Consider the following 57,671-nt stretch of genomic DNA (forward strand, 5'->3'; position numbering starts at 1 on the left):
TTTTTCGAATTGGCGGATGGGGTTGCGGTTGAAACGGTGCTGCTGAATATCGCGCACGGCTTTCATCAGCTGATCAACAGCGACGAATCCGTGAACCTGCACCGCCTGATGATCACCCTCGGCAGCCAGGACCCGAAACTCTCGCTGATCTTTTTCGAGGCCGGGCCCCAACGCATGCTGGATGGCATGGAGCGGTTACTCACCAAGGTTGATCAAAGCGGTGTGCTGAGCATTGATAAACCGCGTAATGCGGCTGAGCATTTCTTCTGCTTGCTCAAGGGTGGGGGCAATTTTCGGTTGCTGTATGGCTGCGGCGGGCCGGTGACCGGGGAGGCGGCCGAAGACCATGTGCAGGAAGTGGTGGGGTTGTTTATGCGGGCTTATCGGCCGCAGACAGCCTGATAGAAATGGGGTGACTGGTCTGGCCCCATCGCGAGCAAGCTCGCGATGGGAGCGACTCGGTCTCAGGGCTTGAGCGCTTTCTTCGGATAAATGTCATACCGGCTGGATTTCCCGTCCAGCGCATGACTCGGCTTCGGCCCCGCAATGCACGGTGCCTTGCGCGGCCGCTTGACCACCACCCGGTGGCTGGCCAACGCCAATGCGGCCTCCAGCAACGCCGGTGCATCCGGGTCATCGCCCACCAACGGCCGGAACAGGCGCATTTCCTTCTTCACCAACGCGGTTTTCTCGCGGTGGGGAAACATTGGATCAAGGTAGATCACCTGCGGCGGCTCGCCTTCCCAATTGCGCATCACCTCAATGGAATTACCCTTGAGCAGACGCATGCGCGCCACGATAGGTGCCACGTCGAAATCTTCCGCGCCACGCGCCAGACCATCCTCCAGCAAGGCCCCGATCAGCGGCTGACGCTCGATCAGGCTCATCTCGCAGCCCAGGCTCGCCAGCACGAACGCATCCTTGCCCAGCCCTGCCGTGGCATCCAGAACACGTGGACGCACGCCCTGCGCAATGCCAACGGCCTTGGCGATCATCTGCCCCGTGCCGCCACCGAACAACCGGCGATGCGCTGCTCCGCCTTCGACGAAGTCCACCCGTACCGGCCCCGGCGCATCCGCGCCGAGTTGTTGCAGCTGCAAACCCTGCTCGCCGACCTGCAAGGCAAACTCGCCATCATCCACTTGCAACGGCAAGCCCAGGCGCTCGGCCCATTGCTCGGCTTGTGGCTGAAAGGTCGTGCCCAAGGCCTCGACATGGATGCGGCAAACCGCCGGTTGATCAATCATCGGAAAACACGCTCAAAAAATTAATGATCGGCAAAAACGGCCGATAACAAAACTAACGGGCATTTTGCCAGAGCTGAGCGTCGACCGAGAGAAATGTCAGACTTTCAACCCACAATCACAGGTTTTATCTCGCCCTACGGCGATTACAACCTGCGAAACACCCAGGCGTTGGGCGGTGTCAGTCACCTGTGGCAAGATTTTTTTGCCCGGGCGCTGGCCGATCAGCCGGGTGATGGGGTTCCCGAGTCGCTCAAGTTTCCACCGGTCGATCTCGACAGTCCGGTCGAGCCCACCGTCGGCAGCGACCTGCTGGCGCACATCGTCTCCCAGCGCGAATGCAACGTGACAGACACCGTGGTTCGCCCGCCCGAGCCGCTGTTTTTGCCGATTGCCGAGTTCGAAATGGACCTGGCCGATAAACCGGCCCCGCCGTTCCCGCCGGAAGAAATCGTCGCGCAGCAAAAACAACAGGATTTCGAAAGCGGCTGGGTCCGCCCGATCGTGCTCACCGCCGGTCAACCCGTGCCGGAAGCCGGCCCGGCACCACAACCGCGTCCGCTGCACCTGCCAATCGCCGAATTCGAAATGGACCTGCTGGACAAACCGTTCCCGCCGTTCTCCCCGGAAGAACTGGTCGAACAACAGAAACAACTCGATTTCGATAACGGCTGGGCTCGCCCGATCGTTCTTCAGAACCTGCGCATCGCCGCCTGATCTTTCAATAACAGGCCATCAGCGACACACCCACCACGGCCCGGCATCCACATGAAAATGATTGCGATGGGCGGCGTTGTAATCCGGGCTCAACACCACACTGAACAGGTCGCACGCACCGTCGCGGACCTGACGTAGAAAACGCGCGTCCTGATTATCCTTTGGCCAATCCTTGAGCACGCTGACAGTTCGACCATCCGCGAGGCGGAAGCCGGCAATGTCCAGGGCATTGGCCGACGCGTGCTGACTGAGCCTGCCATCGTCGCGGTCATACACATTGCGACAGGCAAAACTGCCCAGATGCTCGACTCGCGTCACCGCCAACCCGTAAACCGTCTGCGCCGCAGGTTGCAGGACATGCCGGTCGAACGGCGCGAACGACACCGCGAGGCGGCAACTGGCGAGGAAGCTGCTGCTCAGGGCCACTTCGCCACCCTGCACACGCAACGTGTTGATCAGCGGGCATGTGGCGTCGGGACTGTCGGCCTGGCGAGTCACGCGCAATCCGGAATTGCTCAGGGCCTGATCGCACAACTGTGGATCATCGCTCAAGCGAATCAATTTGTACCGGGTCAGCAGGTTCGGCTCGGCGTTTACGTCCAGTGGCGCCCAGGGATTCCACTGCGATGGCAGAGAGACCCAGCCGCGCCAGACACTCAGGCCCGACAAACCGATGACCAACAGCAACAACAGCCACCACCGCATTGTCAGTCTTTGAACAGTTGATTGGCCTTCGCGTACGGCATGGAGCGCGAGGTAAACCCGAAGGTGCCCGAAGTCTTGATCTCTTCAGCCGCACGGAAAAATTCGCCATATGCCGCCAAGGCCAGCGCCGATCCGACGCTGATGCGCTTGACGCCCATTTCGCTCAACTGCTCGACCGTCAACTTGAGCCCGCCGGACATCAACACATTGACCGGTTTGGGCGCCACGGCACGGACCACCGCCAACACTTCTTCGGCACTGCGCAGCCCCGGCGCATAGAGCACGTCGGCCCCGGCCTCGGCGAACGCCTGCAAGCGGCGAAGGGTGTCGGCAAGATCAGGATTGCCGTGCAGAAAATTCTCGGCGCGCGCAGTCAGCATGAAGGGGAACGGCAAACTGCGCGCTGCCGCCACCGCCGCTTCAACCCGCGCCACGGCATGTTCGAAGCAGTAGATCGGCGCCGCTTCACGGCCCGTGGCATCTTCGATAGAGCCGCCAACCGCACCGGCCTCAGCCGCGCGCAAAATACTCTGGGCGCACTCGACGGGGTCATCGGCAAAACCGTTTTCCAGGTCCACCGCCACCGGCAGATCAGTGGCCGCGACAATCGCCCGGACATTCGCCAGCGTATCGTCGAGGGTCAACGCGCCATCCGGGCGCGCATTGGAAAAGGCGTAACCGGCACTGGTAGTTGCCAGCGCCTCGAAACCGAGGCTGGCGAGCATCTTCGCCGAGCCGGCGTCCCACGGGTTGGGAATGACAAAGGCCCCGTCGCGTTCGTGCAGCGCTTTGAACGCCTGGGCTCGAAGGGTTTGCGCATCCATTGGGCAGACTCCTGAAAAAGGGGGACGAATCCGCCTCAGAGCAAGCCAAGTTGCTCTGCTGCGGGTTCTCTGTATAGCTCAGGCAGCGGCGGCAGGCCAGGCAAACGCAGCATCAGTTGTGCATGAAAACGTTGCGCCAGCCTGGCGGCCAGCAGGTTGTCGGCGGTGTGCAGGAAGATGTATGGCGTGCGCCCCTCTTCGATCCACGCGGCGATCTTTTCGACCCACGGCAGCAGGAACGGATCGTTGGCTTCCAGCTGAGGATGCCCGATGAAACGCACCTGCGGGAACTGGGTGAACGCCGCCGGGCGTGGCGGCACTTTGGGCTTTTTCGATTGGGCGTGGAGCACCGAGGGATCAGTCGAGATGCAGCTGAACAGCGCACGCGGATCAAGGCAGATCCGTTCGACGCCACGATCCAGCAGCAGGCGATTGAGCATTCGCTCGGCATCACCCTTGGTAAAAAACGCATCGTGTCGCACTTCGATGGCCAGCGGTCGATCCAGCGCATCAATGAACGCGGCCAGTTCGGGCAATCGTTGCGGCGTGAAGCTTTTCGACAATTGCAGCCACAACGGCGAAACCCGCTCACCCAAAGGGCTGAGCAATTGCACAAAGGTTTCGGCGGCGGTCAGTTGCTCGCGCAGGTCACCGCCGTGGCTGATATCGCCAGGAAACTTGGCGGTGAAACGAAAGTGTTCGGGCATGGCCTCGGCCCAGCGCTCGACAGTGGACGCAGCCGGGCTCGCGTAGAAAGTCGTGTTGCCTTCTACGGCGTTGAATACTTGGGTATAGAGATTTAGAAATTCGGAGGATTTCGCGTCTGGCGGATAGAGATAATCGCGCCAGGCGTTTTCACTCCAGGACGGGCAGCCGAGGTAATAAGGCTGCCGCATCAGATGTACAGGTCGAGACCCAGCACATCCGTATCCCAATCGACAAAAGTGGCCGTGCTCAGGTAGCTGGCGAGCGCGGTGGCGACGCTTTTGCTCATGGCGCGGTGATAGATCATGTCTTGCTGACGCGCCGGCAGATTGCTCAGGCGTTGCGCCGAGGCTTTGGCGGCACGGGCAGCCATTTGCTCTTCGGACGGAATTTCCAGCTCACCGTCGATATCGACGTAATCATCTTCCGCCACAGGGCCTTTGCGAGCCTTGCGCTTGATGGGGTAGGACTGAGAGGAAAGGCCGTCTATACGCATGAGTACATGTCCGGTATCAATGATGGCAGTTTAGTGGCGCATTGAACGCTTCGCAAACCGCTTGGTGATAACTAGAACACAGAATCGGGAAAAGGTTTAAAAGCCGGGGGTATAAATCGACGATTGGCTGCGCTGGCTTGCCCGCGATTGAACCTACCCGATACCGAGAAATCAACGCGCCTTAGGTGTCGCCACTTTATCGCGCAGATAAACCGGCTGAGCCTTATCCGCCACAATCGCCTCACCCCGCTCCCAGGCAAAACGCGCCAGGGTAAGCAGGTCTTCGGCATGCGGCAACATGCCCGCGTCCTGCCCGGTCAGGTTCATGGCAATGCGCTCGGCATACCCCCAACCCGTGCCCGCACCAAACCACTCGCCACTGGCATCCGCCGGCAACGCCGCCACTTCCGGTGGCAACACCGCTTCATTGCCCACCAGGCGCATCTCCCCCGCCGTTTCGCGGTAGCAGCCCCAATACACTTCATCCATCCGTGCATCGATGGCGGCTGCCACCTGGCTCACACCGTGCTCGCGATACGCGCGTTGCGCCAGCACGGCCAGGTTCGACACTGGCAATACCGGGCGATCCAGCGCAAACGCCAAACCTTGCACCACACCGATGGCGATCCGCACACCGGTAAATGCGCCCGGCCCACGACCAAACGCGATGGCATCGACCGCTTGCAGCGTGGTCCCGGCGTCGGCGAGCAATTGCTGGATCATCGGCAACAGCTTCTGCGCATGGAGGCGCGGGATCACCTCGTAATGGCTCGTGACTTTGCCGTCATGCAGCAAGGCAACGGAGCAAGCTTCAGTCGCGGTGTCCAGGGCCAGCAAGGTGCTCATCGATGTTTCCGTAAGAGAGGTCAGAAAAAGTGCGCCAGTATAAACAACTACGGCCCGCAAGCGGGCCGTAGAAGATGAAGCGTTTTTTTAGCTCAGTGCTTCAAGCACTTTACCGGTGATCGCTTCAACCGAGCCAACACCTTCAACGTGGCTGTACTTCGGTTTGCCTTGAGCGGCGGACAGCTCCTGGTAAAACTTCACCAGAGGTTCGGTCTGGGCGTGGTAGACCGACAGGCGATGACGCACGGTTTCTTCGGTGTCGTCTTTGCGCTGTACCAGCTCGTCGCCGGTGATGTCGTCTTTACCGGCAATTTTCGGCGGGTTGTAGACGATGTGGTACACGCGGCCGCTGGCCTCATGAACACGTCGACCGGCGATACGCTGGACGATGTCTTCGTCTTTGACGTCGATTTCCAGTACGTGGTCGAGCTCGACGCCAGCCTTCACCAGGGCTTCAGCCTGAGGAATGGTGCGCGGGAAACCGTCGAACAGGAAACCGTTGGCGCAATCGGCCTGGCTGATGCGTTCCTTGACCAGGTTGATGATCAGGTCATCGGAGACCAGACCGCCGCTGTCCATGACGCTCTTGGCGATCAGGCCCAGCTCGGTGCCGGCCTTGACGGCTGCACGCAACATGTCGCCGGTGGAGATTTGCGGAATGCCGAATTTCTCGGTGATGAACTTAGCCTGAGTACCTTTACCGGCCCCGGGAGCTCCCAGCAGAATGACGCGCATCGATGTGCTCCTCAATTTTTTATATGGATAACGTCAGATTCGCCTCGTGGGGCCAATCTCAAAAATAGGGTCGTGGCCGCCCAAACGGCCAAAGGCTGATCAAGATACACAGCAGGCCCGGACCACACAAGCCGCCGAAAGTCGGAGAAACCGCTGCCTGATGTGACCTTTTGATGGAGTGCCCCAAGTCGCAACCCCATCATTAACTGTCGCCTGACCGACCTTTTCCGGGCCTCGCCCACAGGTAGCCGCCACCTGCGCCGAGTGCCTCGCCCCATGGCGAAAACCTTAGCCGGTATTTCGCAAACCGGCGGCAATCCCCGCCACAGACACCAGCAGCGCCTGTTCTACCGGGCTGCCCTGCGCCACATCCTGTTGCCGCGAACGGGCCAGCAACTCCGCCTGCAATAGATGAAGCGGGTCGAGGTAGGTGTTGCGCAACCGGATGAATTCAAGGGTGTCTGGGCTATGTGCCAGTAGCTGCGACTGGCCAGTCAACCCAAGCACCACGGCGCATGCCTGCGACAATAGGTCGCGTAAGTGCGCACCTAAAGGAAGCAAATCAGGCTCGACCAGACGCTCATCGTAGGATTGGGCGATGTCCGCGTCCGCTTTGGCCAGGACCATTTCCAGCATGTCGATGCGGGTGCGGAAGAACGGCCATTGCTCGCGCATCTGCCCCAGGAGCTCGCCTTCACCGCGCTCAAGCGCCTTGCTCAACGCGGCTTCCCAGCCGAGCCAGGCCGGCAACATCAGGCGCGTTTGAGTCCAGCCGAAAATCCACGGAATTGCGCGCAGGCTTTCGATCCCGCCGGCGCGACGCTTTGCCGGGCGACTGCCCAGTGGCAAACGCCCCAGTTCCTGTTCCGGCGTCGACTGGCGGAAATACTCGACGAATTGCGGATTCTCCCGCACCACGGCGCGGTAAGCCTTGACCCCATCGGCGGCCAATTCGTCCATCAAATGCCGCCACGCAGGCTCGGGTGGCGGCGGTGGCAGCAGGGTCGCTTCCAGCACGGCGGCCAGATACAGATTGAGGTTTTGCTCGGCGATATCCGGCAGACCGAATTTGAAACGAATCATTTCCCCTTGCTCGGTGGTACGGAAACGCCCGGCGACCGAACCCGGCGGCTGCGACAGAATCGCCGCGTGCGCCGGACCACCGCCACGCCCCACTGTGCCGCCGCGACCGTGGAACAACAGCAGTTCCACTTGCTGCTCGCGGCAGATGTCGACCAAGCGTTCCTGTGCCCGATATTGCGCCCAGGCCGCCGCTGTCGTCCCCGCATCCTTGGCCGAGTCGGAGTAGCCGATCATCACTTCCTGCGGGCCTTGCAAGCGCGAACGATAGCCCGGTAGCAGCAACAGTTTTTCGATCACAGGACCAGCGTTGTCGAGGTCCGCGAGGGTTTCGAACAACGGCACCACGCGCATCGGCCGCAGCACGCCAGCCTCTTTGAGAAGTAGTTGCACCGCGAGCACGTCGGAGGCGGCACCGGCCATGGAGATCACATACGAACCCAGTGAAGCGCCGGGGGCGGCGGCGATTTCCCGGCAGGTCGCCAGCACTTCGGCGGTGTCGGCCGACGGTTTGAAATACGCCGGCAGCAACGGTCGACGGTTGTTCTGCTCGCGCATCAGGAAGGCGATGCGATCCTCCTCGCTCCAGTCTTCGTAACGTCCGAGGCCCAGGTAATCGGTGATTTCGGTCATCGCGGCGGTATGCCGCGAGGCGTCCTGACGCACATCGAGGCGCACCAGAAACAGGCCGAACGTCACTGCACGACGCAGGCAATCGAGCAACGGACCGTCGGCGATCACGCCCATGCCGCACTCATGCAGCGACTGATAGCAGAGCTCCAGCGGATCGAGCAGGTCACGGTTGTGTTGCAGCACATCGGCCGGTGCCGGGGTGGTCGTCGTCAAAGAGGCGTGCGCCCAATTGCGCGTGGCACGCAGGCGTTCGCGCAACTGTTTAAGCACGGCGCGATAGGGTTCAGCGCTGTCCCCGGCCTTGGCTTTCAATGCCTCGCTGGCCTGCTGCATCGACAACTCGGCGGCGAGGTGATCGACATCACGCACGAACAGATCGGCGGCCATCCAGCGCGCCAGCAGCAACACTTCACGGGTCACGGCAGCGGTCACGTTGGGGTTGCCGTCGCGGTCGCCGCCCATCCACGAGGCGAATCGAATCGGCGCGGCCTCCAGCGGCAAGTGCAGGCCGGTGGCGTCAAACAGGGCTTTATCGGCCTTGCGCAGGTAATTGGGGATCGCCTGCCACAGCGAATGCTCGATCACCGCGAAGCCCCATTTGGCTTCATCAACAGGTGTAGGGCGGGTGCGGCGGATTTCTTCGGTGTGCCAGGCTTCAGCGATCAGGCGCTGCAATTTAGCCTGGATCTGCTCGCGCTCGGCCGGGGTCAAGTCGCGGTGGTCTTGCGCGGCCAGTTGCGCAGCAATCGCGTCGTACTTCTGGATCAGCGTGCGGCGCGCCACTTCGGTCGGGTGCGCGGTCAGTACCAGTTCGATTTCCAATCGCCCCAATTGCCGTGCCAAGGCGTCGGCACTGTGGCCTTCGGCACGCAGGCGAGCGAGCAGTTCCGGCAACACGCGCGCTTCGAACGGTGCGGGCTGCGACGCTTCGCGGCGGTGAATCAGCTGATATTGCTCGGCGATGTTGGCCAGGTTGAGAAACTGGTTGAACGCCCGCGCCACCGGCAGCAACTCGTCTTCGCTCAATTGATTGAGGCTGGCGCTCAGTTCGGCGTCCATGGAACCGCGGCGGTCGGCCTTGGCGCCCTTGCGGATCTGCTCGATCTTGTCGAGAAAACCGTCCCCGTACTGTTCACGAATGGTGTTGCCCAACAACTCACCCAACAGGTGAACGTCTTCGCGCAAGCGTGCATCAATATCGGTCATCAGCAGTTCTCCAGCAAAAAATCCGGGCGGCCATGAACATCATGCTTTGACCCCAAGAGTGCCGCCGTAAAGCCGTTCTTACAAGCAAACGACGAAGGGACTTTAAACCCGGCGCGCAGAAGCTAGTCTGAAGAGGAAGCCGCACAACGGCTTTCGCCGGCCACTGCCGGACACTGAAACGACCTGCCACGAGCAGGAACGCATTGAGGTCACTATGAAAATTCGCGAGCTTGCCCAGCATTGGGAAGAAAACGCCAAGGGTCGCCTGACCGAGACGGGCTACACGATTCACCTGGACGTGGAAGCCGCCGCACGGCTGGCGGCCATTACCGAAATGTACCCCAAACGCCAACCTGAAGAACTGCTCGGCGAGCTGATTGGCGCGGCCCTGGAAGAGCTGGAGAAAAGCTTTCCCTATGTGAAGGGCTCGACCGTTGTAGCGACGGACGAAGAAGGTGATCCGTTGTACGAAGACGTCGGTCCGACGCCGCGTTTTCTCGCGTTGTCGCGGCGGCATTTGCATGATTTGTCGGGCGGTAGCGACAAGCAAAAACACTGATCCGCCCACGTAAACCTGCGGGAGCCCCTTCGCCACAGGCCGCTCCCACAGGGGAGTATTTCACTTCACAAACAGCGTATTCCACAGGGTAAAAAAACCCGGCAATACCACCTCACGCCGCCAAAGTTCCCGACTTAGAGCCTTTCGTGCTTTTTCGCAAGCCAGGTGAATTTCTCTGAACTTTTAAAAAATGCCTTCGGTCGTAACCAGTAACCACGCCTGGTACGGTCGTCTCATTTCGCACATCACGTCAGTCGGTTACGGCTCCATACCAGGATGGATATTCAAGTTTTACAGGAGTAATTCCAATGGAGTTGAAGATTATGAAAACCACCTCATCCACCCACTTGCGTGGCCTGAAACTGGCTGCCCTGGCAATCGGCAGCAGTTTCATTCTGGCCGGTTGCGCCGGTAACCCGCCGACCGAGCAATACGCGGTCACCCAATCCGCCGTCAATGACGCGGTCAGTGCCGGCGGCACCGAGTTTGCGGCTGTGGAGATGAAGTCCGCACAAGACAAATTCAAACAAGCCGAAATCGCCATGCACGACAAAAAGTATGACGAGGCGCGGATGCTTGCCGAGCAAGCCGAGTGGGACGCTCGTGTGGCCGAACGCAAGGCTCAGGCGATGAAAGCTCAACAGACGCTGAAGGATTCTCAGCAAGGTGTTCAGGAACTGCGTCAGGAAAGTCAGCGCACCGTGCAGTAAGCGCGCATCCAGACCCCGGACCTGAAGCTCTTACCGATTAAAAAGGACGAATGATTATGCGTACACAATTGATGATCCCCGCTCTCCTCGCCGCCAGTGTTGCCCTGGCTGCCTGCTCCACCCCGCCTAACGCGAACCTGGAACAGGCGCGCACCAACTACAGCGGCCTGCAAGCCAACCCGCAAGCGAGCAAAGTCGCTGCACTGGAAACCAAAGACGCCAGTGATTACCTGGACAAAGCCGATCAGGCGTACCGCGACAAGCAAGACGCGGTCAAGGTCGATCAACTGGCTTACCTGACCAATCAGCGCGTTGAAGTGGCCAAGCAGACCATCGCCCTGCGCACCGCTGAAGCCAACCTGAAAAACGCTTCGGCCCAACGTGCCCAGGCGCGTCTGGATGCGCGTGACACGCAGATCAAGCAGTTGCAGGCCAGCCTGAACGCCAAGCAAACCGATCGCGGCACTTTGGTGACGTTTGGTGATGTGTTGTTTGCCACCGACCGCGCAGACCTGAAGCCCAGCGGTCTGGCGAACATCAACAAACTGTCGCAGTTCCTCTCGGAAAATCCGGATCGCAAAGTGATCGTCGAGGGTTACACCGACAGCACCGGCACCGAGAGCCACAACCAGTCGCTGTCGGAGCGCCGGGCCGGCTCCGTGCGCGCAGCATTGGTGAAGATGGGCGTTGATCCGGCGCGCATCGTTGCTCAGGGCTATGGCAAGGAATACCCGGTTGCAGAGAACGCGAGTGTGTCGGGCCGGGCGATGAACCGTCGGGTTGAGGTGACCATTTCCAATGACAACCAGCCGGTGATTCCGCGTTCGGCGGTTAGCTCGAACTAAGCAACATCTGCTAAAACAAAAAGCCCCGGCTGATGGCTCAGTCGGGGCTTTTTCATGGGGAAAAACACAAAATCCTCTAGGAGTGAGCCTGCTCGCGAAAGCTATTCAACATTCAAAGTATGTTTTTGCTGACACGCCGCCTTCGCGAGCAGGCTCGCTCCACAGTGGAAATTTGGTGCTCGCAAAATGGGGTTACTGCTCCAGCTTCTGCGGGGTTTCCTGCCCCATGCAACGCACCGCTTTTTTCTTGCTGTCGACCAGCACACCGGTCAGGCCTTTTTGCTCGGTATCAAACAACACCAGCACGCCATCAATGCACTGCGCCACTTGCGCGGCGGGTTCCAGGGAGACTTTGTAGTCCTCGCCCGGCACGGTCTTGAGCATGGTGAATTCGTTGAGCAGCAACGCATCCTCAGGCTTGGCGAAATGCAGGTAGCCGTAGTACCACAGGGCACCCACGGTGCCGAGGATGCTGCAGATACCGGTGATGATCAGCGGGATGGCGTTACGTTCTTCACTCATTGCGGGCTCTCTGATGGTTCATCTTCTGAATTCGGGGGTGCCGGGTAATTGGGGATTTCACCCAGGCGGCGCAGGCCGTTGAAATGCTGCGGGTCGTCGAGATAACGCAGCATGACTTTTCGCCAGACCGGGTCGGCGAATGTCTGCACGTGACCACCTCGGGTCAGTTGCAACACACGCGGCGGCGGCGCAGCTTGATACAGACGGATGCCGTTGGAAAGGGGCACGATCGGATCGTCGATGCTGTGGTAGAGCAGTTTCGGCACACTCTTGAGCTGCGGCATCGAGTTGATCGCGCTGTCACCGTCCGGCACCAGCCAGGACAGCGGCACCTGGAACGGCCAGGTCAGCCAGGAGGTGCTCAAGGCAAATTGGCCAACACTGCGATAGCTGGCGGGCGCACCGTCAAGGACAAGGGCCTTGAGCTGTTTCTCGCGCTCGGGGTGTTGAACCAGGTAGTGCACGGCCATCGAGCCACCGAGGCTTTGGCCGAGCAGGATCAGGGGTTTGCCTTTGACCTCGGGGGCCTGGTCGAGCCAATTGAACGCGGCGTCGATGTCTTGATACATCGCTGGCAGACTCGGCTTTCCCTCGGATAAACCGTAGCCGCGATAGTCAATCAGCAGCACTTGATAGCCTTCCTTGGGCAACCACCAGCTCCCGCCCAGATGCATCGGCAAGTTGCCGCCATTGCCGTGCAGGTGCAGCACCGTGCCTTTGACGTCGACACCCTTTTTGGCCGGCAACCACCAGGCGTTGAGCTTGAGGCCGTCGGCAGTGACGAGGGTGACCTCGCGGTATTCGAGATGAGCTTTTTCCGGGGTGAACAACTGGCCGGGCTCGGGGTAGAACAGCAGGGAGCTGCAACCGCTCAAGGTCAGAAGCAGGCAAACCATGCCGAGGAATCTCATCCGTTGAAACCTCGCAAAATTCAGAATTGAAAAAACCCATCCCCTTGTAGGAGTGAACCTGCTCGCGATAGCGGTATGTCAGCCAACATCAGTGTTGAATGTTGAACCTCAATCGCGAGCAGGCTCACGCCTACAGGGGTATTCGTGATCGTTAGAGGATGTTGGAGTAATCCGCTTCGATCCGGTCCAGGCTCAGGTGGTTGAGGAAGTTGGAGAAGCACATCCAGGCCGACAGCGCGTTCAGGTCGCGGAACTGATCCGGCAAATATTTCGGCGGCACCACCAACCCTTCATCAACCAACTGGCGCAGCGTGCGCATGTCTTCCAACGTGGTCTTGCCGCAAAACAGCAGCGGGATCTGCTCAAGCTTGCCTTTGCGCACGGCCAACTGAATGTAGTTGTAAACCATGATGAAGCCCTTGAGGTAGGACAAGTCTTTGGTAAATGGCAGGCCGTTGGGCACTGAACCACGGAATACCCGGCTGGCGTTGCCGTAGCTTTCCGCCATTTCAAAGCCTTGCTCGCGGAAGAACTCGTAGATCTGCAGGAAGTCCGCGCCCTCCTCCACCATGTGAATGGCGCGAGTGCGATTGGTGAGTTTGCGCAGGCGACTGGGGTAGGACGCGAAAGTGATGATTTCCATCAGGATCGCCAAACCTTCCTGAGTCACTGTCGACGACGGCGGGCCCTTGGACAGGAAGGTGCAGATCGGCTGGTTCAACCCGTTGAGCGTGGTGCCGACATGCACCAGCCCTTCATGGACTTCCAGGGCGCGTACGTCACGGTCGTTGAACATCGCATCGGCGCGAATCTTGATGTAGTCGGCGCCGGCTGCCGCATCGGCGACGATCCCGTCGGACTCGAACACCCGAATGGTTTCCTCAGCCTCGCCAAACACCTTGTTCAAGCGGGTTTGCAGCAGGTGCACGGCTTCCTTGGCCGTGAGGACTTTTGGCTCATCCTTGAGATCGCCACGGCCATCGATGTTGTTCAGGTAATCGGAAAGCATCAGCCCCAGATCGGCCAGAGTCGGGTCACCGGCGTGGAACGCGTCGGACGCAGCGCCGTACAGTTCCTGGGAAATCAGGCCGAAATCCTCGGTGCCGCGCGCTTCCAGCATGCGCACCACCATTCGGTATTCCTTGCACATGCGGCGCATGATCTGGCCGACCGGGTTGAACTGGCCGAGCTGGCGGGTGATGTCGCGCTCGATGTTCTGGAATTCCAGTTTCACTTTGCTGGAGTCGAACGTCAGTGGCCGATTGAGGTAGTAATCGCGGTCCACCGCTGGCATTTCCTTGCCCTTGGCCTTGAGGAATCCCTTGCGGATGTTGTCATCCCACTTGACCGCATCGAGGACGCGAATCGGCGTCTGCGCCAGCACAATGCGATCGGACAAAATGCGTATCGTCTGCTGGTAATCGTCCACCCGAAACTCCTGTAGAAAAACCGTTATGTGCTGAGTCTATTTACTATTGGCCAGGCGCTGATAGCGCACCGCTTCGACGAAGACATCGGAATTGGCCGGATCGTCGAGGTAAGCAAAAACCTGATCCATCGCGTTGTTGACCAAGACACCGTCGCCGTCGTCGGTCTGGAAACCGTCGCCGCTCAAGACTTTTTGTCCGAGAGCCTGGTTGATCTGCTCGAGGTCAAGGTTGTAGACCACCAGTTCATGCTTATCCGTGAGCTCGAAACCGGCAATGGTGAAATGGCCGCCGTATTTGGCGGGCACCTTCGCCGACAGGTACCAGCGGCTGCCATGGCGCGAGACGGTGAAGGGATAGGCTTCGCGTTCGCCGGGTTTGGCCTTGAAGTAGCTGACCGCCTGATAGCGATGGTCGCCGATGCGCGTCAGTTCGAGGTTCATCGGCTCGCCCCAGGCGTTGGTGCTGGTCCATTTGCCGAGCAAACCTTTGGGCGCGGGGTCGCTGGCGGGCAGCGGCTCCTTGAAGGTCACCAGACAGCCACTGAGCAGCAGGAACGACAAGGCGATCACGATGACGCGCCAGGCTTTCATTCAACACTCCCTATGAACACACAGTCCTGTAGCGGCAGCCGAACGCGGCCCGAGCCTTCGGCAGCTGCTAAAGGGACCGCGCTCAACTCACACCGACGCGAGTACCAAGTGCATGTAGCGATTGAGGATACCGAGCATTTCTTCTTCACCCACAGGCTCGGCGTCGTTGAGCAGGCCCTGATATTCCATCCGTCCGATAATCGCCGTCAACACTTTGGCATCCTCTCGTGGCTCACGCGAACCCAAGACCTCGAAAAGCTGGCAGGTGCCCTGGAGGAGAATCTGCTGATGCGAGCGCACCAATCCCGCCAGGCGCGGGTTCAACAAGGCCTCCTGGCGGAACGCCTGTTCAGCCATCAAGTGTTCGCGACGGTTGATCAATTGCCGGTGAACATAGTCCGTCATCAACCGTGCAATGTCGTCCGCCAGCTGCGAGCGCGCCTCGGGACTGCCGTCGCCGCTGATCACCATCTCGCGCAGCAAACCTTCGTTGTTCACCCACAACTTGGCCATGAACGCCGCGCTGCGCTCCACGTATTGGGCAAAGGTATCGGTGAGCAAGTCATCGATGTCCTTGAAATAGTAGGTGGTGGCCGACAACGGCACACCGGCCTCGGCCGCCACCGCACGGTGGCGCACGGCCCGCACGCCATCGCGCACGACAATGCGCATCGCCGCATCAAGAATGTCCTGTCGACGCTGCTCGCTGCCCTGCCGGCTGGCCTTGCGGCCTTGGTACTGAACACTTTCAGCGACCGCAGTGGCGATACCCGCTGCACCTTCTTGAGCCATTGCACGATTCACGACAGGTCTTTCCTCTCAGATGAAAGCAATAAATTGATACGTTTGTACCAGACAGGCAATAAAAAGCCGCCTGAAAAGGCGGCTTTTTAATTGAAACACTTACGCTTGCGGCCGCATGTGCGGGAACAGGATCACGTCGCGGATCGACGGAGAGTTGGTCAGCAGCATCACCAGACGGTCGATACCGATACCTTCACCCGCCGTTGGCGGCATGCCGTACTCCAGCGCGCGAACGAAGTCGGCGTCGTAGTGCATGGCTTCGTCATCGCCCGCGTCCTTGTCGGCGACCTGCGCCATGAAGCGCTCGGCCTGGTCTTCCGCGTCGTTCAACTCGGAGTAGGCGTTGGCGATTTCACGGCCGCCGATGAACAGTTCGAAACGGTCGGTGACGTTCGGGTTGTCATCGTTACGACGGGCCAGTGGCGACACTTCGAACGGGTACTGGGTAATGAAGTGCGGTTGTTCCAGCTTGTGCTCGACCAGCTCTTCGAAAATCATCACCTGCAGCTTGCCCAGACCTTCGAAGCCCAGCACCTTGGCGCCGGCCTTCTTGGCGATGGCACGCGCCTTGTCGATGTCATTCAGATCGTCAGCGGTCAGCTCAGGGTTGTATTTGAGGATCGAGTCGAACACCGACAGACGTACGAACGGTTCGCCGAAGTGGAACACCTTGTCGCCGTAAGGCACATCGGTGCTGCCCAGAACCAGCTGCGCCAGTTCGCGGAACAACTCTTCGGTCAGGTCCATGTTGTCTTCGTAGTCGGCGTACGCCTGGTAGAACTCCAACATGGTGAACTCAGGGTTGTGACGAGTCGAAACGCCCTCGTTACGGAAGTTGCGGTTGATCTCGAACACTTTCTCGAAACCGCCGACAACAAGGCGCTTGAGGTACAACTCAGGCGCGATACGCAGGAACATTTCCATGTCCAGCGCGTTGTGGTGAGTCTCGAACGGCTTGGCTGCTGCGCCACCCGGGATGGTTTGCAGCATCGGCGTTTCGACTTCGAGGAAGTCACGCTGCATCAGGAAGCTGCGGATGTGCGCGATCACTTGCGAGCGAACGCGGAAGGTCTGGCGCACTTCTTCGTTGACGATCAGGTCGACATAACGCTGACGGTAGCGCTGTTCGGTGTCGGTCAGGCCGTGGTGCTTGTCCGGTAGCGGGCGCAGCGACTTGGTCAGCAGCCGCACGCTGGTCATTTCGACGTACAGGTCGCCCTTGCCGGAACGGGCCAGGGTGCCTTCGGCTGCAATGATGTCGCCCATGTCCCAGGTTTTCACCGCGGCCAGGGTGTCTTCGGACAGGGTTTTACGGTTGACGTAGACCTGGATGCGACCGGTCATGTCCTGGATCACCATGAACGAGCCACGGTTGAGCATGATGCGACCGGCTACCTTGACCGGGATTGCAGCCTCTGCCAGCTCTTCCTTGGTCTTGTCCGCGTACTGTTTCTGCAAGTCATTGCAGTAGTTGTCGCGGCGGAAGTCGTTCGGGAAGGCATTGCCCTTGACGCGCTCGGCAGCAAGCTTTTCCTTGCGCAGGGCGATCAGGGAGTTTTCTTCCTGTTGCAGGGCTTGCGGGTCGAGTTCTAGGTCGCTCATGTCTTTAAAAATTCCATCACAGGTTCGTTGCCCCCACCGGTGGCAGGGGACTTGAGGTCTTGACTGGCGGTTTACAGGCCTTGTTTCAGGCTGGCCACCAGGTATTCGTCGATGTCACCGTCGAGCACCTTGTCGCAGTCGCTGCGCTCGATGTTAGTGCGCAAATCCTTGATTCGCGACGCATCGAGTACATACGAGCGGATCTGGTGACCCCAGCCGATGTCGGACTTGGTGTCTTCCAGGGCCTGGGACGCGGCGTTGCGTTTCTGAACTTCCTGCTCGTACAAGCGCGCCCGCAACATTTTCATCGCGGTGTCTTTGTTGGCGTGCTGGGAGCGTTCGTTCTGGCAGCTGACCACGGTGTTGGTCGGGACGTGGGTAATACGTACGGCCGAGTCGGTGGTGTTTACGTGCTGACCACCGGCACCGGAGGAGCGGTAGGTGTCGATGCGCAGGTCCGACGGGTTGATGTCGATTTCGATGTTGTCATCGATTTCCGGCGACACGAACACGGCCGAGAACGAGGTGTGGCGGCGGTTGCCGGAGTCGAACGGGCTCTTGCGCACCAGACGGTGCACGCCGATCTCGGTACGCAACCAGCCAAAGGCGTATTCGCCCTTGATGTGCACGGTCGCGCCCTTGATTCCGGCGACTTCACCGGCGGACAGTTCCATGATGGTCGCGTCGAAACCGCGTTTGTCAGCCCAGCGCAGGTACATGCGCAGCAGGATGTTGGCCCAGTCCTGGGCCTCGGTGCCACCGGAGCCGGCCTGGATGTCCAGGTAGGCATTATTGGCATCCATTTCACCGCTGAACATGCGACGGAATTCGAGTTTTTCCAGCGACTCGCGCAGGCGCTCGACTTCGGCGGCGACGTCATCGACGGCGGCCTGGTCTTCTTCTTCGGCGGACATCAGCAGCAGGTCTTTGGCGTCGGCCAGGCCTGTGTGCATTTCGTCGAGGGTTTCGACGATCTGCGCCAGCAGGGACCGCTCGCGGCCCAGTTCCTGAGCGTACGTCGGGTTGTTCCAGACAGACGGATCTTCAAGCTCGCGATTGACTTCAGTCAGACGCTCATGCTTTTGATCGTAGTCAAAGATACCCCCGAATAGTTTCGGAGCGCTCGGACAGGTCCTTGATACTGTTAAGGATCGGGTTGATTTCCATGGCGGGCAGCACTCGTTGGCGAACTTTTGAAAGCCGGCGAGTATAACGGCAAACGGCCTGAAACGGCAGTCCGCCTGGCTGAAAAGACGGGCTTACAAGCGATCTTTGCAACGACGCAGAACCCTGTGGGAGCCGGGCTTGCCCGCTATGAAGGTGTGTCAGGCGATGAAAGTATCGACTATCAGGCCCTCATCGCGGGCAAGCCCGGCTCCCACAGGTTCTATATCGCCCGGTAGAAACAGACAATCATTCGATCCCGACCTGATTGCGCCCATTGTTCTTCGCCAGATACAGCCCCTTGTCCGCCGCCGAGATCAATTGCCGGCAATCGCTGCCCGGTTGCGGAACCATGGTGGACAGGCCAATGCTGATGGTCAGGCTGGAGCCTTCAGTCGGCGAAAGGTGCGGAATCTTCAGTGCAGCCACGGTCTGGCGAAGTTTCTCCGCCACCAGACGTGCCCCGCCTGGCGTGGTGTTGGGCAGCACCAACGCAAACTCTTCACCACCGTAACGGGCCGGCAGGTCAGAGGGGCGAGCGCTCGCCTCGCGAATCGCCGTAGCCACCTTGCGCAAGGCTTCGTCGCCCTCCAGGTGGCCGAAGTTGTCGTTATAGTCTTTGAAATAATCCACATCGATCATCAGCAGCGACAACTGACTCTGGTCACGCAGCGAACGGCGCCATTCCAGCTCCAGGTATTCATCGAAATGCCGGCGGTTCGACAGCCCGGTCAGGCCATCGGAGTTCATCAGCCGTTGCAGCACCAGATTGGTGTCGAGCAGTTGCTGCTGGCTGACCCGCAACGCGCGGTACGCTGCGTCACGCTGCAACAGCGTCATGTAGGAGCGCGAGTGATAGCGGATCCGCGCCACCAGCTCGATGTTGTCCGGCAGCTTGACCAGATAATCATTGGCCCCGGCGGCAAACGCAGCGCTCTTGACCAGCGGGTCTTCCTTGGTCGACAGGACAATGATCGGAATGTCCTTGGTCGCCGGATGATTACGGTACTCGCGCACCAGGCTCAAGCCGTCCAGACCGGGCATCACCAGGTCCTGAAGGATCACCGTCGGCTTGATGCGGATCGCCTGGGCGATGGCCTGGTGCGGGTCGGCGCAGAAGTGGAAGTCAATATTGTCTTCGTTCGACAACCCGCGGCGCACCGCTTCGCCGATCATTGCCTGATCGTCCACCAACAACACCATGGCGGCGTTTTCGTCGGTTTTGAAGCCGTCGAGCTGTAAGTCATTCATGTTCGGTCACCTGAGTACTACTTGGGCCAGGATTGCTGCTATTGGCGGTCATTTGGCGAATATCTCCAGCAATCGTGGCGCTATCTTGTCCAGTGGGCGAATCTCCATGGCGGCGTCGATGGCCGCGGCCGCTTTGGGCATTCCGTATACCGCACTGCTTTTCTGGTCCTGAGCGATGGTCAGGTAACCTTGTTGGCGCATGAGTTTAAGCCCCTGCGCGCCATCGCGCCCCATGCCCGTCAACAAAACCCCGACGGCGTCACCGTTCCAGTAATTGGCCACGCTCTCGAAAAACACATCGATCGAGGGCCGGTAGATTTCGTTGACCGGTTCGGCGGTGTAGGCCAGCGTGCCGTTTTTCAATAATCGAATATGGTGGTTGGTGCCGGCCAGCAACACGGTTCCGGCCTGAGGTGCTTCGCCCTCGACCGCCAGACGCACGTTCAAGCCGCTGGCGCTGCCGAGCCATTCGGCCATGCCGGCGGCGAACACCTGATCGACATGCTGCACCAGCACGATGGCCGCGGAAAAATCCCGCGGCAAGCCCTTGAGCAGGATTTCCAGCGCGGCTGGCCCGCCGGCGGATGAACCGATGGCGATCAGGCGCTGGCGCGAGGCGGAACTTCGCTGCGGGCTCGTCACCGAGCGCTCCTGATTGCCCCGCTCGCCGATCAGCCAGCCGATGTTCATAATCTTGCGCAACAACGGCGCCGCCGCTTCCTGGGCATTACCGGCACCGAGCGCCGGGGTATCGACCACATCCAGGGCGCCATGGCCCATGGCCTCGAACACCCGATGTACGTTCTGCTGGCGATCGACGGTGACGATCACAATGGCGCACGGCGTTTCGGCCATGATCCGCCGGGTGGCTTCGACGCCGTCCATGACCGGCATGATCAAATCCATCAGGATCAGGTCCGGCGTCTGTTCGGCACACTTTTGCACGGCCTCCTTGCCATCGCTGGCAACCCAGATGACCTGGTGCGCCGGTTCAAACGCCAGGGCGCGGCGCAGGGCCTCCACCGCCATGGGCATGTCGTTGACGATCGCGATTTTCATGCCCGTGCTCCTCCGATGAGCTCAACCACTGCATCAAGCAGGGCATCGTCATGAAAACTGGCTTTGGCTAGATAATAGTCGGCCCCGGCGTCCAGTCCACGACGGCGATCCTCTTCACGATCCTTGTACGACACCACCATTACCGGCAGTGATTGCAGGCGGTTGTCGCGGCGCAACAATGACACCAATTCGATGCCATCCATGCGCGGCATATCAATGTCGGTGATCAGCAAATCGAAATCCTCCGAACGCAGGGCGTTCCAGCCATCCATACCATCAACGGCCACCGCCACCTCGTAGCCGCGATTGAGCAGCAGTTTGCGTTGCAACTCGCGAACCGTCAGTGAGTCGTCGACCACCAGAATCCGTTTGCGCGCCGCTTCGGCCACTTGATTGCTGTGTCGGGCAATGCGCTCCAGGCGCCCGGTATTAAGCAGTTTATCCACCGAGCGCAGCATGTCTTCAACGTCGACGATCAGCACCACCGACCCGTCGTCGAGCAAGGCACCGGCGGAGATGTCCTGCACCTTGCCCAGTCGCTCGTCCAGCGGCAATACCACTAACGTCCTCTCGCCGATAAAACGCTCGACCGCTACGCCATAAATCGCTTCGCGCTCTCGGATGACCACGACCTTGAGGGTTTGCTGACTGTTCGGGTTGATCGGGCGCTGCAACAGTTGACTGGCCGCCACCAACCCGACATGCCGCCCTTCGTGCCAGAAGTGCTGTCGGCCTTCGACCTGCACGATGTCTTGCGGCTCGAGGTCGCACATGCGTTCGATGTGGGCCAGCGGAAACGCATAAGCCTCGTCACCGACCTCCACCACCAGGCTGCGGACCACCGACAGTGTCAGCGGCACTTCAAGGTGGAAACGACTGCCCTCGCCCACCGTCTGTTCCAGCACCACTGCACCGCGCAACTGGCGCACCATGTGTTGAACCGCATCCAGGCCCACGCCGCGCCCGGACACTTCGGTGACCGTGCCGCGCAGACTGAAACCCGGCAAGAATAAAAACGTCAGCAGCTCTTCTTCACTCAGTTGAGCGGCCGTTTCCGCTGGGGATAACTGCCGCTCGATGACAGTGCGGCGGACCTTTTCCAGATCGACACCATGGCCGTCATCACTCAATTCCAGCACCAGCAGACCGGCCTGGTGGGAGGCGCGCAGACGAATCACACCTTCCGCCGGTTTACCGGCCAGCAGCCGTTGTTCCGGGGATTCGATGCCGTGATCCACGGCGTTGCGCAGCAAGTGCGTCAGCGGCGCTTCAAGTTTCTCCAGGACGTCGCGGTCGACCTGGGTTTTCTCACCCTCGATTTCGAGTCGAACCTGTTTGCCCAGGTCCCGGCCCAGGTCGCGAACCATGCGCACCTGCCCGGTCAACACATCGGCAAACGGACGCATGCGACAGGCCAGCGCGGTGTCGTACAACACCTGAGCGCGCTGACTGGCCTGCCAGGCGAATTCATCCAGTTCGGCGTTTTTCTCGATCAGCAGTTGCTGGGATTCCGCCAGCAACCGCCGCGCATCTTCGAGCGCTTCCTGGGCTTCCAGACTCAAGGCGTGATCCTTGAGATGGACGTTGAGGTTTTCCAGGGCCCGCAGACCGTTATTCTGCATGCGCTTGAGGCGTTGCATGGTCGCCAGATGCGGCTTGAGGCGCTGGGTTTCCACCAGGGATTTGCTCGACAGGTCGAGCAGGCTGTTCAAGCGTTCGGCCGTGACGCGCAATACGCGCTCACCGTTTTCAGTGGTGCGTTTGGTCTTGCGGGGAGCATCAATCGGCGCGGTGGGAGGCGGCTCGACCACCAGGACTGGCAGTTCGTCGCGGGGTTGTTCGGGTTGACGCTCGGTCACCAGCGGTGCGGCGGGCGTGAGCGGATCGAGCAACCGCGTCATCAACGCCACATAGGCCTCGATGTCCGCCGGTGTCAGGCTGTTGTTGGGCGTGGCGATGCGCATCAGCAGGTCGGTGCCTTGCAACAACGCATCAATGTGCTCGGGCCGCAGGTACAGGCGCCCTTCCTGAGCACTGACCAGGCAATCTTCCATCACATGCGCGACGCTGACCCCGGCATCGACACCGACGATCCGCGCCGCGCCCTTGAGCGAGTGCGCTGCGCGCATGCAGGATTCGAGTTGATCGGCCTGCGTCGGGTTGCGTTCCAGAGCCAACAGCCCTGCGCTCAGCACTTGGGTCTGGGCCTCGGCTTCAAGGCTGAACAGCTCCAACAACGAGGAGTCGCGCATTTGCTCGGGGGTCATGTGAGGCTCCGGGTCACAGCGGACAGCAATTGTTCTTCATCCAGCCAACGCACGCTACGCCCCTTGAAGGGCAACACGCCTCGGGTGTACTTGCCGCTGGCCTGGGTGCCGGATTGCGAGGCGGCATCCAGAATGCGCTCGTCAATGGCATGAATCCCGTCGACCTCGTCCACCGGCACCACCACCGGCCCACCGTGCGCGGCGATGATCAACATGCGCGGCATGACCCGAGCGCTGGAAGCCACGTTGTGGGTAGCGTCGAGCCCGAGCAATTCCACCAGCGACAGGCACGCGACCAATGCGCCGCGCACATTCGCCACGCCGAGCAAGGCCCGGGAACGCTGATGCGGCAAGGAATGAATGGCTTGCAGCGGCGCCACTTCCACGAGGCTGCGGGTGGTCAGTGCCAGCCATTCTTCGCCGAGCCTGAACGTCAACAGCGAACGGGTTTTTACATCGGTTTCAACCGTCGCCGAGCGTTGCACACGGTCGTCCTGCTGCAATGCGTAGCGGTCGAGCAAGCGCGTGGCGGCGGCCGAGTACACCGCACAGTTGCGGCAGTGAATGTGCTCGCTCAGCAGCGGGCAAGACTTGTCGCCGTGGATGCCGATACGGTTCCAGCAATCGTCGATGGCCTGGGCATCTTCGTGGGTGACGTTCAAGGTGTCGGAGGCGCTCATCGTTTACGCTCACTGTCGGCGCGCTCGCTGCGGGCGGCGCGGTCCTGCAATCGTCTGGCACCCGCTGCGTCGCCCTGGGATTGCAGCAACGCTGCCAGGTGCATCAACGCGTCGGGATGTTGCGGTTCAAGGTACAACGCCTTGCGATAAAAGCCTTGGGCTTCGAGGGCGTTGCCGCCGACATCGCTGAGCAATCCCAGCCAGTAAAACACCTGGGCGACCGGTTCGTGACTACGTAAATACTGTTCGCACGCGATGCGCGCTTCAACACTTTTGCCTTCGTTGGCCAGCACGGCGATGTTCGCGAGCAACGCGGTGGCGTCCGAGGCTTTCACCGTGACCGGGGGCAGCGCGGTGCCGGCGAACGGTCGATTGCGCACCGGGGGTGCAGGCACGCTGCGCGTCGATTGTCGCACCGGCAACGGGGCCGGCACGAACACAGGAAACGGTTCTGGCTCCGGCACACGCTGACGGCTGAACGCAAACGACTGCGCAATGCCAATCGAACGCATGCCAAAACGCCCGAGCAAACCGCCCTCGGCCGGGCCGATAAACAGCACGCCGTCGACATGGGTCAGGCGCTTGAGCACCTCGAATACCTGCTGCTGAGTCGGCTGGTCGAAATAGATCAGCAAGTTGCGGCAGAACACAAAGTCATACGGCGGCTCGCTGGCCAGCAACGCCGGATCGAGCAGGTTGCCGACCTGCAAGCGCACCTGTTCCAGCACGCGATCACTGAGGCGATAGGCGTCGCGTTCGGCGCTGAAATACCGGTCACGAAAGGCAATGTCCTGCCCCCGAAACGAGTTTTTTCCGTACAACGCACGCCGGGCTTTTTCCACCGACAGCGGGCTGACGTCCATACCTTCCACCTTGAACTGATGGGGCTTGAGTCCGGCATCGAGCAAGGCCATGGCGATGGAATACGGTTCTTCGCCGGTTGAGCACGGCAGGCTGAGAATCCGCAGTGCGCGCATGTTGTTGATCTCGGCCAGGCGTTTGCTGGCCAGTTTCGCCAGTGTCGCGAACGATTCCGGGTAACGGAAAAACCAGGTCTCGGGCACGATCACCGCTTCGATCAGCGCCTGCTGTTCATCCTGCGAACCTTGCAGCGTGTGCCAATACTCGTCAGCCGTCAGCGCACGGGAGGCAATGCTGCGCTGACGCACTGCGCGCTCAATGATCGCCGGGCCGACCGAGGTCACGTCGAGGCCGATACGCTCCTTGAGGAAATCGAAAAATCGTTGATCGCTGCTCATGACCGCTCCTCAAGCAGCGCCGGATTGAGAGGCGGCGACGGGAACAACAGCGCGCGAACTTGATCATCGAGTAAATCGGCAACCCGCACCCATTGCAGCAAACCTTGCGCATCTTCGCGCACCGGCCCGAGGTAAGGCGCCTGGCGATTGTCCAGGCCATAGGGCTTGAAGTCCGCCGGGTTGCAACGCAGCGTGTCAGTCGCCTGCTCCAGAATCAGCCCCAGCCATTGCGTCGGGGTTGATTCATGCGGACGATAATTGACCAGCACCAGCCGTGTGCTGGTGCGGGCCTGCGCCGGTTGGCCGAAGGTCAGCGCACTGAGGTCGATCACCGGCACCACCGCGCCGCGATAGGCAAACACCCCGGCGACCCAATGCGGCGCCTGGGCAATCGGCTTCAACGGCAGCCGTGGCAGCACTTCCGCCACTTCGATGGCCTGCAAGGCAAAGCGCTCACTGCCGATGCGAAACACCAGGTACAACGATTGCTTGATCGGCACTCCGGCGCCGCGTTTGGCCGCGAGTTCGCTCATCAGACTTTGAATCGCGAAACGCCGCTGCGCAGCCCTACAGCGACCTGGCTCAGCTCATCGATGGCAAAACTGGCCTGGCGCAACGACTCGACGGTCTGACTGCTGGCATCACCCAACTGCACCAACGCGTGGTTGATCTGCTCGGCGCCGGTGGCCTGCGCCTGCATGCCCTCGTTAACCATCAACACTCGCGGCGCCAGCGCCTGAACCTGGTGGATGATCTGCGACAGCTGCTCGCCGACCTGCTGCACTTCGGACATGCCACGGCGTACTTCTTCGGAGAATTTGTCCATGCCCATGACCCCGGCCGATACCGCCGACTGGATCTCGCGCACCATCTGCTCAATGTCATAGGTGGCGACGGCCGTCTGGTCCGCCAGACGTCGCACTTCAGTGGCAACCACCGCAAAACCACGCCCATATTCCCCCGCCTTTTCGGCTTCGATGGCAGCGTTCAGCGACAGTAAATTGGTCTGGTCGGCGACTTTGACGATGGTCACCACCACCTGGTTAATGTTGCCGGCCTTTTCGTTGAGGATCGCCAGTTTGGCGTTGACCAGATCGGCGGCGCCCATCACCGAATGCATGGTTTCTTCCATGCGCGCCAGGCCTTGCTGCCCGGAACCGGCCGCCACCGAAGCCTGGTCGGCGGCGGTGGAGACTTCGGTCATGGTGCGCACCAGGTCACGGGACGTCGCGGCGATTTCACGGGAGGTAGCGCCGATTTCGGTGGTGGTGGCGGCGGTTTCGGTGGCGGTGGCTTGCTGCTGTTTAGACGTGGCGGCGATTTCAGTGACCGACGTGGTGACCTGCACCGACGAGCGCTGGGCCTGGGACACCAGGGACGTCAGTTCGGTCATCATGTCGTTGAAGCCGGTTTCCACCGCGCCGAATTCATCCTTTCGCTCCAGATTCAAACGGCCGCTGAGGTCGCCGGTGCGCATGATTTCGAGGATTTTCACGATACGGTTCATCGGCGCCATGATCGCGCGCATCAGCAACAAACCGCAGAAACCGGCGGCCAATACCGCCACCAACAAGGAAATGCCCATGCTGATTTTTGCCGTCAGCACGGCATCGTCGATGGCGGCCATGTCGTTGTCGGCCACGGCTTTGTTTTCACGGATGATGTCATTGAGTTTCATCCGGCCGGCAGTCCACGCCGGGGTCAACTGCTCGTTGAACAGCTTGATCGCCTCGGCTTCCTGATTGTTCTTATGCAGGTCGAGCACCTTCATCAGGATCTTCTGGAAATCCTCATGCAGTTTTTCGAAGGCCGCAATTTCGACCTTGTCCTCATCCGTGGTCACCGTGCCACGATAGTTATTGATCTGCTCCACCAGTCGCGCCTCGAACGCCTGGAAATCGGCGGCGTCCTCGGCACTGATGCCCTGCCCCTCCTTGAGGCCGAGCATTTCCTGGGTTCGAAGAAAACTGTCCACCCAGCCACTGCGAATCATCGAGCTGAAATACACCCCGGGAAGCGCGTCATCGCGAACACTTTCTTCGCTCGCCTCGATCTTCAACAGCCGCGAATACGAGACAACCACCATCAACAGCATGATGGCGATGATCACCGCAAAACTCGCCAAGATGCGTTGGCGCAACGTCCAGTTTTTCACAGTCAGTCCTCGGGGCGGCTCAAATGCTGGGGAGTATAGCTGAGGGTGTTTCATTTATAAGACGTGGGAGTGCCGCGTCTCACTTTGCCTGGAAACTGTGGAGTGAGCTCTGGCGGGATTTCTGTTGGATCGGGTGGAGGGTGTCAGTGGTGAATCGGAAGACAGGGGTCATTGGCGTGTGTGGTGATGCTGAAATGCCATTGTGGGAACGAGGCCCGGGCCGGCTCACTCCCACACTCGACCGGATTGCTCAGAAGCGAGACCCAATGTGGGAGCAGGCCGGCTCGGGGCGGCGTCCAGACGAAAAACGCTGATGGGCTTAACTGGAAACGACGGATCTACAAAACATCCAGCCCCCCTGACTGCCTTAGACCCGCCTCCAGAACTATTCGACTTGAATAGCGGTGACGATCGATTTGTTTTTATAGGCTACATAGAGGCGGGAACTATCAGGGCTCACCACCAGGCTGCATGGATCACCTGCAACCGCAAACGTCTTGACCACCTTCAGACTCACAGTATCAAGCGCCTTCACTGTTGCTCCCTCACTGGCAAAAAAGAGCAATCGACCGTCCGGACTCAAGGCGAGCTCGCCGGGGTTGTTAACATCGACGGAGTCGGTAACAAGTAACGTTTGAGAGTCAACTATCCTTATTTTTTGGTTACTTAGATCATCAGCGTAGATGCGTTTTCCATCAGGGCTGATTACAAGAGATCGTGCATCCCAGGTCGGCACAACTCGCTTAACCACTGAATCATTACTTGTCGAGATACTGACAAACTTTCGATCATAAAAATATGTATGAAAAGTGAATATATGTTTTCCATCAGGAGCAAGTACTAGTAAATCACCTCCCGGCAACTGGAGAGCTGCATCACGCTTGAGCGCGATATCAGTCTTTGCCATCCCATCAAAGCTAATAACATAGGCATGGGTACCTTCCAGATTGAAAACACACGCCCCGGAGTTATGACGCGCTATTCTAATCTGGGTTTGTTCTCCTGACGATAAGTCAATAACCAGACGAGAATAACTAAACAGACTACTCGTAAAGACCTGATCACTGTCAGGGCCCACGTCAAAATTGTACGCGTTCAATTTTTCCATTCGCTCGCCCACCACTTGAAGGGTGGCGGCATCAATAACTGCCAACAAACCGTTACCGGAGTCCGGTTTATTCACTAAAATCTTTGTACCATCCGGACTGATTGAAACACGACCGAAAAGCCAAGAGAGCGAAGGAGAATCTGGAGTAAAACCAACATCCAACACCCCAACCTTTCCTCGATGTGTGATATCCAACTTTGCAGTCACGGCCTTGCCGTCATATTCAGCCTTGATGGTGTAAGTAGAATTTGGAACATCCGACCCTCTCACACCTCGGACTTTCAGCTTACCAAACAAATCCGTCTTGAACTCACGCTTCCCCGTAGTGCCATCCGCATAGTTAAAGGTAGTGGGAAGGGTCACCCACACCGATTTCTCTTTGATGAACTCTCCGTTTTCGTCAACCAGTTTCAGCAATATGTCGGTCAGTCGCCCCATCGGCGCAATGCGATACGGCGCATTGAGAAACTCCAGCGTCGCTTTCATTCCGGCAGTGACCAACGTGTATCGCTTCAACGTGAAGGTCTTAATCGTGTTGGCATTTTCATTAGGGTGGAAGTCCACGCGCAACCGGACTCGCAACTCTTTACCCGGCTCGAACAGCTCCAGCTCTTTGCGCGGCAATACGTAATCGAGACCGTTCTGGATCTCTGTCGACGTCAAGGTTTTCCCCACGGCAATCGCCACGGTCTTGGAATTGCCATCCTTGCCGGCACCCAGGACATGCAGCCAGATTTTTTGCCCAGCCCCGATAAATGGCCAAGACGCACAGACGATGTGGGCATCGCCGGTAAACGCCCGCAGATCCACTGTGTTCGTTCCATAGGCCTCAACAATTTCCGGCGTCGGAAAGTTGGGATCCGTCACATTGACGCTGTCGATGGTAAGGGTCAGCGGCTGCGACTCCGTCTCCTTGCCACCACTCAACAGGACCCACGTGAATGCCACCGACAGGCCTGCGTTGGCCAGAATGAACGCCGGGGTCAGCTGAAAATTCGCGCGGTAGTTGGCATTAAAAGCCACAAATGTGAATACCGGTGTCCCGGCTCCCACAGCCCCACCCCTCACCACCAATTTGGCTTTATCGCCGGGTTTGAAGCCTTTGGCCCAATCCACCCGGACCACGAAACCCGTGGTGTGCTTGTTGGGATAGATCACATTGCCCACCAGCGCCGGCACAAATGGAGCGGGCGCAAGCTCTACTTTGGGCGTCAGGTCGACCTTGATCGAGAGGGCCGGCGATGGCAGTGAGTTCTGGGTATCGTTCCCCAGTTGGTCGTTTACCGTGTAAAAAATCTTAAAGCCCGGGCTGTTGCCGCCGCCAACGAAAGCGGCTTTGGACAGCAAGATGTCGAACGCCCCGCCTAGATCGTCCTTAGTCACGGTGTACTTGAAGGGAAATCCGTTGCAGTCCACCGTCACCACGTCGTGCAATTTGGCAAACGCGTAAGAGACAGTGAGCGGAACGCCTCGCTCGGCCTCTTCCAGGTCGACACCGTTTTGTTTGACGTCTTCAGGCAAATCAATGCCCAACCCTTCGTGGATGTCTTTGTCGTCGTTTATCGGGTCATCGCCACCCGGCAGATTCAAGCTGTACAGCGTCCACTGCGTGGGTGACGTATCGTCATTGCCACTCAAACGCCTGGCTAAGTAATGGAAAGAGTTCGCCCCCTCACGAAGCCTGGCCCTGGGCACTTCGAAAGTGGTGCGTTTTGTGTCCGGGTCGACCGTGAAAGGGACTGTGATGCGCACGCCGTTGTGGTGGAGCTCCAAAGAGTCAGCCGCAGGAAATGGCGGGTCCGCAACCACTTTCAGATGCCTGCCCGCAGTGAGTACCAACGGCACCCCGACAGGGTCTATAACCTTCGGGTCTTCTGATTTGACGCCTGGCGTTGAACCCGGAACTTTGAGTGGCGACAGCGCCAGGACTCCGGATTCACTCGAGATATCAGACATAACACCGCTCCTATTCGACAGGCCGCGAAGAGCGGCGTGGGTAGCGATATCAGATCCCTGAAACGCTTTCCCGGCTACTGTCAGAAATAACAGGTACAGGGCACTTCAAGACGAAAGGCCATTGGTTTGGGATCATTTCTCCACGGCCCACAAACGAGAAAACCCGCTTCCTTTTCATCAAGAAGCGGGTTTGTCGTTTGGAGTTTCGAAGAGAAATCGTTGCTTACATCGAAGCCTGGCGCACCTGCTTCTCCAACTCAGCCTTTAAACCTGGCTCAAGTTTGAGTTGCCGCGCCAGTTCATCCAGGTAGGACTTCTCCATGAAGTTCTGTTCATCCACCAACATCACGCTGGCGATGTACATTTCGGCGGCCATTTCCGGCGTGCTGGCCGCGCGGGCGACCTCTGCAGGGTCGAGCGGTTTGCTGAGTTCGGCATGCAGCCACTGCTGCAATTCCTGATCGTTGTCGAGCTTGGTGAATTCGCCTTCTATCAATGCGCGCTCTCGGTCATCAACGTGGCCATCGGCTTTGGCCGCAGCAACCAACGCCTTGAGAATCGCCTGGCTGTGCAACTCGACTTGCGCGGGTGGCAGGCGGTCGAGTGTTTGTGGTTCGGTCTTTGGCGCAGTGCCCTGCTGGGCCTGCCAGTTGCCGTAAGCCTTGTAGGCAACCACACCAAGTGCCGCGAGGCCGCCGTAGACGGCGACTTTGCCGCCGACGCTGCGGGCCTTTTTGCTGCCGAGCAACAGGCCCATGGCGCCCGCCGCCAACGCACCACCGCTCGCGCCCGAGAGTAATCCACCGAGGCCACCGCTGGATGCCTTTTTCTGACTCCCGCCGGACTTGTTCTGCAACAGGTCCTGACCGGATTTGAGCAGTTGATCGAGCAAACCACGGGTATTCATTTTGCCGCCTCCACGAAAGGGATAACCGGCCACCAGCCTAGATCGAAAGTACCCGGCGTCTCTCGGCGAGTGTGCTTCCAGATGTTGCTCATCTCTTGTAACACCCGCGGGCCCATCAGTTAAAACGATATACACTCAAGCAAATCTATAAAAACCGCCCACCGGGTACTTCCCCCATGATGACCTTGCGTCAGATTCGTCATTTCATCGCCGTGGCAGAGACCGGCTCGATCTCCGCCGCCGCGCAAACTGCGTTCATCTCCCAATCGACCTTGACTCTGGCAATCCAGCAACTGGAAGAGGAGATCGGCGTCAGCCTGTTCAACCGACACGCCAAGGGCATGAGCCTCACCCACCAGGGCCACCAATTCCTGCGCCAGGCGCACCTGATTCTCGCCACCGTCGATAACGCCAAACGCAGCCTGCAACAGAGCACCGACCAGGTGGCCGGCCAGTTGATCATCGGCGTGACCAGCCTCGTGGCCGGCTACTACCTGGCGGATTTGCTCACCCGCTTTCAGCGCGCCTACCCCAACGTCGAGATTCGGGTGATGGAGGATGAACGCCCCTACATCGAGCATTTGCTGGTCAGCGGCGAGATCGACGTTGGTGTGTTGATCCTCTCCAACCTCGAGGATCGTCACGCCCTGCAAACCGAAGTCCTGACACATTCGCCTCACCGCTTATGGCTGCCGGCGCAGCATCCATTGCTGGAACACGACAGCATCAACCTCGCTGACGTGGCCCGTGAGCCGTTGATTCAGTTGAACGTCGATGAAATGGACCGCAACGCTCAGCGCATGTGGTCTGCAGCCTCCTTGCAACCGCGCATCACACTCCGCACGGCCTCAACGGAGGCAGTGCGAAGCCTGGTGGCCGCCGGTTTGGGCGTGTCGATCCAGCCTGACATGACCTATCGACCGTGGTCGCTGGAGGGCGACATCATTGAAGCGCGGCCGATTGCCGACTTGAGTCAGACCCTTGACGTCGGCCTGGCCTGGCGTCGCGGCACCGCGCGCCCGGCGTTGGTGGACCCGTTCCTGACGGTCGCACGCGAACAACCCCACGGCGGACGCAAGCCATCTATTTAATCGAACGCCACCTTCAGTATTTAGTATTTGTCGACCTCGGGTCCGCGCACTAGTCTTGCTGCATCTATATAAGACGGCCGGGCCCCAGTCACAGGGAGCAGCATGGCCATACAAGAAAAGAGAACCCGAAAAATGGCTGGCGCGCAGACCCCGTTGTTCACCGCGTTGTTGATCGATGGCGAATTGGTCGCAGGCCAGGGTTTTGTCGAACCGATTCTCAACCCCGCCACCGGGGAAGTGCTGACGCACATTGCCGAAGCCAGCACCGAGCAGGTCGAAGCCGCCATTCTCGCCGCCCACCGCGCCTTTACGGCTTGGTCACGGACCACCCCGCAGCAACGCTCGAACCTGCTGCTGGACATCGCCAACGCCATCGAAAAACAAGCCGACCTCCTCGCCCGCCTCGAATCCCTGAACTGTGGCAAGCCGTTGCACCTGGCCCGTCAGGACGACTTGAGCGCGACGGTCGATGTGTTCCGCTTCTTTGCCGGCGCCGTGCGCTGTCAGACCGGCCAGCTCAGCGGCGAATACCTGCCGGGCTACACCAGCATGGTGCGCCGCGATCCTATTGGGGTCGTCGCGTCGATTGCGCCGTGGAACTACCCGATCATGATGGCCGCGTGGAAAATCGCCCCGGCCCTCGCCGCCGGCAACACCCTGGTGTTCAAGCCGTCCGAACACACCCCGCTGTCGATTCTGGCACTGGCCCCGGCGCTCGCAGAGATTCTGCCGCGCGGCGTGATCAACATCGTCTGCGGCGGCGGTGAAGGCGTCGGCAGCCATTTGGTCAGTCACCCGAAAATCCGCATGGTGTCGTTGACCGGCGATATCGTCACCGGGCAAAAAATCCTCCAGGCCGCAGCGAAAACCCTGAAACGCACCCACCTCGAACTCGGCGGCAAAGCCCCGGTGATCGTCTGCAACGATGCGGACATTCAGGCTGTGGTCGAAGGTGTGCGCACTTACGGTTATTACAACGCCGGTCAGGATTGCACCGCCGCGTGCCGGATTTATGCACAAGCCGGGATTCATGACCGGTTGGTGGCCGAGCTCGGCGCGGCGGTCAGCAGCCTGCGCTTTGCCGGTAAACGCGACGCCGACAATGAAATCGGCCCGCTGATCAGCACCCGCCAGCGCGACCGCGTGGCCAGCTTCGTCGAACGCGCCCTCGGCCAGCCGCATATCGAACGGGTGACCGGCGCGGCAGTGCACTCCGGCGCTGGCTTCTACTACCAACCGACACTGCTGGCCGGCTGCAAGCAGAGCGATGAGATCGTCCAGCGCGAAGTGTTCGGGCCGGTGGTCACCGTGACCCGCTTCGACGAACTCGAACAAGCGGTGGATTGGGCCAACGACTCTGAATACGGCCTCGCCTCGTCGGTCTGGACCCAGAACCTCGACAAGGCGATGCAAGTCGCGGCGCGCTTGCAGTACGGCTGCACCTGGATCAACAGCCATTTCATGCTGGTCAGCGAAATGCCCCATGGCGGCCTGAAACGTTCGGGTTACGGCAAAGACTTATCCAGCGATTCGCTCCAGGACTACAGCGTGGTGCGGCACATCATGGCGCGCCACGGACAACATCTCTGACTACGCTAATAACAAGCCGCTAACGGCATGCTTCACCACGTTCACAACTGCCCCGACCATAATTAAAGAAGAGGGAATTCCCATGTTCGTGCACAAGACCGCACTGCTCAGTGCAATCACTACCGCGCTGCTGGCGAGTGCCAGTCTCCAGGCCGCCGAACCGCTCAAAGCGGTGGGTGCCGGCGAAGGCCAGCTGGATATTGTGGCTTGGCCGGGTTACATCGAACGTGGCGAAAGCGACAAGGCCTACGACTGGGTGACCGGTTTCGAGAAGGAGACCGGCTGCAAGGTCAATGTGAAAACCGCGGCCACCTCCGATGAAATGGTCAGCCTGATGGCCAAGGGTGGCTACGACCTGGTAACCGCATCCGGCGATGCGTCGCTGCGGTTGATCGTCGGCAAGCGTGTGCAACCGATCAACACCGCGTTGATCCCGAACTGGAAGAACATCGACCCGCGCCTGAAAGATGCGCCTTGGTATGTGGTTAACAAGCAAACCTACGGCACTCCGTATCAGTGGGGCCCGAACGTGTTGATGTACAACACCAACGTATTCAAGACCGCGCCCACCAGTTGGGGCGTGGTGTTCAACGCGCAAAACCTGCCGGACGGCAAGCCGAACAAGGGCCGCGTGCAGGCCTATGACGGCCCGATCTACATCGCCGACGCCGCGCTGTACCTGAAATCCGCCAAGCCGGAATTGGGTATCCAGAACCCGTATGAACTGACCGAAACCCAGTACAAAGCCGTGCTTGATCTGCTGCGCGCCCAGCAGCCGCTGATCCACCGCTACTGGCATGACACCACCGTGCAGATGAGCGACTTCAAAAACGAAGGCGTGGTCGCCTCCGGTGCATGGCCCTATCAAGTCAACGGCCTGATGAACGAGAAGCAGCCGATTGCGTCGACCATTCCAAAAGAAGGCGCCACCGGTTGGGCCGACACCACCATGATGCACGCCGAGGCCAAGCACCCGAACTGCGCTTACAAATGGATGGACTGGTCGCTGCAACCGAAAGTCCAGGGTGATGTGGCGGCGTGGTTTGGTTCGTTGCCAGCGGTGCCGGCGGCGTGCACCGGCAGCGAGTTGCTCGGTGCTGAAGGCTGCAAGACCAATGGTTTCGACCAGTTCGAGAAGATCGCCTTCTGGAAAACCCCGCAGGCTGAAGGCGGCAAGTTCGTGCCCTACAGCCGCTGGACCCAGGACTACATCGCGATTATGGGCGGCCGTTAAGCCCTCATCGCGAGCAGGCTCCCTCCCACATGTAAACGCATTCCAATGTGGGAGCGAGCCTGCTCGCGATGCTTTTAAAGATTCAGATTTTTGGAGCACCGCACCATGACGCTTGCAGTCCAGTTCACCAACGTTTCCCGTCTGTTCGGCGAAGTGAAAGCCGTAGACCGGGTTTCCATCGACATCCAGGACGGCGAGTTTTTCTCCATGCTGGGCCCTTCCGGCTCGGGCAAAACCACCTGTTTGCGCCTGATCGCCGGTTTCGAACAACCGAGCGCAGGCTCGATCCGAATTCATGGCGAAGAAGCCGCCGGGCTGCCGCCGTATGAGCGTGACGTCAACACCGTGTTTCAGGATTACGCGCTGTTCCCGCACATGAACGTCCTCGACAACGTCGCCTACGGTTTGAAAGTCAAAGGCGTCGGTAAAGCCGAGCGCCAGAAACGCGCCGAAGAAGCCCTCGACATGGTCGCCCTCGGCGGCTACGGCGAGCGCAAACCGGTGCAGCTGTCCGGCGGTCAGCGCCAGCGTGTGGCCCTCGCCCGCGCCCTGGTCAATCGCCCGCGTGTGCTGCTGCTCGACGAGCCGTTGGGCGCCCTCGACTTGAAGTTGCGCGAGCAAATGCAAAGCGAGCTGAAGAAGCTGCAACGCCAGCTCGGCATCACCTTCATCTTCGTCACTCACGACCAGACTGAAGCGCTGTCGATGTCTGATCGCGTGGCCGTGTTCAACAAGGGCCGTATCGAACAGGTCGACACCCCACGCAATCTCTACATGAAGCCGGCAACGACCTTTGTCGCCGAATTTGTCGGCACCTCGAACGTGATTCGCGGCGATCTGGCCAGGCAGTTAAGCGGCAACCCACAGCCCTTTTCGATTCGCCCGGAACACGTGCGATTTGCCGAAGGTCCACTGGCCAGCCACGAGATCGAAGTCAGCGGATTGCTCCATGACATCCAGTACCAGGGCAGCGCCACGCGCTATGAGATGAAACTGGAAAACGGTCAGACCCTGAACATCAGCCAGGCCAACAGCCAATGGCTGGACGTCAGCGCCCAGCACCAGACCGGGCAGCGCATCAGCGCTCGCTGGGCACGGGAAGCGATGATCCCGCTGCACGACACCGTTGTCGGCGGGGTGTGAGATGAACACCGTGGCTATCCCTCAAACCCCGGCCAGCGGTTCGCCGTTGCGCAGACTGTCCAACCTGCTGTATCGCCGGCCGAACCTGTACCTGTCGATGCTGCTGGTGCCGCCGCTGCTGTGGTTCGGCGCGATCTACCTCGGCTCGTTGCTGGTGCTGCTGTGGCAAGGTTTCTACACCTTCGATGACTTCACCATGGCGGTCACGCCCGACCTGACCCTGGCGAACTTCGCTGCCCTGTTCCAGCCGTCGAACTTCGACATCATCCTGCGCACCTTGAGCATGGCCGTCGTCGTGTCGATCGCCAGCGCCATCGTCGCGTTCCCGATCGCCTACTACATGGCGCGCTACACCACCGGCAAGACCAAGGCGTTTTTCTACATCGCGGTGATGATGCCGATGTGGGCCAGCTACATCGTCAAGGCGTATGCCTGGACCCTGCTGCTGGCCAAGGGCGGCGTCGCGCAGTGGTTCGTTCAGCACATGGGGCTGGAGCCGGTTTTGCAGTTTGTGCTGGGCATCCCGGGCGTGGGCGGCAGCACCTTGTCGACCTCGCATCTGGGCCGCTTCATGGTGTTCGTCTACATCTGGCTGCCGTTCATGATCCTGCCGATCCAGGCGTCGCTGGAACGCCTGCCGCCATCGCTGTTGCAAGCCTCGGCAGACCTCGGCGCCAAACCGCGCCAGACCTTCATGCAGGTGATTCTGCCGCTGTCGATTCCGGGTATCGCCGCCGGTTCGATCTTCACCTTTTCCCTGACTCTGGGCGACTTCATCGTGCCGCAACTGGTGGGCCCACCGGGCTACTTCGTTGGCAGCATGGTGTATGCCCAGCAAGGCGCGATCGGCAACATGCCGATGGCCGCGGCCTTCACGCTGGTGCCGATTGTGCTGATCGCCATTTACCTGTCCATCGTCAAACGACTGGGGGCCTTCGATGCACTCTGACAAAGCCTCTTGGGGCCTGAAAATCGCAGCCTGGGGCGGGTTGCTGTTTTTGCACTTTCCGATCCTGATCATCTTCCTGTACGCCTTCAACACCGAAGACGCGGCGTTCAGCTTTCCGCCCAAGGGTTTCACCCTGAAGTGGATCGGTGTGGCGTTCTCGCGCCCCGACGTGCTGGAAGCGATCAAGTTGTCGTTGCAGATCGCTTCGATCGCCACGCTGATCGCCATGGTCCTCGGCACGCTGGCTTCAGCGGCGTTGTACCGGCGCGACTTCTTCGGCAAGCAAGGCATCTCGCTGATGCTGATCCTGCCGATTGCGTTGCCGGGGATCATCACCGGGATCGCATTGCTGGCAACCTTCAAGACGCTGGGGATCGAGCCGGGGATGTTCACCATCATCGTCGGCCACGCAACCTTCTGCGTGGTGATCGTCTACAACAACGTCATCGCCCGTTTGCGCCGCACTTCGCACAGTTTGATCGAAGCCTCGATGGACCTCGGCGCCGATGGCTGGCAGACCTTCCGCTACATCGTCCTGCCGAACCTCGGCTCGGCATTGCTGGCTGGCGGCATGCTCGCGTTTGCCCTGTCGTTCGACGAAATCATCGTCACCACCTTCACCGCCGGCCATGAACGCACCCTGCCGCTGTGGCTGCTCAACCAGCTCAGCCGCCCACGGGATGTTCCAGTAACCAACGTCGTCGCGATGCTGGTGATGATGGTGACCATGCTGCCGATCCTTGGCGCCTATTACCTGACCCGGGGTGGCGAGAGTGTGGCCGGTAGCGGCGGGAAATAACTGAATAACTGGAGAAACCCGCTCCCCCAGGGTTCCCGGCTCCTCCAAAAAAATAACGATTGCTTCGAAGAGGACAATGCCATGCAAACCAAACTCTTGATCAACGGCCAACTGATCGACGGCGAAGGCCCCGCCCAACCCGTATTCAACCCGGCCCTCGGTCGCGTGTTGGTGGAAATCAATGAAGCCAGCGAAGCCCAGGTCGATGCGGCCGTGCGTGCTGCCGATGCGGCCTTCGACAGTTGGTCGCAAACCCCGCCGAAAGAACGCTCGCTGCTGCTGCTCAAACTTGCCGACGCCATCGAAACCCATGGCGAAGAACTGGCCAAACTGGAATCGGACAACTGCGGCAAACCCTACAGCGCCGCACTGAACGACGAGATCCCGGCGATCGCCGATGTGTTTCGCTTCTTCGCCGGCGCCAGCCGTTGCATGAGCGGTTCGGCAGGCGGCGAATACTTGCCCGGCCACACCTCGATGATCCGTCGCGACCCGGTCGGCGTGATCGCGTCCATCGCACCGTGGAACTATCCGCTGATGATGGTCGCCTGGAAAATCGCCCCGGCCCTGGCTGCCGGGAATACCGTGGTGCTCAAGCCGTCGGAGCAAACGCCGCTGACCGCCCTGCGTCTGGCCGAACTGGCGTCGGACATTTTCCCGGCCGGCGTACTCAACCTGGTGTTTGGTCGTGGTCCATCGGTTGGCAGCCCATTGGTCACCCACCCGAAAGTGCGCATGGTCTCGCTGACCGGTTCGATTGCCACGGGCTCGAACATCATTTCCAGCACCGCCGACAGCGTCAAACGCATGCACATGGAATTGGGCGGCAAGGCCCCGGTGATCATCTTCGACGACGCCGACATCGACGCCGCCGTGGAAGGCATCCGCACCTTCGGTTTCTACAACGCCGGCCAGGATTGCACCGCCGCGTGCCGCATCTATGCGCAGGCTGGCATCTACGAAAAATTCGTCGAGAAACTCGGCGAGGCGGTCAGCAGCATCAAGTACGGTTTGCAGGATGATCCGTCGACCGAACTGGGGCCACTGATCACCGCACAACACCGCGATCGTGTGACCGGGTTTGTCGAGCGCGCAATCGCGCAACCGCACATTCGCCTGATCACCGGGGGCAAGGCTGTGGAAGGCAACGGGTTCTTCTTCGAGCCGACCGTGCTGGCCGATGCGCAGCAGGATGACGAAATCGTTCGCCGCGAAGTGTTCGGACCAGTGGTGTCGGTGACCCAATTCACTGACGAAGCGCAGGTGCTGGGCTGGGCCAACGATTCGGACTACGGCCTGGCGTCGTCAGTCTGGACAGCGGATGTCGGTCGCGCGCATCGGATGTCTGCTCGCTTGCAGTACGGCTGCACGTGGGTGAATACGCACTTCATGCTGGTCAGCGAAATGCCGCATGGCGGTCAGAAACTGTCCGGCTATGGGAAGGACATGTCGATGTATGGCCTGGAGGACTACACCGTCGTCCGGCATGTGATGTTCAAGCATTAAAAGCACCGCAAGATCAAGGAAGAAACCGGCACTTAGCATCACCCAGGTTCCACCCCAAAGAAGCCAAAACAATAACCACCGATCCGGGCAGCGCCTCACGGCCCCGCCACGGTTTCGGACATCCGAAATCTGCCGATTTTCCGGAGCTGACACACTATGAGTACAACACCCGAACTCGCTGTAGCCGTCGCCGACAGCGACGCCGAGCAGTTACGCAAACTGGGTTACACGTCGAACTTCAATCGCAGCATGAGCCTGTGGGAAAACTTCGCCCTGGGCTTCACTTACCTCTCGCCGGTCGTAGGGGTCTATACCCTCTTCGGCCTCTGCCTCGCCGCGGGCGGGCCACCGATGTTCTGGGCCTATTTGCTGGTCGGTTGCGGCCAATTGCTGGTATGCCTGATCTTCGGTGAAGTGGTTTCGCAATTCCCGATTTCCGGTGGCGTCTACCCGTGGGCCCGCCGCTTGGTGGGCAAACGCTGGGCGTGGATGGTCGGCTGGATCTACTCCATCGCCCTGTGCGTCACCATCGCCGCCGTTGCGGTGGGCGCCGGTCCGTACCTGGCCGCGATGATGGGCTTCGAACCGAGCAACAACACCAACATCGTCATCGCCCTGTTCCTGACGTTGTTCGCGACCCTGGTCAACCTCAGCGGCACCAAAGTGCTGGCGCGCATCGCCATGTTCGGTTTCCTGTGCGAACTGGTCGGCGCGGTGATCGTCGGCGTTTACCTGCTGGTGTTCGAGCGTCATCAGCCGCTCAGCGTGTTGTTCAACACCTTCGACATCAGCGTCGACGGCTCGTACTTGCCCGCCTTCCTCACCGCTTCGCTGGCGGGGATGTTCCTGTACTACGGCTTCGAGGCTTGCGGCGATGTGGCCGAAGAAACCCCGAACCCGAGCAAGAAAATCCCGGTGGCCATGCGCATGACCATCTACATCGGCGGCATCGCAGCGATGTTCGCCTGCCTGGCGCTGATTCTCGCCGTGCCGGACATGCAAGCCGTGATCAATGGCACCGACAAGGACCCGGTCACCACCATCCTCAACAACGCCTTCGGCCCGGTCGGTTCGAAAGTGGTGATGGGCGTGGTGATGATTTCCTTCATCTCCTGCGTCATCAGCCTGCAAGCGGCGGCGAGCCGTCTGCTGTACTCCTACGCGCGCGATGAAATGATCATCGGCAGCTCACTGCTGAAAAAGATTTCTACAGCCACTCAGGTGCCGGTAGCGGCGCTGTTCGTCTCCGGTGTCCTGCCGGCGCTGATCATCATCCTCGGCTTCTTCCTGCAGGATGCCGTGGCAACCATCGTCAGCTTCGCGGCGATCGGCATCTACCTGGCCTTCCAGATGATCGTGCTCGGGGCCCTCTATGCCCGCATGAAAGGCTGGAAACCCAGCGGCAAATTCACCCTCGGTGCCTGGGGCTGGCTGGTGAACATCGGCGCGCTGGCCTACGGCGTCGGCGCGATCGTCAACATGGCCTGGCCACGTACACCGGATGCAGCGTGGTACATCAACTACGCCATGGTGCTGAGCACGGCAATCGTGATTGGCCTGGGCTTGTTGTACATGTGGATTGCCAAGCCGTATGACCACGGGACTGCGCCTGCAGGGGATGCCTGGAAGGTTCGTCGGTAAACATAATTGCTCAGCCCGCAGCGATGCGGGGTAAAAGATGAAAAAGGGGCAGACTTCACAGTCCGCCCCTTGGCTTTCCAACAAGACTGAATCTCCAACCCTCAAAACCGCGAAACAGTCCGCATCGCATCCACCAGATACCGCATCGCAATCCGGTCGCTCTCCGACAGCTCTCGATACCGTTCCAGCAATTTCAATTCGTCCGGGCTGAGCCGGCGCCTTCGCCGGCCGCTTGCCAGGCAAGGAAGAATGCCTAACATTTCGGTGATGCCTTGTACTTTTGTCATCGACGATGTCCTTCTATAAGACCGAGAAAACTTCAAAAACCGCATCGCCCTCTCCTTTTTGTTTGTCGCCGGCCTTAAGGGCTCAAGCCGGTCATGAGCACAGAATAGGAACATTCCCGGCGCTGAAAAGCGGTTTTTAGAGTAATTAGTCAAAAAAAGCAGAAATGCCCTATAAATCAGAAGGCACTGTCAGAAAAATGAACCGAAATGTCTTGTTTCATTGCCGAACCATCAAAGTGCTATCCATCAATTTTTGTCTGTGATCGAACGGTTTAAGCTATTTGGCATCTGTTTACAGTCCGTTGCGTTTGGTCGAAGGCATGTCCGAACCGTTATTTTTGATCCAGCACGTGCCAGGAACGGCGCGGGATTGCTCACGACAGGTTGTACTTATGCATCGCAGGAATTTGCTCAAAGCGTCCATGGCCATCGCGGCCTATACCGGTTTATCGGCCACCGGCCTGCTGGCCAGCCGTGCCTGGGCGGGCAACGGTACGGCGGATGGCGAGGCTCAGGCGTTCGATTTTGAAGCGCTGAAGATTCAGGCCAAGCAGCTCGCCGGCAACCGTTATCAGGACACCAAGCAGGTGCTGCCACCGACGCTGGCGACCATGACGCCGCAGAACTTCAACGCGATCCGCTACGACGCGAATCACTCGCTGTGGAAGGATTTGAACGGTCAGCTGGACGTGCAGTTTTTCCACGTCGGCATGGGGTTCAAGCAGCCGGTGCGCATGTACAGCGTCGATCCCAAGACGCGTCAGGCGCGGGAGGTGCATTTCCGCCCTTCCCTGTTCAACTATGAAAAAACCACGGTCGACACCAAGCAGCTGACGGGCGACCTGGGGTTTTCCGGGTTCAAGCTGTTCAAGGCCCCGGAGCTGGACCGCCACGATGTGCTGTCTTTCCTCGGCGCGAGTTACTTCCGTGCGGTAGACGCCACCGGCCAGTACGGCCTGTCGGCGCGCGGGTTGGCGATTGATACGTACGCCAAGAAGCGCGAGGAGTTTCCGGACTTCACCAAGTTCTGGTTCGAGACGCCGGACAAGGACAGCACCCGTTTCGTTGTATACGCCCTGCTGGATTCGCCGAGCGCGACCGGTGCTTACCGTTTCGACATCGATTGCCAGGCCAGTCAGGTGGTCATGGCTGTCGATGCCCACATCAACGCGCGTACCGCTATCGAGCAACTGGGTATCGCGCCGATGACCAGTATGTTCAGCTGCGGCACCCATGAGCGGCGCATGTGCGACACCATTCACCCGCAGATCCACGACTCGGACCGTCTGGCGATGTGGCGCGGCAACGGCGAGTGGATCTGCCGCCCGCTGAACAACCCCGCGACACTGCAATTCAATGCCTTCGCCGACACCGATCCGAAAGGTTTCGGCCTGGTGCAGACCGACCATGAGTTCGCCAGCTACCAGGACACCGTCGATTGGTACAGCAAGCGTCCGAGCCTGTGGGTAGAACCGACAACGGCGTGGGGAGAAGGCTCTATCGATCTGCTGGAAATTCCTACCACCGGCGAGACACTGGATAACATCGTCGCGTTCTGGACTCCGAAAAAACCGGTCGCTGCCGGTGACTCCCTGAATTACGGCTACAAGCTCTACTGGAGCGCGCTGCCTCCGGTCGGCACGCCGCTGGCGCGGGTCAATGCGACCCGTTCGGGCATGGGCGGCTTCACCGAAGGCTGGGCGCCGGGCGAGCATTACCCGGAAGTCTGGGCGCGGCGCTTTGCGGTGGACTTCACTGGGGGCGGTCTGGATCGCTTGCCGGAAGGCGCAGGGATCGAGCCCGTGGTGACGTGCTCGAACGGGCAGGTGAAGGATTTCAATGTGTTGGTGCTGGACGATATCAAGGGTTATCGCATTACCTTTGACTGGTTCCCGACCAATGACAGCGTGGAGCCGGTGGAGCTGCGGTTGTTCATCCGGACCAATGACCGGACGTTGAGTGAGACCTGGTTGTATCAGTACTTTCCACCGGCGCCGGATAAGCGTAAGTACACCTGAGAGTAATTAGGTGTCCGGACTGACGCCATCGCGAGCTTGCTTGCTTGCTCGCGATGAGGCCGGTCCAGACTTAAAAATCCCGGCTCAGAAACACAAAAGCCCCAATCACAACGATCGGGGCTTTTTGTTTTCCCAGCCATACTCAGTCACGCAAATCCGACTCATGTATCGGCTGATCCCGGTGCGTCGCCCGCTGGTATTGCGCAGGCCAGATTGCCTTGCGCCCACCTAAATCATCATCGGCATGCAGTGGCCAATACGGATCGCGCAACAGTTCTCGTGCCAGGAAGATGATGTCCGCCTGGCACGTGCGCAAGATATGTTCGGCCTGGGCCGGCTCGGTGATCATGCCGACCGTGCCGGTGGCAATGCCCGACTCCTTGCGCACGCGCTCGGCGAAGCGGGTTTGATAACCGGGCCCGGTCGGAATTTCGGCATTGGCCGCCGTGCCGCCCGAAGACACATCGATCAGATCCACGCCCAGCCCTTTGAGGCGGCGCGCCAGCTCCACGGTTTCATCCGGATTCCAGCCGTCTTCCACCCAATCGGTGGCCGATACCCGCACGAACAACGGCAGCTCTTCAGGCCACACCGCACGCACCGCTTCGGTGACTTGCAGCACCAGTCGGATGCGATTCTCGAATGAACCACCGTATTGATCGCGGCGCTGATTGCTCAGGGGCGACAGAAATTGATGCAGCAGGTAACCGTGGGCGGCATGGATTTCGACCACTTTGAATCCGGCGGTCAATGCACGCTGGGCAGCAGCGACAAAAGCCTGAATGACCTCGGCGATCTCGCTTTCTTCGAGTTGCCTTGGGTGCGTGTGCTGCGGGTCGAAAGCAATGGTCGACGGGCCTACCGGCACCCAGCCGCCGTCTTCGGGTTTAACGCTGCCATGTTTACCGAGCCACGGCCGATGAGTGCTGGCCTTGCGCCCGGCGTGTGCCAACTGAATGCCGGCCACAGCGCCCTGAGCGGCGATGAAGCGGGTAATGCGTTGCAGGGGTTCGATCTGCTCGTCAGTCCACAGGCCAAGGTCCTGAGCGGTGATACGCCCGTCGGCGGTGACGGCGGTTGCTTCGGTAAACACCAGGCCGGCGCCGCCGACCGCACGACTGCCAAGGTGTACAAGGTGCCAGTCATTGGCCAGCCCATCGACGCTGGAGTACTGGCACATCGGGGAGACCGCGATACGGTTGAGCAGGGTCAATTGACGCAGGGTATAGGGTTCAAGCAGCAGACTCATGGGGCACCTCTCGAATCAGTGGGCAGGCTCCAGGGTTCTGTTTGAAAAGTCGACGAGTGACAGGAAAAAGGCGCAGCACCCGCCCCCGCGGGCAAAAAATTCGACAAGACGTCACAAGGATAATCAAGCAGTGCTTAGAGCCTAGTCGACATCGGGGGATGAGGGAGGGTTCCTGGGATATTTGGCGTCAGGAAGATCGCTATCGCGGGCAAGCCATGCGCCTGTTGGAGCAAGGCTTGCCCGCGACGGGGTCACCGCGGTTCGATGTGGGCAATCATCAGCTGCACGGTCTCGTTACCGCGAAACTCGTTGAGGTCGAGTTTATAGGCCAATTCCACCCATTTGATGGTCGGGTTCGGCCAGATATCGCGGTCGATGCCGAAGGCGATGCCGTCGAGTTTCACCGAGCCGCATTCGCTTTTCAGTACCACTTTCAGGTGACGTTCACCGACAACGCGCTGCTCAACCAGTTGGAACACGCCATGGAACAGCGGCTCCGGAAAGTGCTGCCCCCAAGGACCGGCATGACGCAGGGCCCGCGCCAGTTCGAGGTGGAACTCTTCGACCGCCAGCGTGCCGTCCGACAGCAACCGGCCGGTCAGGTCTTCTTCGCGCAATTGCCGACGCACCTCCGCATCAAAGGCCTCGGCAAACAGCGGAAAATTCGCTTCCGGTAGCGTCAGCCCGGCCGCCATCGCGTGGCCGCCGTACTTGCTGATCAGGTTGGGATGTTGCGCGGCCACCACGCTCAGCGCGTCGCGAATGTGGAACCCCTGAACCGAACGTCCCGAGCCCTTGAGCAAGCCGTCACCGGCATCGGCAAAGGCGATGGTCGGGCGGAAATAGCGCTCTTTCATCCGCGAAGCAAGGATGCCGATGACACCTTGGTGCCATTCGGGATCAAACAGGCACAAACCGAACGGCATCGACTCGACCGGCAAATCCTTCAGTTGCGCCAGCGCTTCACGCTGCATGCCCTGTTCGATGGATTTGCGGTCCTGGTTCATGCCGTCGAGTTGCACGGCCATTTCCCGCGCCAGCCCCGCGTCATCAGTGAGCAGGCATTCGATGCCCAGGCTCATGTCATCCAGCCGCCCTGCCGCGTTAAGGCGCGGGCCGACAATGAAGCCCAGATCGGTAGAGGTGATGCGCGCCGGCTCACGCTTGGCGACGTCGAGAATCGCCTTGATCCCCGGTCGCGCACGCCCGGCGCGAATCCGCTCCAGACCTTGATGGACCAGAATCCGGTTGTTGGCATCCAGCGGCACCACGTCGGCGACGCTGCCCAGCGCCACCAGGTCCAGCAATTCGCCAATGTTCGGCTGCGGCTTGCTCTCGTACCAGCCAAGGCTGCGCAAACGCGCACGCAACGCCATCAGCACATAGAAAATCACCCCGACACCGGCCAATGCCTTGCTCGGGAAATCGCACCCTGGCTGGTTCGGATTGACGATGGCATCGGCCAGCGGCAGTTCATCGCCGGGCAAGTGGTGGTCGGTGACCAGCACGTTGAGACCGGCCTTTTTCGCCGCCGCCACGCCTTCGACACTGGAAATACCGTTGTCCACGGTGATCAGCAATTGCGGCGTACGGGTCAACGCGACTTCGACAATTTCCGGCGTCAGGCCATAGCCGTACTCAAACCGGTTTGGCACCAGATAGTCGACGTGAGCCGCACCCAGCAGGCGCAAGCCCAACACGCCCACGGTACTGGCCGTGGCACCATCGGCGTCAAAGTCGCCGACGATCAGAATGCGCTGGCGCTGTTCCAGCGCCGTCACCAGCAAATCCACAGCGGCATCGATGCCTTTGAGCTGCTGGAACGGAATCAGCCGCGCCAGGCTCTTGTCCAGTTCAGCCTCGGTCAGCACGCCCCGCGCCGCGTACAGGCGGGTCAGTAGCGGCGGCAAATCACCGAGAAATGGCAGGGTGTCGGGCAACAGGCGAGGTTCGATGCGCATGGGGTGACGGAAGCTTCTCTTGATTACGTGGGATTAGTCTGTTGCCAGCGCAGTATTAGCCGCGCTCGCCTTGCAGCCATTGCAACTGGACTTCATGCTGACCACGGTCGTCGGTGACGAAAATCGTCCCTTCGCTGATCATCACGTCCCACTTGATCACCCGTGGCATGTCTTTGGCCAGGGTTTCCAGGATTTCCTGAGGCACGGCAGCAATGTGCACATTCTTCAGGTTTTTGATCGCAGGGATCACTTTGGTTTCCCAGACGCGCAGGCTGCCATAAGCCAAAAGGCTGGTGCGTTCGGTGCGACGCGAGCACCAGGTCAGGCGATCGGCGTCTGGCTGGCCGACTTCGATCCAGTGCAGGACGCGGTCGTCCAGGCTCTTTTCCCACAGGGCAGGTTCATCCACGTCTGACAGACCACGACCGAATGACAGCTGCTCGTTGTACCAGAAGGCGTAGGCCAACAGCCGCACGGTCATGCGCTCTTCGGTTTCCGAAGGGTGACGGGCGATGGTCTGCTTCACGGTCTCGTAGATACTGCGGTCGAGGTCGGTGAGGTTCAGTTCAAACTTGTAGGTCGTGGACGGCTGGGCCATGAACGGGCTTCTTGATACGAGGAAAGGCGGCAAGTCTAACCGATGCTGTAGGCAATCATCGAACTGAAGGCAATTCTGCTTGCTCGTCTGACGTTCGGCTATGTTAAAACGCTATCTCTGCTCAGCCTTTGTCCTACAGGATCCCGTATGCCGCTCACCGGAAAACCGCTCTCAGGTCTGAAAGTCATCGAATTGGGTACGTTGATCGCAGGGCCGTTTGCCTCGCGCATTTGCGGTGAGTTTGGCGCCGAAGTGATCAAGATAGAATCACCCGACGGTGGCGATCCGTTGCGTAAATGGCGAAAACTGTACGAAGGCACTTCGCTGTGGTGGTTCGTCCAGGCGCGCAACAAAAAGTCCCTGACCCTGAACCTGAAACACCCCGACGGCCTGGCGATTCTGAAAAAACTGCTCGGTGAAGCGGACATCCTGATCGAGAATTTTCGCCCCGGTGTGCTGGAAAAACTCGGCCTTGGCTGGGACGTCCTGCACGCGCTGAACCCGAAACTGGTGATGGTGCGTCTCTCCGGTTTTGGTCAGACCGGGCCGATGAAGGACCAGCCAGGTTTCGGCGCGGTCGGTGAGTCCATGGGCGGCCTGCGCTACATCACCGGTTTCGAGGACCGCCCGCCTGTGCGCACCGGGATTTCCATCGGTGACTCGATTGCGGCGCTCTGGGGCGTGATCGGCGCGCTGATGGCCCTGCGTCATCGCGAGGTAAACGGCGGCCTCGGCCAAGTGGTCGACGTGGCGTTGTACGAAGCCATCTTCGCCATGATGGAAAGCATGGTGCCGGAGTTCGATGTGTTTGGTTTCATTCGCGAACGCACCGGCAACATCATGCCGGGCATCACGCCCTCTTCGATCCACACCAGCGCCGACGGCAAACATGTGCAGATCGGCGCCAACGGTGATGCGATTTTCAAACGGTTCATGCTGATCATCGGCCGCGAAGACCTGGCCAATGACCCGGTACTGGCCAGCAACGACGGACGAGACAGCCGTCGTGACGAGATTTACGGCGTGATTGATCGCTGGGTCAATTCACTGCCGCTGGACACCGTGATCGAACGGCTGAATCAGGCTGACGTGCCGGCCAGCCGGATCTTCAGTGCCGAAGACATGTTCAGCGACCCGCAATACCTGGCCCGGGAAATGTTCCTGCAGGCCAAGCTTCCGGACGGTAAAGATTTCAAGATGCCGGGCATTGTGCCGAAACTCTCAGAGACACCTGGCACTTCGGAATGGGTCGGGCCGCAGTTGGGCGAACACAATGCGCAGGTACTGCACGATCTTGGTTACGACAAGGTACAGATCGAAAAGCTGCGTGAAGACGGGGCCATCTAAGCTGAAGCGCCTGCTTTCATCGGCCCTCCACGCCACCCGCAACGGGTGCACAATGGCGGCTTTCTGGCTGTTGGCCGGGTTGGCACTCCCCGTCTCGGCGCAACCTAAAGAGACGCTGATCTGGTTGCTGCGTGATTTGCCACCGACGATGATCTTCGAGGGCCCGAAAAAAGGTCAGGGGATCATCGATCAGATGCTGCCGCTGTTGATTGCCGGCATGCCGCAATACGAACACACCCTGATGCGGGTCAACCGCGCCCGCGGTATGCAGATGCTTCACGAACCGTCGTTTACCTGCGATCCCTCGCTGGTCTGGACCAAGGAGCGGGAACAGTGGATCGCATTTTCGATTCCAGCCTTCCGCGCCGTGAGCAATGGACTTGTCGTGCGCAAGGAAAATCGACCCGTGCTGGAACCGTTTCTGAGCGACGGTGAAGTCGATTTGGCAGCGTTGCTGGCCGGCAGTGGCAAGAAAGTCGGTGTGGTGGCCGAGCGCAGTTACGGACAAGTCCTTGATGCATTGCTAAAGCAGGCACCAGCCGGTGCTCTGACGCCTCACTACGGCAACGATGCGCTCGGCAGCCTGTTGCAGATGCAACGTCTGGGACGATTGCAGGTGGTATTGGGTTACTGGCCAGAAATTCGCTACCTGGCCGGTCAAGCGCACATTTCCGATGATGAACTGGCGTTTTATCCGATCAAGGGCACGGGCAAATACATGTCCGGGTACATCGGTTGCACCAATACGGACCAGGGTCGGCAGGCGATCAGCGAAATAAACCAGCTATTGCGCACACTGCCTCATGAGCGACTGGACCCGTTGTATGCCGACTGGCTCGATCCCGAAAGGCGTAAGGATTATCTGGCAGAAACCAAGGCGTTTTTCGAGCATCAGGCCGAGCACTGACAAATCGCGGGCAAAAAGAAACCCCGAGAAGTGGGGAGACGACTCGGGGTTAAACGTGGCCTACATAAAGACCAGTAGCAGCAAGCTTCAAGCACCGGAGCACAATGCCTGATCCTGCTGTTACATGATCTGACTGACCTAAGCGCAGGAAGGTTCCCACAACAATCACGTCAATTTCTGCGAGCCAGCATTTTCTCCTGGGCCGCATTACGCAATGCCGCGATAACACAGGGCTCCAGCCGTCCTTCGGCAATGAGCACGTCGCGGTGCAATCCGTCGACGACATCGGTCAGCAGACGCTTGTCGGTCAACTGAGCCTGATTGAAGGCGCGTTCCACCACTATCGCGCCGGTCGCATTCTTCAACGTCACCAGGCATTCGCCATGGGCACCCGACGGGGTCAGCGTGACCTGATACGGGCTCAGTGCCTCACCGAGCAATAGACTGATACTTTCCATCTCGATCACCACTCAATAGTCCGGAAACAAAGTGCCTGGGGCGTGCTCACAGTTAATGACCACTGGCCCGAGAAGAAAGTTCTGGATTTCCAGGTACAGGCGCGTCGGCGCCTCTGGTTGATAGAGCATGCACTGCAAAGATGACAGGGAAAAAACAGCCCCATCACTCGCCCCGCCGTCTGTCTTTATCCGTCCAGCCTCCGAGTAGACCGCGCAATTGGCCATCGCCGCTGTAGAACGGCACCGTCCACTGATAGATATCCCTGACACCGTTCTTGAACTCCAATTGACGCTCAATGAACCGGGGCTTGCGTGTACTTAACAGGGTGATGAACTCTGCGTGCAAGCGCTCTGCCGTCGCTTTGGGCAGGAGATCGAGTTCGATCAACTGTCGCCCCTGAATCTGGTCGAAACGGGTTGCCAGACTCTCTTCATAACTTTTGTTGCACATGATCAAACGCCCTTGCAGATCACGTACAAACACCGGATCAGGCATGGCATCCATCAAGGCATGCTGGAAGGCGAGTTGATCGTTGAGGTTTTTCTCGTCGTTCAGGTGTTGCTGGTTCAAGCCGGCGAGGCGTCGGTTCCAGAACAATGAAAGCAGACCAAAAAGACCGACGACAACCAAGCCCCAACACCCCCAATCGCTAAGCCGCTGCCAGAGGGTGGGCGTCTTCATTGATCCGATTCCGCTGAGCCACTTCAAGCGAATGGCCCGCAACTCGGCAGGTGGAAAGGCCTCGAGCGCCTTGTTGAGGATGCTCAGCAACGGCGACTGACCTTTGCGTACGGCCAGATGATCGGCCTCCCATTTTCCCTCCACGGCACGTCCGACCTTGAGTTGCCCCAGCGGATACAGCTGCGCCCCGATTTCATTTTCGATGGTGGCAAAGGCTTCACCGCTTTCAACCAATGCCCTGGCTTCGGCATAGGTTTTGACCGAGCGCAGTTCGATCGCCGGATAGTCGTGGCGAATCGTACCTTCGAGTGCATGCCGGATCGGCAGCACCAGGACTTTTTTCGACAACTGCTCGAGGGACTGCACCAGAGGTTCTTCTGCCCGCCCGACGAACACCCAGCCAGCACCACCAAAGGCATGACTGAAATCCAGAAACCCTTTGCGTTCGTCATTCACTGCCAGTGTCGTGCTCATGTCCGCGGCGCCGCTTTCCAGACGCCCGAGCATCTGATCAGTGGAAAACGATTCTTCGTGAACAAACTTCAAGCCTGTCATGGCACTGATGCGATTGAGCAGATCGTTGTTCAAGCCATTCCATTGGCCGTGCTCATCCTTGAACAGATACAACGGGTACTGCACCGATGCGACGGTGACTTGCGGGTGCTCGGCAATCCATCGCAATTCCTCTGCGTCGAGTTTTATCGCCGCATCGACAACCACCTCCTTCGCCTCGGAATTCACCCATTGCGCTGCCAGCGCCGCGTGGGTAAAGCACATGACACTGACTAAAAACATCCAGCACACGGCTGGTCCGAGCCTTTTGAAAAACTGCATTACCACTTCCTTCGCGATCAACTCGCCCGTCCTTCATGGGGCGAAAACGCAACAAGTGTGGCACGCAGAAACGAGAAAGCCCGTCAGGAGACGGGCTTCAAAATGTGACAGCTTTTACCGGTTACAACGGCTTGCCACGGTTGCCATGCTGACTGACAAAGGCCTGCACGGCTTTCAGGTCGTTTGGCAATACGGTGCAACGCTCATCTCTCTCAAACAAATCAGAAAGATGTGTAGGTAGTTCAAGCGCTTTTCCTACACCGGCTTTCAGCACTGCGTCCGGGAATTTGACCGGATGGGCCGTGCCAAGGATGACCATTGGAATGTCCAGACTGCGACGGCACTCGCGCGCAGCCTTCACGCCGATTGCCGTGTGCGGATCCAGCAGCTCGCCAGTTTGTTCGTACACTTCGGCGATGGTTTCGCAGGTCTGTGCGTCATCCACGGCCAGGGAATCGAACAGCTTGCGGGCTTCGGTCCAGCGTTCCTGTTCGACGCTGAAACCGCCACCCTGCTTGAAGCTGTCCATCAGCCCGGCAATCGCCGCGCCATTGCGACCGTGGAGGTCGAACAGCAGGCGTTCGAAGTTCGAGGACACCATGATGTCCATCGACGGCGACAGGGTCGCGTGCAGGGTTTCCTTGACGTACTGATTGCCGCTCATGAAGCGGTGCAGGATGTCGTTGCGGTTGGTGGCGACGATCAACTGGTTGATCGGCAGGCCCATGTTGCGCGCCAGGTAACCGGCGAAGATGTCGCCAAAGTTGCCGGTCGGCACCGAGAACGACACCGAGCGTGCCGGGCCACCCAGTTGCAGCGATGCGTAAAAGTAGTAAACGATCTGGGCCATGATCCGCGCCCAGTTGATCGAGTTCACCGCGACCAGGCGTGTGCCTTTGAGGAAGCTCTGGTCGGCGAAGCTCGCCTTGACCATTTCCTGGCAGTCATCGAAGTTGCCTTCGATGGCGATGTTGTGGATGTTCTCGCCGAAGATGGTAGTCATCTGGCGACGCTGCACTTCGGACACACGGTTGTGCGGGTGCAGGATGAAGATGTCGACGTTTTCGCAGTGCTTGCAGCCTTCGATGGCGGCCGAACCGGTATCACCGGAGGTGGCGCCAACGATTACCACGCGTTCACCGCGCTTTTCCAGCACGTAGTCGAGCAAACGACCGAGCAGTTGCAGGGCAAAATCTTTAAACGCCAGGGTCGGGCCGTGGAACAGTTCCAGCACCCATTCGTTGCCGTTCAGCTGACGCAACGGTGCGACGGCGCTGTGCGAAAACACAGCGTAGGTTTCTTCGAGGATCTTTTTGAAATCGGCGTCAGGGATGCTGCCGGTAACGAACGGACGCATCACCCGGAAAGCCAGCTCGTGATACGGCAGGCCGGCCCAGGAAGCGATTTCTTCCTGGGTGAAACGTGGCAGGTTTTCCGGGACGTACAGACCGCCGTCGGTGGCGAGACCAGCCAGCAGGACGTCTTCGAAATTAAGGGCCGGTGCCTGGCCGCGGGTACTGATATAACGCATAGGGGCGAACCTTTGGTTTGAGCTTCAAGTTTCAAGCTACAAGCTGCAAGTAAAAGCCGGACTGCCTTTGACTTGCCGCTTGGAGCTCGCAGCTTGCCGCTGCTTTTGTTTAGTTCAGGTGCTCGACGCGGATCCGTACAACCGGACCGACCACACCGGTCAACGCTTCAAGGGCGGCAATCGCGTCGTTCATGTGCTGTTCCAGCACACGGTGCGTCAGCAGGATCATCGGCACCAGACCATCATGCTCTTCCACTTCCTTCTGCATGATCGATTCGATGTTGATGCCGCGCTCCGACAGGATGCTCGCCACCTGGGCCAACACGCCCGGATGGTCCTTGGCCTGAATGCGCAGGTAGTAGGCGCTTTCGCAGGCTTCGATCGGCAGGATCGGGTGCGCCGACAGCGAGTCCGGCTGGAAGGCCAGGTGCGGTACGCGGTTTTCCGGGTCGGAGGTCATGGCGCGAACCACGTCCACCAGGTCGGCGATCACCGACGAAGCCGTCGGCTCCATGCCGGCGCCAGCGCCGTAGAACAGGGTCGAACCAGCGGCGTCGCCATTGACCATGACCGCGTTCATCACGCCGTTGACGTTGGCGATCAAACGATCGGCCGGAATCAGCGTCGGGTGCACGCGCAACTCGATACCGGCCGCAGTGCTGCGAGCCACGCCGAGGTGCTTGATGCGATAGCCCAGCGCTTCGGCGTAGTTCACGTCGGCGGTGGTCAGCTTGGTGATGCCTTCGGTATAAGCCTTGTCGAACTGCAGCGGGATTCCGAACGCGATGGACGCCAGGATCGTCAGCTTGTGAGCGGCATCGATACCTTCAACGTCGAAGGTCGGATCTGCTTCGGCGTAGCCCAGGGCTTGCGCCTCGGCCAGCACGTCTTCGAAGGTGCGACCTTTCTCACGCATTTCGGTGAGGATGAAGTTGCCGGTACCGTTGATGATGCCGGCGACCCAGTTGATGCGGTTGGCCGACAGGCCTTCACGGATCGCCTTGATCACCGGAATGCCACCGGCCACAGCCGCTTCGAACGCCACGATCACGCCTTTCTCGCGAGCCTTGGCGAAAATTTCATTACCGTGAACGGCAATCAATGCCTTGTTCGCGGTGACCACATGCTTGCCATTCTCGATGGCCTTGAGTACCAGCTCGCGGGCAACGGTGTAGCCGCCCATCAGCTCTATAACGATGTCGATCTCAGGGTTCGTGGCCACTTCGAAGACATCGTTGGTAATCGCAATACCGGTCGTCTGGAACTGAGGCTTTGGCGTGCGCATGGCAATTTGTGCCACTTCGATTCCACGCCCGGCACGACGAGCAATTTCCTCGGCGTTGCGCTGAAGTACGTTGAAGGTACCGCCACCGACGGTTCCTAACCCACAGATGCCTACTTTGACCGGTTTCACTGTGAACTCCCCATAAAACGGCCGACTCAAGGTCGGCCGTGAAAACAACCGCGTGCTCGCGGTTCTCTATTAATGGCCCGGCGATGACGCTGCCGGACCACGATCGTCAATGGCTGACCGTGACGATGCGAATTTACTTCGCGCCCAGTGCCAGTTTGGCGACTTGTGGCGCAGGCTGGTAGCCCGGAATGACCTGACCGTCGGCCAAAACGATGGCCGGTGTGCCGTTCACGCCGATCGACTGACCAAGGGCGAACTGTTTGGAAACCGGGTTATCGCACTTGGCGGCCTTGATTTCCTTGCCATCGACCATTTTGTCCATGGCCGCTTTTTTGTCTTTCGAGCACCATACCGCTTGCAGCTGCTCGTCACCTGGAGAGCCCAGGCCCTGACGCGGGAACGCGACGTAGCGCACTTCGATGCCGCGCTTGTTCAGCTCAGGCACTTCGGCGTGCAGTTTGTGGCAGTAAGGGCAGGTGGTGTCGGTGAACACGGTGATGTGCGATTTGGTCTCGCCGATGGCCGGGTAAACCACGGTTTCCGCAACCGGAATGTCGTTGACCAGTTTGGAAATGCCCAGGCGTTCGGTTTTCTCGGTCAGGTTGACCGGTTTGCCGTCCTTGAGCTGGAACAGGTAGCCCTGAACCACGTACTGGCCGTCGGCGCTGGCGTATAGCACGCGGCTGCCCTTGAGTTTGACTTCGTACATCCCTGGCAGCGGACTGGCGGAGATGCTTTCTACCGGTACTTCGAGCTGGAGGTTTTCCAGGCTTTTACGAATGGCTTTGTCGGCCGCGTCATCGGCGACGGCAAAGGTGCTGACCAACGCAATGGCGGCGGCGGCGAAAATCTGGGTCAGACGCATGAGAACTCCTGAAGGCGGACAAATGGGACGATCAGAACGCCCGTGCCGAAACACCGGGTCATAACCGCCCATCGTGCAAACCGGCAAAGCCTACCACATAAGGTCCGTGTGACCGAATGCGCCTGATGCACGACATTTCGCTCACGGTGCAAGACGCTTTATGTCGCATCTGGCGAAGCCTGCGGCCGGCTGCTACAGAGTCCTGTGTTAACCGCGCGGGTGATGTTTGGCATGCAGGTCTTGCAAGCGCGCCCGGGCGACGTGGGTGTAGATCTGGGTCGTCGACAAATCGCTGTGACCGAGCAGCATTTGCACCACACGCAGGTCGGCGCCGTGGTTGAGCAGGTGCGTGGCGAAGGCGTGGCGCAAGGTGTGCGGCGACAGCGACTTGCCGATCCCGGCGACCTTGGCCTGGTGCTTGATGCGGTGCCAGAAGGTCTGGCGGGTCATCTGCTCGCCGCGCTGGCTGGGGAACATGACATCACTGGGACGCCCGCCAAGCAGCTCCTGGCGGCCATCGCGCATGTAACGTTCGACCCAGACGATCGCCTCCTCACCCATCGGCACCAGTCGCTCCTTGCTGCCCTTGCCCATCACCCGCAGCACGCCTTGGCGCAGGTTGACCTGCTCCAGCGTCAGGCTGATCAGCTCGGTCACGCGCAAGCCACAGGCGTAAAGCACTTCGAGCATGGCGCGGTCACGCTGGCCGATGGCTTCGCTCAAATCCGGCGCCTTGAGCAAGGCTTCGACGTCGGCTTCCGACAGGGATTTAGGCAAAGGCCTACCGAGTTGCGGCATATCGACGCGCAAGGTCGGGTCAACGGCGATCAGTTTTTCCCGCAGCAGATAGCGATAAAAGCCACGTACACCCGAGAGAAATCTCGCAGTGGAACGGGGTTTGTAGTTCTGCTCCAGGCGCCAGGCCAGGTGATCAAGGATCAACTCGCGACCGGCATTGACCAACTCCAGGCCCTTTTCCTGCAGCCAGCCGTTGAACAGCGCCAGGTCACTGCGATAGGCATCGCGGGTGTTGTCGGAAAGGCCTTTCTCCAGCCACAGGGCGTCGAGGAATTGGTCTATCAGGGGATGATCGATGGCGGGCATAAAGGCTCAGGCAAGACCAACAGTACGGTCAGGGAAGATAAATCGCAGGCAACAAAAAAGCAGCCCGTAGGCTGCTTTTTTCTGCATCGGAAGCTGGACTTAAGCCAGTTTTTCCTTGATGCGAGCTGCTTTACCGGACAGGTCACGCAGGTAGTACAGCTTGGCTTTACGTACGTCACCGCGACGTTTAACGGCCATGCTGTCGATTTGCGGGCTGTAGGTCTGGAAAGTACGCTCTACGCCAACACCGTTGGAGATTTTACGAACGGTGAATGCACTGTTTACGCCGCGGTTACGCTTGGCGATAACAACACCTTCGAACGCTTGCAGACGCGAACGGTCGCCTTCCTTCACTTTCACCTGAACGACAATGGTGTCGCCCGGGGCAAAGGTAGGGATCTCTTTGGTCATCTGCTCTGCTTCGAGTGCAAGGATGATTTTGTTAGTCATGCTGTGCTCCTAAGGTAAATCGTCGGATCTACCATCGATACGTTGTTAACTATCGTCCCGCTCGCGGATGTATTCCTCGAGCAGCTTCTTCTCTTCTCCAGAAAGCGAGCGGCTTTCCAGAAGATCGGCGCGTCGTTCAAAGGTCCTACCAAGGGACTGCTGTAAACGCCAACGCCGGATATGCGCGTGATTGCCACTTAGCAACACGTCGGGAACACGCTGATCCGCATACACCTCCGGTCGGGTGTAGTGCGGGCAATCCAGCAAACCATCCGTAAAGGAATCTTCCTCGGCGGAGTCCGCATGCCCTAAAGCTCCAGGCAGCAGTCGTGTAACCGCATCGATCAGGACCATCGCCGGCAGCTCGCCGCCAGACAGTACATAGTCGCCAATCGACCACTCTTCATCGACATGCGCTTCAATAAATCGCTCGTCAATGCCTTCATAGCGGCCGGCAATCAGGATCAATGCATCCAGATTCGCCAACTCGCGCACCGCCGACTGATTCAGTTGACGGCCTTGGGGGGACAGGTAAATTACCTTCGCCGCCTCCCCGGCTGCTGCCTTGGCCTGAACCAGAGCATCTTCCAGGGGCTTGATCTTCATCACCATGCCCGGACCACCGCCAAATGGGCGATCATCCACGGTGTGATGTCGATCCGTCGTGTAGTCTCGCGGGTTCCAACAGGTGAGCTGCAAGAGCCCCTGTTTCACCGCCCGACTGGTGATGCCGTACTCGCTGATGGCGGAGAACATCTCGGGAAACAAACTGATCACTTCTACGCGCAAGTTAGCCACGCTTAGAAGTCCGCATCCCATTCCACCTTCATCTCGCCTGCGGCAAGGTCGACGGCCAACACGCATTGCTCCGTATAGGGCAACAGGCGTTCGCGATCATCCAGGCTGCCAGCGCAAGGCTTGACCACCATTACATCATTGGCGCCGGTTTCCAGAAGATGATCGATTTTCCCGAGCAATTGCCCGAGTTGATCAATAACCTTCAGACCTTCCAGCTGGTACCAGTAGTACTCGCCGTCGGTCAA

General features: G+C 59.5%; 53 protein-coding genes (2 of these 53 running past the window's edge). 16 read left to right on the top strand and 37 right to left on the bottom strand.

Features of this window, described 5'->3' with window-relative positions; genetic code table 11:
• On the top strand, positions 1–402 hold the 3' portion of the coding sequence (locus J2X66_RS09320) for a TetR/AcrR family transcriptional regulator (protein WP_027924957.1). 243 nt of this gene lie to the left of the window's left edge; only the last 402 of its 645 coding nucleotides appear in the window; its start codon lies off the left edge, out of view; it ends in the stop codon at positions 400–402.
• A gap of 62 nt (positions 403–464) precedes the next feature.
• On the opposite strand, the gene J2X66_RS09325 is transcribed toward J2X66_RS09320, so the two are convergent.
• A complete protein-coding gene (locus tag J2X66_RS09325) occupies positions 465–1,247 on the bottom strand; it encodes a class I SAM-dependent methyltransferase (protein WP_027924956.1) in 783 nt (260 codons plus the stop codon).
• Between the two features lie 93 nt (positions 1,248–1,340).
• Here J2X66_RS09325 and J2X66_RS09330 point away from each other — a divergent pair, with 93 nt between their 5' ends.
• Positions 1,341–1,961: a hypothetical protein gene (locus J2X66_RS09330; RefSeq protein WP_027924955.1), complete on the top strand. Its 621-nt coding sequence runs from the start codon at positions 1,341–1,343 to the stop codon at positions 1,959–1,961.
• Positions 1,962–1,979: 18 nt separating this feature from the next.
• On the opposite strand, the gene J2X66_RS09335 is transcribed toward J2X66_RS09330, so the two are convergent.
• The 7 genes from J2X66_RS09335 to ppc form a co-directional block, all read right to left on the bottom strand.
• Positions 1,980–2,666, bottom strand: coding sequence for an extensin family protein (locus J2X66_RS09335; protein WP_310263404.1), 687 nt, complete (start codon positions 2,664–2,666; stop codon positions 1,980–1,982).
• Between the two features lie 2 nt (positions 2,667–2,668).
• Entirely contained in the window at positions 2,669–3,490 is an 822-nt protein-coding gene (locus tag J2X66_RS09340; RefSeq protein WP_310263406.1) for an isocitrate lyase/phosphoenolpyruvate mutase family protein, read from the bottom strand.
• Between the two features lie 35 nt (positions 3,491–3,525).
• A complete protein-coding gene (locus tag J2X66_RS09345) occupies positions 3,526–4,386 on the bottom strand; it encodes a DUF72 domain-containing protein (protein WP_310263407.1) in 861 nt (286 codons plus the stop codon).
• Positions 4,386–4,691: a hypothetical protein gene (locus J2X66_RS09350; protein ID WP_123433679.1), complete on the bottom strand. Its 306-nt coding sequence runs from the start codon at positions 4,689–4,691 to the stop codon at positions 4,386–4,388. Before J2X66_RS09350 ends, J2X66_RS09345 begins: the two co-directional genes overlap by 1 nt.
• A gap of 171 nt (positions 4,692–4,862) precedes the next feature.
• Entirely contained in the window at positions 4,863–5,537 is a 675-nt protein-coding gene (tsaB, locus tag J2X66_RS09355; RefSeq protein ID WP_310263409.1) for a tRNA (adenosine(37)-N6)-threonylcarbamoyltransferase complex dimerization subunit type 1 TsaB, read from the bottom strand.
• A gap of 87 nt (positions 5,538–5,624) precedes the next feature.
• Entirely contained in the window at positions 5,625–6,272 is a 648-nt protein-coding gene (gene adk, locus J2X66_RS09360) for an adenylate kinase (protein WP_027924949.1), read from the bottom strand.
• A gap of 288 nt (positions 6,273–6,560) precedes the next feature.
• Positions 6,561–9,191: a phosphoenolpyruvate carboxylase gene (ppc, locus tag J2X66_RS09365; RefSeq protein WP_310263412.1), complete on the bottom strand. Its 2,631-nt coding sequence runs from the start codon at positions 9,189–9,191 to the stop codon at positions 6,561–6,563.
• A gap of 214 nt (positions 9,192–9,405) precedes the next feature.
• Here ppc and J2X66_RS09370 point away from each other — a divergent pair, with 214 nt between their 5' ends.
• The 3 genes from J2X66_RS09370 (at position 9,406) to J2X66_RS09380 (ending at position 11,305) form a co-directional block, all read left to right on the top strand.
• Positions 9,406–9,750, top strand: coding sequence for a pilin assembly protein (locus J2X66_RS09370; protein ID WP_123433675.1), 345 nt, complete (start codon positions 9,406–9,408; stop codon positions 9,748–9,750).
• A 308-nt stretch (positions 9,751–10,058) separates the two neighbouring features.
• Positions 10,059–10,460: a DUF4398 domain-containing protein gene (locus J2X66_RS09375; RefSeq protein WP_310263414.1), complete on the top strand. Its 402-nt coding sequence runs from the start codon at positions 10,059–10,061 to the stop codon at positions 10,458–10,460.
• A gap of 56 nt (positions 10,461–10,516) precedes the next feature.
• On the top strand, positions 10,517–11,305 hold the full coding sequence (locus J2X66_RS09380) for an OmpA family protein (protein WP_310263416.1): 789 nt from the start codon (positions 10,517–10,519) through the stop codon (positions 11,303–11,305).
• Between the two features lie 192 nt (positions 11,306–11,497).
• Here J2X66_RS09380 and J2X66_RS09385 read toward each other — a convergent pair whose 3' ends face one another.
• The 16 genes from J2X66_RS09385 to J2X66_RS09460 all read right to left on the bottom strand — a co-directional run bounded on the left by J2X66_RS09385 (position 11,498) and on the right by J2X66_RS09460 (position 30,970).
• Positions 11,498–11,827, bottom strand: a complete 330-nt coding sequence (locus J2X66_RS09385; RefSeq protein ID WP_310263418.1) for a hypothetical protein — start codon at positions 11,825–11,827, stop codon at positions 11,498–11,500.
• Positions 11,824–12,738, bottom strand: coding sequence for an alpha/beta hydrolase (locus tag J2X66_RS09390; protein WP_310263420.1), 915 nt, complete (start codon positions 12,736–12,738; stop codon positions 11,824–11,826). The genes J2X66_RS09385 and J2X66_RS09390 overlap by 4 nt, the downstream gene beginning before the upstream one ends.
• 151 nt (positions 12,739–12,889) lie before the next feature.
• Positions 12,890–14,167 (bottom strand): flavohemoglobin expression-modulating QEGLA motif protein, encoded by a 1,278-nt coding sequence (locus J2X66_RS09395; RefSeq protein ID WP_310263423.1) that lies wholly within the window; start codon positions 14,165–14,167, stop codon positions 12,890–12,892.
• 36 nt (positions 14,168–14,203) lie between these two features.
• On the bottom strand, positions 14,204–14,758 hold the full coding sequence (locus J2X66_RS09400) for a hypothetical protein (protein ID WP_310263424.1): 555 nt from the start codon (positions 14,756–14,758) through the stop codon (positions 14,204–14,206).
• Positions 14,759–14,845: 87 nt separating this feature from the next.
• Complete coding sequence (locus J2X66_RS09405) at positions 14,846–15,562, bottom strand: TetR family transcriptional regulator (protein ID WP_310263427.1); 717 nt, start codon at positions 15,560–15,562, stop codon at positions 14,846–14,848.
• A gap of 99 nt (positions 15,563–15,661) precedes the next feature.
• Complete coding sequence (gene lysS, locus J2X66_RS09410; protein ID WP_310263429.1) at positions 15,662–17,164, bottom strand: lysine--tRNA ligase; 1,503 nt, start codon at positions 17,162–17,164, stop codon at positions 15,662–15,664.
• Between the two features lie 71 nt (positions 17,165–17,235).
• Positions 17,236–18,331, bottom strand: a protein-coding gene (gene prfB, locus J2X66_RS09415; protein WP_111451403.1) for a peptide chain release factor 2 whose coding sequence is annotated in 2 segments (ribosomal slippage) — positions 17,236–18,258 and positions 18,260–18,331 — 1,095 coding nt in all. Because the reading frame shifts where the segments join, the coding sequence is not laid out codon by codon here.
• Between the two features lie 246 nt (positions 18,332–18,577).
• A complete protein-coding gene (locus tag J2X66_RS09420; RefSeq protein ID WP_310263432.1) occupies positions 18,578–19,579 on the bottom strand; it encodes a PleD family two-component system response regulator in 1,002 nt (333 codons plus the stop codon).
• Between the two features lie 48 nt (positions 19,580–19,627).
• Complete coding sequence (locus J2X66_RS09425) at positions 19,628–20,638, bottom strand: chemotaxis response regulator protein-glutamate methylesterase (protein ID WP_310263435.1); 1,011 nt, start codon at positions 20,636–20,638, stop codon at positions 19,628–19,630.
• Entirely contained in the window at positions 20,635–22,905 is a 2,271-nt protein-coding gene (locus J2X66_RS09430) for a hybrid sensor histidine kinase/response regulator (RefSeq protein WP_310263437.1), read from the bottom strand. The genes J2X66_RS09425 and J2X66_RS09430 overlap by 4 nt, the downstream gene beginning before the upstream one ends.
• Positions 22,902–23,585: a chemotaxis protein CheW gene (locus J2X66_RS09435; protein ID WP_310263439.1), complete on the bottom strand. Its 684-nt coding sequence runs from the start codon at positions 23,583–23,585 to the stop codon at positions 22,902–22,904. The genes J2X66_RS09430 and J2X66_RS09435 overlap by 4 nt, the downstream gene beginning before the upstream one ends.
• Entirely contained in the window at positions 23,582–24,844 is a 1,263-nt protein-coding gene (locus J2X66_RS09440; RefSeq protein WP_310263442.1) for a CheR family methyltransferase, read from the bottom strand. The genes J2X66_RS09435 and J2X66_RS09440 overlap by 4 nt, the downstream gene beginning before the upstream one ends.
• Positions 24,841–25,377, bottom strand: a complete 537-nt coding sequence (locus J2X66_RS09445; protein ID WP_310263445.1) for a chemotaxis protein CheW — start codon at positions 25,375–25,377, stop codon at positions 24,841–24,843. Before J2X66_RS09445 ends, J2X66_RS09440 begins: the two co-directional genes overlap by 4 nt.
• Complete coding sequence (locus tag J2X66_RS09450) at positions 25,377–26,999, bottom strand: methyl-accepting chemotaxis protein (RefSeq protein WP_310263447.1); 1,623 nt, start codon at positions 26,997–26,999, stop codon at positions 25,377–25,379. Before J2X66_RS09450 ends, J2X66_RS09445 begins: the two co-directional genes overlap by 1 nt.
• A gap of 385 nt (positions 27,000–27,384) precedes the next feature.
• The gene (locus J2X66_RS09455; protein ID WP_310263449.1) at positions 27,385–30,063 is read right to left on the bottom strand and encodes a YncE family protein; all 2,679 of its coding nucleotides are present in this window, start codon (positions 30,061–30,063) and stop codon (positions 27,385–27,387) included.
• 223 nt (positions 30,064–30,286) lie between these two features.
• A complete protein-coding gene (locus J2X66_RS09460; protein ID WP_310263451.1) occupies positions 30,287–30,970 on the bottom strand; it encodes a tellurite resistance TerB family protein in 684 nt (227 codons plus the stop codon).
• A gap of 176 nt (positions 30,971–31,146) precedes the next feature.
• Here J2X66_RS09460 and J2X66_RS09465 point away from each other — a divergent pair, with 176 nt between their 5' ends.
• The 8 genes from J2X66_RS09465 (at position 31,147) to J2X66_RS09500 (ending at position 40,923) form a co-directional block, all read left to right on the top strand.
• The gene (locus tag J2X66_RS09465) at positions 31,147–32,061 is read left to right on the top strand and encodes a LysR family transcriptional regulator (protein ID WP_090187962.1); all 915 of its coding nucleotides are present in this window, start codon (positions 31,147–31,149) and stop codon (positions 32,059–32,061) included.
• 102 nt (positions 32,062–32,163) lie between these two features.
• Positions 32,164–33,651 (top strand): gamma-aminobutyraldehyde dehydrogenase, encoded by a 1,488-nt coding sequence (locus J2X66_RS09470; protein ID WP_310263453.1) that lies wholly within the window; start codon positions 32,164–32,166, stop codon positions 33,649–33,651.
• Positions 33,652–33,733: 82 nt separating this feature from the next.
• On the top strand, positions 33,734–34,885 hold the full coding sequence (ydcS, locus tag J2X66_RS09475) for a putative ABC transporter substrate-binding protein YdcS (protein ID WP_310263455.1): 1,152 nt from the start codon (positions 33,734–33,736) through the stop codon (positions 34,883–34,885).
• Positions 34,886–34,990: 105 nt separating this feature from the next.
• On the top strand, positions 34,991–36,028 hold the full coding sequence (locus J2X66_RS09480) for an ABC transporter ATP-binding protein (RefSeq protein WP_310263457.1): 1,038 nt from the start codon (positions 34,991–34,993) through the stop codon (positions 36,026–36,028).
• A gap of 1 nt (position 36,029) precedes the next feature.
• The gene (locus tag J2X66_RS09485; RefSeq protein WP_310263460.1) at positions 36,030–36,977 is read left to right on the top strand and encodes an ABC transporter permease; all 948 of its coding nucleotides are present in this window, start codon (positions 36,030–36,032) and stop codon (positions 36,975–36,977) included.
• A complete protein-coding gene (locus tag J2X66_RS09490) occupies positions 36,967–37,776 on the top strand; it encodes an ABC transporter permease (protein WP_310263462.1) in 810 nt (269 codons plus the stop codon). The genes J2X66_RS09485 and J2X66_RS09490 overlap by 11 nt, the downstream gene beginning before the upstream one ends.
• An 81-nt stretch (positions 37,777–37,857) precedes the next feature.
• Positions 37,858–39,282, top strand: a complete 1,425-nt coding sequence (locus J2X66_RS09495) for a gamma-aminobutyraldehyde dehydrogenase (protein WP_310263464.1) — start codon at positions 37,858–37,860, stop codon at positions 39,280–39,282.
• 156 nt (positions 39,283–39,438) lie between these two features.
• A complete protein-coding gene (locus tag J2X66_RS09500) occupies positions 39,439–40,923 on the top strand; it encodes an amino acid permease (RefSeq protein ID WP_310263465.1) in 1,485 nt (494 codons plus the stop codon).
• Positions 40,924–41,024: 101 nt separating this feature from the next.
• On the opposite strand, the gene J2X66_RS09505 is transcribed toward J2X66_RS09500, so the two are convergent.
• Complete coding sequence (locus tag J2X66_RS09505; RefSeq protein ID WP_310263467.1) at positions 41,025–41,210, bottom strand: hypothetical protein; 186 nt, start codon at positions 41,208–41,210, stop codon at positions 41,025–41,027.
• A 392-nt stretch (positions 41,211–41,602) separates the two neighbouring features.
• Here J2X66_RS09505 and J2X66_RS09510 point away from each other — a divergent pair, with 392 nt between their 5' ends.
• Positions 41,603–43,228 (top strand): glucan biosynthesis protein D, encoded by a 1,626-nt coding sequence (locus J2X66_RS09510; protein WP_194939942.1) that lies wholly within the window; start codon positions 41,603–41,605, stop codon positions 43,226–43,228.
• 142 nt (positions 43,229–43,370) lie between these two features.
• Here the strand turns inward: J2X66_RS09510 and J2X66_RS09515 are convergent, their stop codons facing one another.
• The 3 genes from J2X66_RS09515 to J2X66_RS09525 form a co-directional block, all read right to left on the bottom strand.
• A complete protein-coding gene (locus J2X66_RS09515) occupies positions 43,371–44,477 on the bottom strand; it encodes an NADH:flavin oxidoreductase/NADH oxidase (RefSeq protein WP_027924918.1) in 1,107 nt (368 codons plus the stop codon).
• A 251-nt stretch (positions 44,478–44,728) separates the two neighbouring features.
• Positions 44,729–46,438: a single-stranded-DNA-specific exonuclease RecJ gene (gene recJ, locus J2X66_RS09520; RefSeq protein ID WP_310263470.1), complete on the bottom strand. Its 1,710-nt coding sequence runs from the start codon at positions 46,436–46,438 to the stop codon at positions 44,729–44,731.
• 55 nt (positions 46,439–46,493) lie between these two features.
• Positions 46,494–47,036, bottom strand: coding sequence for a YaeQ family protein (locus J2X66_RS09525; protein WP_027924916.1), 543 nt, complete (start codon positions 47,034–47,036; stop codon positions 46,494–46,496).
• A gap of 147 nt (positions 47,037–47,183) precedes the next feature.
• Between J2X66_RS09525 and J2X66_RS09530 the strand changes: the two genes are divergently transcribed.
• Both J2X66_RS09530 and J2X66_RS09535 read left to right on the top strand, forming a co-directional pair.
• Positions 47,184–48,383, top strand: coding sequence for a CaiB/BaiF CoA-transferase family protein (locus J2X66_RS09530; protein ID WP_310263473.1), 1,200 nt, complete (start codon positions 47,184–47,186; stop codon positions 48,381–48,383).
• Entirely contained in the window at positions 48,364–49,290 is a 927-nt protein-coding gene (locus J2X66_RS09535; RefSeq protein WP_310263475.1) for a TIGR02285 family protein, read from the top strand. The genes J2X66_RS09530 and J2X66_RS09535 overlap by 20 nt, the downstream gene beginning before the upstream one ends.
• Before the next feature lie 170 nt (positions 49,291–49,460).
• On the opposite strand, the gene J2X66_RS09540 is transcribed toward J2X66_RS09535, so the two are convergent.
• The 9 genes from J2X66_RS09540 to rimM all read right to left on the bottom strand — a co-directional run.
• A complete protein-coding gene (locus tag J2X66_RS09540; protein WP_027924913.1) occupies positions 49,461–49,748 on the bottom strand; it encodes a DUF3509 domain-containing protein in 288 nt (95 codons plus the stop codon).
• 163 nt (positions 49,749–49,911) lie between these two features.
• Positions 49,912–51,264: a transporter substrate-binding domain-containing protein gene (locus tag J2X66_RS09545; RefSeq protein WP_310263477.1), complete on the bottom strand. Its 1,353-nt coding sequence runs from the start codon at positions 51,262–51,264 to the stop codon at positions 49,912–49,914.
• A gap of 121 nt (positions 51,265–51,385) precedes the next feature.
• Entirely contained in the window at positions 51,386–52,795 is a 1,410-nt protein-coding gene (gene thrC, locus J2X66_RS09550) for a threonine synthase (protein ID WP_310263482.1), read from the bottom strand.
• Between the two features lie 109 nt (positions 52,796–52,904).
• The gene (locus tag J2X66_RS09555; RefSeq protein WP_027924910.1) at positions 52,905–54,209 is read right to left on the bottom strand and encodes a homoserine dehydrogenase; all 1,305 of its coding nucleotides are present in this window, start codon (positions 54,207–54,209) and stop codon (positions 52,905–52,907) included.
• Positions 54,210–54,342: 133 nt separating this feature from the next.
• A complete protein-coding gene (gene dsbC, locus J2X66_RS09560; protein ID WP_123433639.1) occupies positions 54,343–55,074 on the bottom strand; it encodes a bifunctional protein-disulfide isomerase/oxidoreductase DsbC in 732 nt (243 codons plus the stop codon).
• Between the two features lie 207 nt (positions 55,075–55,281).
• Positions 55,282–56,178 (bottom strand): site-specific tyrosine recombinase XerD, encoded by an 897-nt coding sequence (xerD, locus tag J2X66_RS09565; RefSeq protein ID WP_140666501.1) that lies wholly within the window; start codon positions 56,176–56,178, stop codon positions 55,282–55,284.
• Between the two features lie 99 nt (positions 56,179–56,277).
• Positions 56,278–56,628: a 50S ribosomal protein L19 gene (gene rplS, locus J2X66_RS09570; RefSeq protein ID WP_003175895.1), complete on the bottom strand. Its 351-nt coding sequence runs from the start codon at positions 56,626–56,628 to the stop codon at positions 56,278–56,280.
• Between the two features lie 45 nt (positions 56,629–56,673).
• Positions 56,674–57,447: a tRNA (guanosine(37)-N1)-methyltransferase TrmD gene (gene trmD / locus J2X66_RS09575; RefSeq protein ID WP_178111736.1), complete on the bottom strand. Its 774-nt coding sequence runs from the start codon at positions 57,445–57,447 to the stop codon at positions 56,674–56,676.
• Positions 57,429–57,671 carry the end of a ribosome maturation factor RimM gene (rimM, locus tag J2X66_RS09580; protein WP_008014731.1) on the bottom strand. 294 nt of this gene lie beyond the right edge of the window, so only the last 243 of its 537 coding nucleotides appear in the window; its start codon lies off the right edge, out of view; the stop codon is at positions 57,429–57,431. The genes trmD and rimM overlap by 19 nt, the downstream gene beginning before the upstream one ends.

This window comes from Pseudomonas sp. 3296 (assembly GCF_031456615.1).
GTDB lineage: Bacteria > Pseudomonadota > Gammaproteobacteria > Pseudomonadales > Pseudomonadaceae > Aquipseudomonas > Aquipseudomonas mucoides.

What these genes read in the sequence shown, in the direction of transcription:
- J2X66_RS09325 (WP_027924956.1), bottom strand. Translation starts at nt 1,247, where the DNA reads ATGATTGATCAACCGGCGGTTTGCCGCATCCATGTCGAGGCCTTGGGC.
- J2X66_RS09330 (WP_027924955.1), top strand. Translation starts at nt 1,341, where the DNA reads ATGTCAGACTTTCAACCCACAATCACAGGTTTTATCTCGCCCTACGGC.
- J2X66_RS09335 (WP_310263404.1), bottom strand. Translation starts at nt 2,666, where the DNA reads ATGCGGTGGTGGCTGTTGTTGCTGTTGGTCATCGGTTTGTCGGGCCTG.
- J2X66_RS09340 (WP_310263406.1), bottom strand. Translation starts at nt 3,490, where the DNA reads ATGGATGCGCAAACCCTTCGAGCCCAGGCGTTCAAAGCGCTGCACGAA.
- J2X66_RS09345 (WP_310263407.1), bottom strand. Translation starts at nt 4,386, where the DNA reads ATGCGGCAGCCTTATTACCTCGGCTGCCCGTCCTGGAGTGAAAACGCC.
- J2X66_RS09350 (WP_123433679.1), bottom strand. Translation starts at nt 4,691, where the DNA reads ATGCGTATAGACGGCCTTTCCTCTCAGTCCTACCCCATCAAGCGCAAG.
- tsaB (WP_310263409.1), bottom strand. Translation starts at nt 5,537, where the DNA reads ATGAGCACCTTGCTGGCCCTGGACACCGCGACTGAAGCTTGCTCCGTT.
- adk (WP_027924949.1), bottom strand. Translation starts at nt 6,272, where the DNA reads ATGCGCGTCATTCTGCTGGGAGCTCCCGGGGCCGGTAAAGGTACTCAG.
- ppc (WP_310263412.1), bottom strand. Translation starts at nt 9,191, where the DNA reads ATGACCGATATTGATGCACGCTTGCGCGAAGACGTTCACCTGTTGGGT.
- J2X66_RS09370 (WP_123433675.1), top strand. Translation starts at nt 9,406, where the DNA reads ATGAAAATTCGCGAGCTTGCCCAGCATTGGGAAGAAAACGCCAAGGGT.
- J2X66_RS09375 (WP_310263414.1), top strand. Translation starts at nt 10,059, where the DNA reads ATGGAGTTGAAGATTATGAAAACCACCTCATCCACCCACTTGCGTGGC.
- J2X66_RS09380 (WP_310263416.1), top strand. Translation starts at nt 10,517, where the DNA reads ATGCGTACACAATTGATGATCCCCGCTCTCCTCGCCGCCAGTGTTGCC.
- J2X66_RS09385 (WP_310263418.1), bottom strand. Translation starts at nt 11,827, where the DNA reads ATGAGTGAAGAACGTAACGCCATCCCGCTGATCATCACCGGTATCTGC.
- J2X66_RS09390 (WP_310263420.1), bottom strand. Translation starts at nt 12,738, where the DNA reads ATGAGATTCCTCGGCATGGTTTGCCTGCTTCTGACCTTGAGCGGTTGC.
- J2X66_RS09400 (WP_310263424.1), bottom strand. Translation starts at nt 14,758, where the DNA reads ATGAAAGCCTGGCGCGTCATCGTGATCGCCTTGTCGTTCCTGCTGCTC.
- lysS (WP_310263429.1), bottom strand. Translation starts at nt 17,164, where the DNA reads ATGAGCGACCTAGAACTCGACCCGCAAGCCCTGCAACAGGAAGAAAAC.
- J2X66_RS09420 (WP_310263432.1), bottom strand. Translation starts at nt 19,579, where the DNA reads ATGAATGACTTACAGCTCGACGGCTTCAAAACCGACGAAAACGCCGCC.
- J2X66_RS09425 (WP_310263435.1), bottom strand. Translation starts at nt 20,638, where the DNA reads ATGAAAATCGCGATCGTCAACGACATGCCCATGGCGGTGGAGGCCCTG.
- J2X66_RS09430 (WP_310263437.1), bottom strand. Translation starts at nt 22,905, where the DNA reads ATGACCCCCGAGCAAATGCGCGACTCCTCGTTGTTGGAGCTGTTCAGC.
- J2X66_RS09435 (WP_310263439.1), bottom strand. Translation starts at nt 23,585, where the DNA reads ATGAGCGCCTCCGACACCTTGAACGTCACCCACGAAGATGCCCAGGCC.
- J2X66_RS09440 (WP_310263442.1), bottom strand. Translation starts at nt 24,844, where the DNA reads ATGAGCAGCGATCAACGATTTTTCGATTTCCTCAAGGAGCGTATCGGC.
- J2X66_RS09445 (WP_310263445.1), bottom strand. Translation starts at nt 25,377, where the DNA reads ATGAGCGAACTCGCGGCCAAACGCGGCGCCGGAGTGCCGATCAAGCAA.
- J2X66_RS09455 (WP_310263449.1), bottom strand. Translation starts at nt 30,063, where the DNA reads ATGTCTGATATCTCGAGTGAATCCGGAGTCCTGGCGCTGTCGCCACTC.
- J2X66_RS09460 (WP_310263451.1), bottom strand. Translation starts at nt 30,970, where the DNA reads ATGAATACCCGTGGTTTGCTCGATCAACTGCTCAAATCCGGTCAGGAC.
- J2X66_RS09465 (WP_090187962.1), top strand. Translation starts at nt 31,147, where the DNA reads ATGATGACCTTGCGTCAGATTCGTCATTTCATCGCCGTGGCAGAGACC.
- J2X66_RS09470 (WP_310263453.1), top strand. Translation starts at nt 32,164, where the DNA reads ATGGCCATACAAGAAAAGAGAACCCGAAAAATGGCTGGCGCGCAGACC.
- ydcS (WP_310263455.1), top strand. Translation starts at nt 33,734, where the DNA reads ATGTTCGTGCACAAGACCGCACTGCTCAGTGCAATCACTACCGCGCTG.
- J2X66_RS09480 (WP_310263457.1), top strand. Translation starts at nt 34,991, where the DNA reads ATGACGCTTGCAGTCCAGTTCACCAACGTTTCCCGTCTGTTCGGCGAA.
- J2X66_RS09485 (WP_310263460.1), top strand. Translation starts at nt 36,030, where the DNA reads ATGAACACCGTGGCTATCCCTCAAACCCCGGCCAGCGGTTCGCCGTTG.
- J2X66_RS09490 (WP_310263462.1), top strand. Translation starts at nt 36,967, where the DNA reads ATGCACTCTGACAAAGCCTCTTGGGGCCTGAAAATCGCAGCCTGGGGC.
- J2X66_RS09495 (WP_310263464.1), top strand. Translation starts at nt 37,858, where the DNA reads ATGCAAACCAAACTCTTGATCAACGGCCAACTGATCGACGGCGAAGGC.
- J2X66_RS09500 (WP_310263465.1), top strand. Translation starts at nt 39,439, where the DNA reads ATGAGTACAACACCCGAACTCGCTGTAGCCGTCGCCGACAGCGACGCC.
- J2X66_RS09505 (WP_310263467.1), bottom strand. Translation starts at nt 41,210, where the DNA reads ATGACAAAAGTACAAGGCATCACCGAAATGTTAGGCATTCTTCCTTGC.
- J2X66_RS09510 (WP_194939942.1), top strand. Translation starts at nt 41,603, where the DNA reads ATGCATCGCAGGAATTTGCTCAAAGCGTCCATGGCCATCGCGGCCTAT.
- J2X66_RS09515 (WP_027924918.1), bottom strand. Translation starts at nt 44,477, where the DNA reads ATGAGTCTGCTGCTTGAACCCTATACCCTGCGTCAATTGACCCTGCTC.
- recJ (WP_310263470.1), bottom strand. Translation starts at nt 46,438, where the DNA reads ATGCGCATCGAACCTCGCCTGTTGCCCGACACCCTGCCATTTCTCGGT.
- J2X66_RS09525 (WP_027924916.1), bottom strand. Translation starts at nt 47,036, where the DNA reads ATGGCCCAGCCGTCCACGACCTACAAGTTTGAACTGAACCTCACCGAC.
- J2X66_RS09530 (WP_310263473.1), top strand. Translation starts at nt 47,184, where the DNA reads ATGCCGCTCACCGGAAAACCGCTCTCAGGTCTGAAAGTCATCGAATTG.
- J2X66_RS09540 (WP_027924913.1), bottom strand. Translation starts at nt 49,748, where the DNA reads ATGGAAAGTATCAGTCTATTGCTCGGTGAGGCACTGAGCCCGTATCAG.
- J2X66_RS09545 (WP_310263477.1), bottom strand. Translation starts at nt 51,264, where the DNA reads ATGCAGTTTTTCAAAAGGCTCGGACCAGCCGTGTGCTGGATGTTTTTA.
- thrC (WP_310263482.1), bottom strand. Translation starts at nt 52,795, where the DNA reads ATGCGTTATATCAGTACCCGCGGCCAGGCACCGGCCCTTAATTTCGAA.
- dsbC (WP_123433639.1), bottom strand. Translation starts at nt 55,074, where the DNA reads ATGCGTCTGACCCAGATTTTCGCCGCCGCCGCCATTGCGTTGGTCAGC.
- xerD (WP_140666501.1), bottom strand. Translation starts at nt 56,178, where the DNA reads ATGCCCGCCATCGATCATCCCCTGATAGACCAATTCCTCGACGCCCTG.
- rplS (WP_003175895.1), bottom strand. Translation starts at nt 56,628, where the DNA reads ATGACTAACAAAATCATCCTTGCACTCGAAGCAGAGCAGATGACCAAA.
- trmD (WP_178111736.1), bottom strand. Translation starts at nt 57,447, where the DNA reads ATGGGATGCGGACTTCTAAGCGTGGCTAACTTGCGCGTAGAAGTGATC.